The organism is Pararhizobium polonicum (assembly GCF_001687365.1).
In the GTDB taxonomy this organism is placed as follows: Bacteria; Pseudomonadota; Alphaproteobacteria; order Rhizobiales; family Rhizobiaceae; genus Pararhizobium; species Pararhizobium polonicum.
Genome location: NZ_LGLV01000004.1, coordinates 731,003 through 788,673, shown reverse-complemented (window position 1 = coordinate 788,673; position 57,671 = coordinate 731,003). Strand labels below are relative to the sequence as shown.

Genomic DNA, 57,671 nt, shown 5'->3' with positions numbered 1-57,671 from the left:
GGCAGGATGTTTTGAGAAAGTGAAAATTCTGCCGAACACAGAACCGGAGCCGGCGATGGGGAATGTTATGGGGAAGAGCATCTCTCTGCTTCGAAGCAAAGCAGGTCCTTCAAGCTGCTACCAGAGAGAGGAACAATGGCCGAAAACACTCCTGATCTAACTTTGGCAGAGCGCCAGATTGTCGAGGTCATCAGTCGCACTGACAAGACTCTTGCTGCCGCGGTCTCATGTGTGGTGCGGACCCGGATACCTTCAAAGGGGGAAACCCTGAAACTGCCTATCACGTCATCCGTAATTCCCAGAATATCGCCAAGCACTATTGGTCCGCTGACATTCAGCCGTATCCACCGAAATAGCGTTCGGTTGTTCATCGACATCCAGTATCGCGCAGTTATTGCGTCGGCGGTTCCTTAATTGCTGATGAACTTGGCGATAAAAGAAAGCTCAACGGCAATCTTGGTGAGGATTTTGCCTCATTCGCGATCGCTGATCGGAGAACTCGATTTAACTTCAGACACAGCGATCTATTTTGCGACGCTGCAGAGTATGAAAGAGCCGGTCGATCTGCAGCTTGCGATTACAATCAAGCTGATCGCTCGTCTAGCTTGCCAATGGTCGTCGTGCCGTCCTTGGCGGACGCGGTCCCGAAACGTTCGATGAGCATCTCAGTGAGTATCCTCACCTTTCGCGAGGGATGTTGGCCGGGTGGCCTTACGACGAAGATGCCGGCAGGCGGAATCGGATAGCGCGTCATGATTGGCACCAAAGTGCCCGAGCTAATATGAGCTGCGACAAGCGGTTCGGGCAGGTAGCCGATCCCAATGCCATCCAGAGCGGCAGACACGAGCGATATTCCGCTATCGGCTACGAAGCGCCCCTGGGGGCGCACCGTAACGATCCCGTCGCCATCCATGAATTGCCACCTTTCGTCGTCTCGCATGACGACTTGATGATTTGCTATTTCGCCCGGTGTTAACGGAGCGCCGTGAGCGTCTATGTATTCGGGACTCGCAACCAGGATGCCGAAGATCGATCCGACACGTTTTGCGACCAGGACAGAATCTTGAAGATGGCCAAGCCGAATGGCGCAGTCAAAACCCTCTCCGACGAGATCGACGAAACGATCAGTATAGGAAGAAAGGATTTGTAATTGCGGATGACTGCGCGCCATTTGAGAGAGGACGGGAGCAAAATGTGTCGGGCCGAAAGAAAGCGGTGCAGCGACACGTAACCGACCGCGAAGATCGCCTGAGGGAAGAGTGGCGTCCCTTGCAACATCAAACTCATTGCAGATTTTTGCTGCGTGCTCGCGAAACGTCGCGCCAGCTTCGGTCAAGGAAGCGCCGCGCGTTGTTCGCGCGAGCAATTGGACGCCCAGAAATTGCTCAAGCCGAGCGAGCCGTCGGCTGACGAGCGATTTGGAAACGCCAAGCCGGCGCGCTGCGTGTGTGACGCCGGAGGCATCAGCAACCTCCACGAAGGTACGCAGTTCCTCAATATCCATTGGTGTTTCCTTTTCGGCGACATAGTGTGTCATTTTGATGGGCTACCGTAGCCGAAATTGCAAGGGCAGTGTCCACTTGGACGTTTTCACAAGGGTTTTGTCTTCCGACAAGTCGGCCTTCAACGGCGGCGTGCGAAAAAACTAATGACCTTTTGCGACAGCTTGGACTCACTTCTTCGCCTATTGCGCGCATCCGCATGGCACCGGCTCCGAGCGACCGCATTTCGTAAAATCAGTCGAACGAGGGTAAAATGATCAGAAAGATATTCATCGCGTTGGTGACAACTTTTTCTTTCTCTGCAGTTCAGGCACAAACGACGCAGGAACAGCCCGGCGCTGATATGATCGTTATCAACGCAAAGATCTTCACCGGCAGCCGTGCGCAACCGGAAGCTTCGGCTTTGGCGGTCAAGAAAGGCCGTATCTATTCCGTCGGCTCTGATGTGGAGATTCTCGGTCTGAAGAACTCCAACACCGAGATTATTGATGCTCGCAGCCGCAGACTGATCCCCGGCATTGTCGACGCCCATATCCATGTTCTCAACGATCTGGCCTATAACTACAATGTTCGATGGGATGGCGTACAGACGCTGCGTGAAGCGTTGACGATGCTGAACGAGCAGGCCGCACGCACGCCGGAGGGCCAATGGGTCAAAGTGATCGGAGGCTGGTCGCCTTATCAATTTGAGGAGAAGCGTTTTCCGACGTTGGACGAATTGCGCGAAGCCGTGCCCGATCGTCCCGTGATCGTGCAATATGCCTATAACCAAGCCTTCTTGAACAAGCAGGCGATGGAGGCGCTTGGCGTGGGTACCGATCGGTTCCCGAAGGTGCCGGACACCGAGTTCGAAAAGGACAGCCACGGCAATCCCACGGGTGTGGTCCACGGATACACGTGGCTGTTCCTTGCTTTAGAGGCCATGGTGCCGCAGCCCACGTTCGACGAACAAGTGAGTTCGTTGATCTATAGTATTCACGGTCTGAACCGGTTCGGCGTGACCTCGATCATCGATAACGGCGGCAGGTGGCCCTACCCGGAGGCCCAGGCGAGGGTAGCCGTGCTTGCACGAGACAACCGCCTCAACGTGCGCATGCCCTTTGTGGACTTGCAACTCGGTGACGGTGGGCCGGTAAACATGGTGGACCTGGAAATCGAGGCGATCACGAAAACGGCGCCGATAAGTCCAGGGCAAAACCTCCACCCCACCCTAGCACATGGCCACGAATATCGAGGTGCCGGGGAGGTTCTGAGTGGGGAAGTGCACGATCATGAGAACTTCGACCGTCCGGCCGTCATCATTGAGCCTGAGAAGATGCGGCGCTTCGTCGAGCAAGATGTGCTGAAGCTGGTCCAGCGGCACATCCCGTTCCGCATGCACGTCAGCTACAACGAGAACATCTCCCCCTTTCTCGACGCGCTGGAAAAGGTGAACGAGACGATCCCGCTCGGTGGCCTGAAATGGAGTCTCGAGCACGCTGAGACCATCAGTCCGGAGAACATCGCTCGGGTGAAAAAGCTGGGGGGCGGCATAGCCCTGGACGCCAAAATGGCGCTGCACGGCGATGGTTTCATCAAGACCTATAATCGCGAGAAGGCTCTGCAGACTCCGCGCCTGCGCAAGCTCGTGGATAGCGGTATGCCGCTGGCCATGACTACCGACGCCTTCCGGGCAGCGACGTACAATCCGTGGGTCGCTTTAAGCTGGATGGTGTCTGGGAAGTCCGTGTCCGGATCCGAAGTTCTCGCCAGCGACAATCGCCTTTCCCGCACGGAGGCACTGAAACTGTTCACCAGTGGCGCAGCGTGGTTCATGAACACGGAATCCGAAATGGGCCTGATCGCCCCCGGCTATCTCGCGGATTTCGCTGTTCTCGACAGGGATTATTTTTCGGTACCGGAGGATCAGATCAAATCCGTTTCTTCCGTTCTGACCGTCATGGACGGCAGGATCGTGTTTGGTGCACAGGACTATAGCGATCTATCGCCACAACTGCCCGCGATCCTTCCGGATTGGTCGCCCGTGAAATATTTCGGCACCTATTACGGGGAAAAATGAACCCGGCGGAAAGGTTCTCCGCGCCTCCCTGAACGGTCATTGGACCGAGGCTTCAACGCCATACCGAACCGCGCCGACATTGACAGGGAATTCTCATCCCGCTTGGGAACTACGCGCGACAAGGTGTCTATGGTCACATTTAGGAGAATAACAATTGGCTGACTTCAATCCGCAGGGTGATAGAACATCATCGCTCTTCGCCGATGTGCGCGGACATCACGTTGCGATCCGTGTTACTGATGGGGATGTCGCCATAAAATGGTATCAGGATAAGCTCGACTGGCGCGTCGTCCACACGTGGGCTTATGGTGACCAACAGCTCGCCTTTCTCGCGCCGCCAGATGACGATCGGTTCATGGTCGAACTGCTTGCCGGTGGCGACCCGAGCCCGCACCCGCTACCGCCTTACAAGGATCTGGCCGATAGCTTGAGATACGCTGGTTACCATCATTTCTGCCTGACCGTTACCGATATCGAAGCCACGACGGACGAGCTGCGCCGCCGCGCCGTCAATATCCTCATCGAACCGTTTCAGGTGGATGAGATCAGCTGCAAGATCGCTTTCGTCGCCGATCCTTTCGGGAACGTGATTGAATTTGCCGAAGTCATCCAGCCGCGCAGCCGCGCATAGCCTCGCGAACGAATCCAAAACGATTTCACCCATAAACCAACCCGTCGGGTACGGGATCCCACCTTCAGGCGGTCGATATAGGTAGCTGGGATCGCCGCGTGCGCCCCGTGCTTCGCCTGATTAGTGGTGGTTGGCCGCGATCACCCACAAAAGACGACATAGGACGTTGCCATGTGGCGAAAGCCCGAAAGAGAGCCGATGATCGGCCAGAAGAAATACGTCATTCCCGGTATATCATTGGCGTTTTGCCTTCGATCCGCTCCGTACGCGCAGTCACTCCTGCTTACGCTTGCCGCCCTCGCCTTTGCTCAATGGGACTACCGGTCAGCCCTGGCGGCGGATGATCTTCTTTTGGAGCAGAAGAGGCCCTTGATAAAAGCCGACCGGTCGCAGGAGGACTGGTCGCTTCTCGCGGATCCGAAACTGCGGACTGAGCCGCTGGATAGTCTCAAATACATTCCGTTGTTTCCCTCCAATCCCGACAGCTACATCTCGTTAGGGTTCAATCTACGTGAGATCTTCGAAGTCAGTGATGCACCGGCTTTCGAAACCGTGCCTGCGAACCCCAGAGACTCATACTGGTTACAGCGCGCGCAGTTCCATATCGATGCTCACTTGAATGAAAACTGGCAATTGTTCACGCAGTTCGAGGATGTGCGTGCGTTCGACAAGACGGTGGTCGGCCCTAACGACGCAAACCGGTTTGACCTTCGGCAAGCATTCATCGGCTATTCGCAGGGGGCCGACGCCGGAACGTTCAGGGCAAGGGTCGGCCGCCAGGACTTCGCGTTTGACCTGGAGCGGTTCGTTTCGACGCGCGATGGGCCGAATGTCCGCCAGTCTTTCGATGGGATTTGGGCCGGATGGGAGACGAATGCATGGCGCTTCTATGGTCTTGTAAGCCAGCCTGTTCAGTATCGCAATGACGATCCTTTCGATGATCGATCGAGCGGCGGCGCAATGTTCAGCGGGGGCCGTGTGGAGTGGCAGCTCTCGCCAGAGATCGAGGCCTCCGCCTATTACGCGCTTTATCGGCGCCAGGACGCAACCTTTCTCTCCGCGTCGGGTGAAGAGGAAAGGCACGTTTTCGATATCCGATCGGCCGGCAAATATGCCGGTTTCGACTGGGATGCGGAAGCGATGGGACAGGTTGGCAAGGTCGGCTCAGCCAATATCCTGGCCTGGGCCGTGGGTGCGAGGACCGGCTACACCTTAGAGGATCTCACTTGGTCACCACGGATCGGCCTGCAGTTCGATGTGGCATCGGGCGACCGAGCCGCAACTGACGGCACGCTCGGCACATTCAATCCGCTGTTTCCGAATGGCTTCTATTTCTCGCTCGGCGGTCACACCGGATACGCCAACCTCGTTCACATCAAACCATCGGTCACCATTCAGCCGGCAGAAGACCTGACCTTAATGGCTGGGGTCGGACTGCTCTGGCGCCAGACGACACAGGACGCCATCTACACCCTACCAAGCGTTCCCGTCGCTGGCACAGCGGGTAGGGGGCCGGCATGGACTGGAGCTTATCTGCAGGTCAAGGCCGACTACCGCTTCAATCCCAATCTCACAGGGTCGCTGGAGGCTGTTCATTACCAGGTCGGATCGGCGCTCGAAGCTGTGGGCGGCCGCGATAGCAATTATTTCAAGGGAGAGCTGAAGCTGGTCTACGATGCCGACTCTACGCAGCACTACGAAATAGGCCCATCCGGTTCTCGGCATCCAGAAGCATAAGCAATGGATCCGCTGGCTTTGAACATCGCAAGTTAAGATGAAATCCTGCCCCCGCAACCAAAAACTTAAAGATACTCAGCTTCAAAAAGGCGTCCTCAGGGGCGCCTTTTTGCGTTGCCCCCACGGGCCGGTAAACTGTCTGACCTACGTGCTCGCACGCTCAATCAGCCGGAAACCGGTAATGCCTACGCGTATCAGCCGCCGGCTCACAAACGCTGGCGCAGCAGGCGATAATAACCGCCAAGTTGCGGAATGGCGCGTTCCAGTTCTGCGAAAGCCGCATCGCTGCTGTGCAGCTCCCCCGCATATTTGGCTGCTATGAGCTGCCGGTGTCTTTCAAGCGCCAACGCCTCGACCGGCTGAAGTACCGTAAAGATCGGCGACAGCGTCGTACGGCCCTTGACTGTGATGCTGTCCAGTTCGGCGATCCTGAAATCCGGCGCGCTCAGCTGCGCCGTCTGTTCGCCGATCAGCAAAGGCACCCCGTAGTTCTTCGATTCGCCTTCGAGGCGCGAGGCCAGATTGACGCAATCCCCCAGCACCGAATAGTCGAAGCGGCGCGACGAGCCCATATTGCCGACGACGCAATCGCCGGTATTGATGCCGATGCCGATCTTCAGCACTCGCGGCTCGGTGCCAAGGGCTGCCGCTTCCTGGCCAAGCTCCGCATTCAGATGGTCGATTGCATCCAGCATGCGAAGCGCCGCACCGACGGCGTGGCTGGCATGGCGCGGGTCGTCGAGCGGTGCGTTCCAGAACGCCATCAGGCAATCGCCGATATATTTGTCGATGGTGCCGCCGCTTTCCAGCACGATCTCGGAAAGCGGCGTCAGCAGCCGGTTGATCAGCGTCGTCAGCTGTTCGGGGTCGTCCTTCAGGGCCTCGGAAATCGTGGTGAAACCGCGCACGTCGCAAAACAGGATCGTCAGCGTCCGCCGCTCGCCGCCAAGCTTCAGCTGCGATGGGTCGTTGGCAAGGCGCTCGACCAGAGCGGGCGACAGATAACGCGAAAAGGCCCGGGTGATATCGCGGCGGTCGCGCCGCTCGGCGGCATAGTCGAAAGCCGACTGACCGGCGACGATGGACAGGTAGGAGAGCGTGGGGCCAAGCGGGGAGATGAAGACATGGCCAAGCCGCAGCATCGCGTAGCTTGCAGCAGTGATGAAGAGCAGAATCGGGAGGCTCAGGGCCGCCGTCCGCCACCCCGTCGATCGGAGCACCGCGGCTGCCGCCAGCACGGAAGCCAGCACGATCGCGGTGATTGTTACCGGATGCCCGGCCTTCCGGATGAACAGATCATGGGTGATATTGTCGAAGATCGTTGCCTGCAGTTCGGCGCCGGCTACCAGACGGCCTGTGTGAACGGTAAACGGCGTGGCGAAGGCATCGGCGCCGCCGGCCCTGAGGGTTGGCGCGTTCTGCAGGCTGAGGCCGACGATGACGATCCGGTCACGGAAGAAACCCTCCGGCAGCAGCTGGCCGGGCTCAAGCGCCTGATAGTAGGACACCGTCGGATAGGTCCGCGCCGGGCCAAACGTCTGCAGCAAGGCTACGCCGGATACGGGAGACTGCCGGCGGCCGGCGGTCTGCGCCAGTTGCGCGGCAAAACCGTCGGCATAGGCCGGTACCTGCCGCAATGTACCGTCACCGCTCAAGGCCACCGATGCGATGCCTGTTCGTGCCCCGCGCGCGGCAAACGCGTCCAAAGGCTCCGTCCGGACGAACTGGTCTGCCTGCGGTGTCTCGATCAGCGTTTCGTCGCCCGCCAGGACGACATCCGTGCCCAGCACCGCGGCAAGGGCGGCATCGTTCTCCGGTGCAGCCGAAGGCTCGGCAAAGATGATATCGATGCCGATGGCCTTTGCCCCGGCGTCGCGCAGGGCTTCGATCAGCCGGGCATGCAGCGCACGTGGCCATGGCCACTGGCTACCGATTTCGGCCATCGAGGGCTCGTCTATGGCGACGATAACCGGCCCGTCTTCCGGCCGGGGCGGTGGAGAAAAGGTCGAGAGATAGTCGAAGTTGCGCAATTCGATCAGCGACCAGGCGGGCGTTAGCGAGGCCAGGGAGAGGAGGGCGGTTACGGATGCGGCGAGTGCAACGAGGCCCAGGCGGCGGCGTTGCGTGCGCCGGGCTGCCGTCTCGCCCGGGAAGCCGATTGCTGAAGGGCGGCGCGTTTTGATGGCTGTCATCAGAAGCGCACTTTCACCGTCCCCTTGAAGGTCGGCCCCCAGCCGGGAATGGCCTCGGCGACATAAAAGTCCTCATCCAGCAGATTGAAGCCCGACAGGTTGACCTCCACGCGCTTGTCGAAGGATTCCCATTTTAGGTTGGCGTCCAGCGTCCAATAGTCTTTCAGACGGCTTCCCGCATTGTCGAGGCGGTCGCCGGTATAGTTCGCCGCAAGCGTTGCGCGGATGTTGTTGGTGTTGACCCAGGTCAGAGCAACACGCCCCGCCGTGTCGGGAACGAAAGGCAGGGCGCCTTCGAACGCGTCGCCGACGACAGTGCCGTGGCCGCTGGATTCATTGATGGCAGCGGTGGCCGAAAGACCGAAGCCGTGGCCGAGCAGCAGGTTTGCCGTCGCGCTGGCCCGATCCAGCCGCCCCTTGTCAATAGCGATCGTGTTGATCGTGTAAGGTAAGCTGGCTGTAATGGAGTCGAATTCCTGATGCTGAAAATCGACCGATGTGAAGAGATTGTCGGTCCACTCCCCATCCCATCGCAATGCGTAGGTATCGGCTTTGCCGTCCATAGCAAGGTCAAGCTGGTTCGACTGGATGCCAAGTACGCCGACCGGCGCCAGCGTGGGGGTATCCGAGGCGGCACCTTCACGCAAATAGGCGGCTCTTAGCCATTGCCCCTCGAATGGGCTCCAGGCGAGCCCGAGACGGGGATCCAGCCGGTTGATGGCGTCGCCATCACTCTCAAGGTAGGTGGCGAACACGGCGGCCTCTGCCTTCAAGGACGGCGTTATTTCGGCGAGTACGGAGGCATACGCTTTGCCGAGAGGCGACGTTTCCGTGGAGGAAATGTCGTAGAACTCCTCTGGAGGCAATATATTGCCATAAACCAAGTGCGACTTCAGTTTCAGCGTTCCGGCTTCAAGGCCATAGCGAAAGGTCAGGTTTCCGTCCTCATATAAATGGTTAACGGCAGCAACGAGGCTGGTTTTTTCACCTTCTATTGTGCTGTCGAGAAACGGGAACCCGAAAAGAAAGCTGTTGTCCAAAATTCGCGCCTGGCTGGACGAATAGAAGAGGCCTGCGTTGACGACGTTGTGATAGGCAATGGTGTGGCTCCATGCGGCGCCCAGGTTCAGCGTCTCCGCAGAAACGTCTCTGGTGCGTTTCAACGTTGAAAAAAGGATGCTGTCATCAAGCCAGAGGTCGTTTCGCGCATAATTGGCATAAAAGACGAACCGATCATCGGGGCTCGGTGTGGCCGTCAGATAACCGTTTCCGGAGAGAAGCTCGGTTTCCGAATTGAAATGGCTGCCAACGATATCATAATCGCGTTTTTGCGGCGTCGTTTCCCACGCCAAGGTACCATAGACGCTGACGGGAAAGATGGTATTTCCAAATCCGCGAAGTTCCGCTTCTCCGGTATAGCCCCGATCGCCGTTGTTGGAGACAAGGCCACCGCCGATGGATGCTTCGATAAAAGGTCTCTGGACGAGATTGGCGGCCCGGTCCCGGCTGGCAAGCATATGAGGATCGAGGAGAAGTCCTTGAATAAACGACGAATAGGATGAGTCGTTTGTACTGTTTTCAAGGATCTTGCCATCATAGCTATAGGCGCCGATGAAGGGATCGACGCTGCCGCGCACCGCCTGGTCGATATAGCTCGATCCGGCGAAGGGATTGAAGACCACGTCGCCGTAATATTGCCCCCATGCATCCAGCCCCTGCAGTCGGAAAGCGTCGTTCAGGGTCGAGCCTGCCTGCTGGTTGGCTCCGAGCGGAGCATAGTCGCCGCCGCGCGCGCGCGTCCGGCGCATGATTTCCTGTGCATTGCGGATCGCGGCGTCCGCGTCATACTCGTCAATAGCAATGGCCGTGCGGACGACCGGGATGACGGGATCGGTGGGATCGAGGCGCTCGGCATTGTCGAGCGCCTGGGCGGCGGGCACGCGGTCGCCCTTCTCGTAATGGGCCGCCGCCAGCATCAATTGTCCCTGCGAATAGCCGGGATTGGCGGTCGAGCCAGCCAGCAGGTCTTCCACCGCCTTATCCATCTCGCCGGTCTGCAGGTGGTAACGGCCGCGCGCCACCAGCGCGATATCAAAGGATGGATCGACCCTCAATGCCTCATCTATCTCGCGCTTGGCCTCCGTCATGCGCATCTCGACGAGATAGAGAAAGGCGAGATTGGCATGGCTGACGGGATCGAGCGGATCGAGTTCGATCGCTTTCTTGTAGGCAGCCTCTGCTTCCCTGTTGGCATCGCGGGCGCTATGCACAAGCCCGATCGTATTCCAGATGGAGCTGAAGCCGGGTGCGGTTTTCAATGCCCGGTTCAGATCGTCGAGAGCGCCCTGCCGGTCGTTCAGGATATAGAGCTTGTAGTTGGCCCGTGCTTCCAGTCCGGTCGGATCTTCGGGGTCGATCGCCAAAGCCCGTTCAAACCCGTCGACAACCTGCTTTTCATCGGCAAGAAGAATGCCGAGCAGGGCGCGCGCGGCCGGCAAGGCCGGATCGCCGGGTGTATTGCGCTCGCCCTCCCTGATGGAAGCAATGGCTGCCGGGATGTCCTGGCGAAAACCGGCGGTCCAGGCTTTCGCCATGGCGCCGTAGCCGCTATTGGCGAGCCGGGGCGGTTCCTCTGCATGGTTGGGATCGGCAAGCGATCGCGCGAAATAGCCGCCATAGGCGGCAATCGCGCCGCGCTTGGCGTCGAGCCGTGGCCGGGCTTTGTCAAACAGCACGGCTGCGTCCCGATAGCGATTTTCCGAACCGGCGATCAGGGCGTCGATCAGGTCGGCACGCGCGGTCTGAGAGGCGCCCAGGCCGCGTACCCGTGCCTCATCGAGCGCTGCCTTCGCCTTTTCCTTGCCATCAAGAGCCAGATAGATTTCCGACAGGCTCAGCCAGTCCTCCGCCGAGCGGGCGCCGGGTGCCGTAGCCTCGATACGGCGCCGTTCCGTGCGCATCTGCGGCACGATCAGCGGCGTTGCCGGCATCCACTGGAATGCGGTGCGCAGCGACAGGTTGAACAGCATCTGTTCCCTGTCCTTCGGCTTGGCAATGACGATCTTCGAGGGGGCCTTGCCGATCGCGGCGACCGCACCCTCACCTTGCGCGACCTTGACGCTGCCATAGGCGTTGCTGAGTTCGACCAGTCCTTCCAGCACGATCAGCGAGGTCTTGCCGTCGGGCCCAACCGTCATTGTCCAGTCGGTGCCACGGATGGCGGCTGCGGCCGCCGGCGTATCGATCACCACGCCCTGGCCGCCACGCTCGGCCCGGGCCCAGATCGTGCCGGATTGCAGCTCGAGCCCGGTATCGCCGCCGCCCATCTGCTTGACGAGAAGCGAGGTGTTGCGGCCAAGCCGGACCTGGGTGCGATCGGAGAAGAGGACGGCGAGCTGGCCGGTGGCGTTGGTGCGCAGTACGTCGCCGCTCAAGAGGTCCTGCTTCAGATCGACATAACGCCAGCCGGAAATATCGACGAAACGCACTTCCTCGCCGGATTTGCGGGCAATGACCGATCCGGCGGCGGGAGATGGGCGCGGCAAAGGCTCGGCCTGCGCCGGTATGGCGAGACAGAGCGCTCCCAAGGCAATCCCCGCGGATGCGTATTTCATGCAGTTTCCCCAACAATGCACAGATGATCACTGGATTTGGTCACTCCAAAAGTCAAGCCGGACAAGCGTTCTCGCGTTGCTTTGCGGAGAGAGTGTAGGAATAGAGAAACACAATAAAACATGGATGGGTATTCCCAACGATACATGATGAGGGATCGATTGCAGCTTTTGGAAAGACGTTCACCGGCGGGCATCTATTCAAACCGCAAGCAAAGTGTAGACTGACTTCTACCATAGGAAGAAATATCAGGGCGGACTCGCTCGCAGATGTCCCTTTCGACCCCGTTCTAACGTTTCGAAATTCCTATGAGATTTTTATATCTCTGCCTGGCCGCCCGTCTCGAACCCTTATGCTGTTTGGCGGCATACTAAGCATGGAGTTCAGACCCGGGATCTTGTGTCGAGCAGGTTCGAACGGGTCTCTTTCGCGTCGCCTCCCTCCCTTGAAGAAGAGGGAAAGATGAAACTCAACAGAAGGAGCCTGGATCGATGATGGATATTGTCTTGATCGGGATCGGCGTTTTGTTTTTCGCGCTGTCGTTTGCTTATACCAGGGCCTGCGACCGTCTTTAAATTCGAAGGATGCAGAAAATGCTTGTCGATTATGTGCTCGGAGGCGGCGTGACCGTGTTTCTCCTTGTCTATCTGACCTACGCCCTCATTCGCCCTGAGCGTTTCTAAACACGCCAGGTTCGGAAAGTGATTGCCATGACACTCAACGGATGGATCCAGATCCTCATCTTCTGCGGGATCGTCATTTTGCTCGTCAAGCCACTCGGCGCCTATATGACGCGCGTCTTTGGCGGTGAGCGCACACTCCTGTCGCCGCTCCTCGTTCCGGTCGAGCGCGGACTCTACCGGCTTTCCGGCACCAGCGAAAAGGAGGAGCAGCACTGGACGAGCTATGTGTTCGCCCTGCTGATGTTCAATCTTGCCGGCTTCGTCGTTCTCTATGCGTTGCAGCGGTTTCAGGGGGCTCTGCCGTTCAATCCCGCCGGGATGACGGCCGTTGGCTCCGAGCTTTCCTTCAACACCGCCACCAGCTTCGTGACCAACACCAACTGGCAGAACTACGGTGGCGAAAGCACGATGTCCTATCTCGTGCAGATGGCCGGTCTGACGGTCCAGAATTTTGCCTCGGCGGCAACTGGCATGGCCATCGCCGTCGCTCTCATTCGCGGTTTCGCACGCGCCTCCGGCAAGTCGATCGGCAATTTCTGGGTCGATATGACCCGGGCTACGCTCTACATCCTCCTGCCGATCTCTATCGTGCTGACGGTCGTCTTCGTCTATCTCGGCGTGCCGCAGACGCTTGGCGCCTATGTGACGGCAACGACGATCGAGGGGGCGCAGCAAACCATCGCGCTCGGCCCGGTCGCCTCGCAACTGGCGATCAAGATGCTCGGCACCAATGGCGGCGGTTTCTTCAACGCCAACTCCGCCCATCCCTTCGAAAATCCGGATGCGATCTCCAACCTCATCCAGATGGTGGCGATCTTCGCCATCGGCGCCGGTTTCACCAATGTCTTCGGCCGCATGGTCGGCAACCAGCGCCAGGGCTGGGCGATCTTTGCGACGATGGGTGTCCTATTCGTCGCGGGTGTCGTGATCACCTATTGGGCAGAAGCTGCCGGCAATCCGCTGGTTCATGCCATGGGGATCGATGGCGGCAATATGGAGGGCAAGGAAGCCCGCTTCGGCATCGTGCTTTCCTCGCTTTTCGCGGTCATCACCACGGCCGCCTCCTGCGGCGCGGTCAATGCCATGCACGGCTCGTTCACGGCGCTCGGCGGCCTCATCCCGCTGATCAACATGGAACTCGGCGAGGTCATCGTCGGCGGCGTCGGCGCCGGTTTCTACGGTATCCTGATGTTCGTCATCCTGACCGTTTTCGTCGCGGGCCTGATGGTCGGCCGCACGCCGGAATATCTCGGCAAGAAGATCGAGGCCAAGGAGGTCAAGATGGCCGTTCTCGCCATCCTCATCCTGCCGACGGCCATGCTGATCTTCACGGCGATCGCCGTCATTCTGCCGACCGGCGTGGCGTCTATCGGAAATCCGGGACCGCATGGTTTCTCGGAAATCCTCTATGCCTATACGTCGGCTGCCGCCAACAACGGCTCGGCCTTCGGCGGTCTTAGCGGCAACACGCCCTGGTACAATATCACCATCGGCATCGCCATGCTGATGGGCCGTTTCCTCGTGATCATTCCGGCACTTGCCATCGCCGGCTCGCTGGTGATGAAGAAGACCGTGCCCGCCTCGGCCGGGACCTTTCCGACCCATGGCCCGCTGTTTGTCGGCCTGCTCTGCGGTGTCATCCTGATCGTCGGCGGTCTCACCTTCTTCCCGGCGCTGGCGCTCGGGCCGATCGTCGAACATCTGGCAATGATATCAGGTCAAACCTTCTAGGTGCCGGCATGAACCGCTTGTTTCAGCAGACGTTCAAAAAGCTCCTCAATCCTCGCGACGGTGATCCGCCGCGAGCGGCTCCTCCGCAGGCAACCAGCATCATCATCGTTTTTATGCTGGTCCTGCTGGTGATTGGCGGTCTTGCCCATGCGTTTACCGAATTGTTCCACGGCTGACGCGGTCACCGTGATGTCACACACAAAAGAAACTGGAGTTCTCTCATGAGCCAGTCCAAATCTGCGAGCCTCATGGACTCTCGCATCCTCATCCCGGCGATCGGCTCCGCCTTCGTCAAGCTCGATCCGCGCACGCTGGCCAAGAACCCGGTGATGTTCGTCGTCGCCGTCGTCTCGTCGCTGACGACTGTCCTGTTCCTGCGCGATCTCGTCACCGGTGGCGAAGGCCTCGGTTTCTCGCTGCAGCTGAATATCTGGCTCTGGTTCACGGTGCTGTTTGCCAATTTCGCCGAAGCTGTCGCCGAAGGGCGCGGCAAGGCGCAGGCCGAATCGCTGCGCAAGTCGCGCACCGAAACCCAGGCCAAGCTGCTGACGGGCACGGATCCGGCCAGCTTCAGGATGGTTCCCGGCACCAGCCTCAAGGTCGGCGACATCGTGCTCGTCGAAGCGGGCGAGATCATTCCCTCCGATGGCGAAGTCATCGAAGGTGTCGCCTCCGTCAACGAAGCGGCGATCACCGGCGAATCGGCGCCCGTTATCCGTGAATCCGGCGGCGATCGCTCGGCTGTCACCGGCGGCACGCAGGTCCTGTCGGACTGGATCAGGGTACGCATCAGCGCCGCCGCCGGCTCGACCTTCATCGACCGGATGATTTCACTGGTCGAAGGCGCCGAGCGCCAGAAGACGCCGAACGAGATCGCCCTCAACATCCTTCTTGCCGGCATGACGCTGATCTTCGTGCTGGCTGTCGTAACGATCCCGAGCTTTGCCACCTATGCCGGCGGCTCCATTCCAGTCATCGTCCTCGTCGCCCTGTTCGTGACCTTGATCCCGACGACGATCGGCGCGCTGCTCTCGGCCATCGGCATTGCCGGCATGGACCGGCTGGTGCGTTTCAATGTGCTCGCCATGTCCGGCCGTGCCGTCGAGGCCGCCGGCGATATCGATACGCTGCTACTCGACAAGACCGGCACGATCACGCTCGGCAACCGTCAGGCGACCGAGTTGCGTCCGGTTGCAGGCGTATCCGAGCAGGATCTGGCCGACGCCGCGCAACTGGCGTCGCTTGCTGACGAAACGCCGGAAGGCCGTTCCATCGTCGTGCTTGCCAAGGAAAAATACGGCATCCGCGCCCGCGACATGGCGCAGCTGCACGCGACCTTCGTTCCGTTTACGGCGCAGAGCCGCATGAGCGGCGTCGATCTGGACGGATCGTCGATCCGCAAGGGCGCGGTCGAAGCCGTCCTTACCTATGTCGGCGGCATCAACTCGTCGGCGCGTCCCGAAACCGTCCGAGAAATCCAGGCCATCGCCGACGAGATCGCCAAGTCTGGCGGTACACCACTTGCCGTCGTGCGCGACGGCCGCCTGATGGGCGTCGTTCATCTCAAGGACATCGTCAAGGGCGGCATTCGCGAGCGCTTTGCCGAACTGCGCCGCATGGGTATCCGCACCGTGATGATCACCGGCGACAACCCGATGACGGCAGCCGCGATTGCAGCCGAAGCCGGCGTCGATGATTTCCTCGCCCAGGCAACGCCGGAAAACAAGCTGTCGCTGATCCGCGAGGAGCAGGCCAAGGGCAAGCTTGTGGCCATGTGCGGCGACGGCACCAACGATGCGCCGGCGCTCGCCCAGGCCGATGTCGGCGTCGCGATGAACACCGGCACGGTCGCCGCCCGCGAAGCCGGCAACATGGTCGATCTGGATTCGGATCCGACCAAGCTCATCGAGATCGTCGAGATTGGCAAGCAGCTGCTGATGACCCGCGGCGCGCTGACGACGTTTTCGATCGCCAACGACATCGCCAAGTATTTCGCCATCATCCCGGCGATGTTCCTGGCCTTCTATCCGCAGCTCTCGGCGCTGAACGTCATGGGGCTAGCCTCGCCGCAAAGCGCCATCCTGTCGGCGATCATCTTCAATGCGCTCGTCATCGTCGCGCTGATCCCGCTGTCGCTGAGGGGCGTCACATACCGCGCCGTCGGCGCCGGCGCGCTTTTGTCGCGCAACCTGCTCATCTATGGCCTCGGCGGCGTTATCGTGCCGTTCATCGGCATCAAGGCCATCGATTTGGCCATCACCGCCCTTGGCCTCGTTTAAGGAGTTTTCGACATGCTGAAACAATTGAGACCGGCCCTGGTCATGATCGTCGCCATCACCGTCATCACCGGCCTTGCCTATCCGCTCGGCATGACGGGCATCGCCCAGGCGCTGTTCCCGCATCAGGCCAATGGCAGCCTCGTCGAAAAGGGCGGAGCCGTTGTCGGCTCCACGCTGATCGGGCAGGTCTTTGCCGGCGAGACCTATTTCCACGGCCGTCCATCGGCTGCCGGCGATGGCTACAATGCCGCCGCCTCCGGCGGCTCGAATCTCGGGCCGACCAATCCGAAGCTGCTCGACCGGATCAAGGCGGAAGCCGAAGCGCTGAAGGCCGCCAATCCCGGTGCTGCCGTGCCGATGGATCTGGTCACCGCATCGGGCAGCGGCCTTGATCCGCATATTTCGCCGGAAGCGGCCTATTTCCAGGTACCGCGCGTTGCCAAGGCCCGCGGCATGGATGAGGGCAAGGTTCGCGCGCTCGTCGATCAGGCGGTCGAAGCCCGCGAACTCGGTATTCTGGGCGAGCCTGTCGTCAATGTCTTGGCGCTGAACATGGCGCTTGATAAAGCTGTCTGACCCTGATGGGGTCCTGCGGCCGGGAGGCGGTTCGCCGCGTCCCGGCCCTGACGGAGAAAGATCACGTGATCGATGCGAGATGACGGCCGCGATATGGATGGCAGGCCATCCCCCGACGCCCTGCTGCAGCGGGCCGAGCGGGAAACGCGCGGCCGCCTGAAGATCTTTCTGGGGGCGGCACCCGGCGTCGGCAAGACCTATGAAATGCTCACCTCGGGCCACGCCAAGAAGGCCGATGGCGTCGATGTCGTGATCGGCGTGGTCGAGACCCATGGCCGCCAGGAAACCCAGGCGCTGGCCGAGGACTTCGAGGTCATTCCACGCTCGGTGATCGATTACAAGGGCCGCCATCTCGAGGAAATGGACCTCGACGCCATTCTCGCCCGGCGCCCCGGCCTCGTTCTCGTCGATGAACTGGCGCACAGCAATGCGCCGGACAGCCGCCATCCCAAACGCTACATGGATGTCGAGGAGCTGCTGTCGCGCGGCATCGACGTCTATTCGACGCTCAATGTCCAGCATGTCGAAAGCCTCAACGACGTCGTTGCCCAGATCACCCGTATCCGCGTGCGCGAAACCGTCCCCGATTCGATCATCGAGCGGGCAGACGATATCGAAATCATCGATCTGACACCGGAAGACCTGATCAAGCGGCTGCATGACGGCAAGGTCTATATCCGGAAGACGGCGCAGCGGGCCTTGGACAATTATTTCTCGCCCGGAAACCTGACGGCGCTGCGCGAACTCGCCCTTCGACAGACGGCCCAGCGGGTCGACGAGCAATTGCTGACCCATATGCAGGCGCATGCGATCTCCGGTCCCTGGGCGGCCGGCGACCGGGTGCTGGTCTGCATCGATGACCAGCCCCGCAGTGCCTCCCTCGTGCGGTATGCCGCCCGCATGGCAGATCGCCTGCGCGCGCCGCTGATGGCGCTGCATGTGGAGACGGCGCGATCGGTACATTACTCAGAGGCTGCGCGCGACCGCATTGCCGCGACGCTCCGGCTTGCCGAACGGCTGGGCGCCGAAGCCATGACCAGGCCGGGCTCGGACGAGGTCGAGGAGATCGTCCGCGTCGCGGCATCCGGCAACGTCACCCATATCATCGCCGGTACGCCGAAAACGTCCCGATGGCGTGAATGGCTGAGCGGCTCGGTGACCAGCCGCCTGATTCGACGTGCCGGCAATATCAGCATCCACGTCGTTGCCGGTGACGACCGGGAGGGCCAATCCGTCGCGGCGGGCATCAAGACGGTGCCGGTTGCGGCCCAGTTCAAGATCAAACCCTATGTGCTGGCGACATTCTATGTCGGCTGTGCCCTGGGGGTTGGTGTCCTGCTCGACCAGTCGCTCGATGTGCGCAACATCGCGCTGGTCTTCCTGATGGCGGTCCTGGGCGTCGCGGTCAGCGAGGGATTGAAACCGGCGCTCTACGCCAGTGCCGTCAGCGCGCTCGCCCTGAATTTCTTCTTCCTGCAGCCGCTCCATACGCTTGTCATCAGCGATCCGGAAAGCGTCGTTGCCTTCGGCTTTTTCTTCGTGGTGGCAATTATCGCCAGCAATCTGACCGCCAGCGTGCAGCGGCAGGCCGCCGCCGCCCGCCTGCGCGCGCGCACCACGGAAGACCTCTATCTCTTCAGCAAGAAGCTGGCCGGCACCGGCACGCTGGACGACGTGCTTTGGGCAACGGCGTTCCAGCTCGCCTCCATGCTGAAGGTGCGGGTGGTGCTGCTCTTGCCGGAAGAAGACACGATCGTCGTGAAGGCCGGATATCCGCCGGACGATACGCTGGATGACGCCGATATCGCTGCCGCGCGCTGGGCCTGGGAGCACAACCGTGCCGCCGGGCGCGGTGCCGATACGCTGCCGGGGGCGAAACGGCTTTACGTGCCCTTGCGCACCGGCCGTACCGCCGTTGGCGTCATCGGTCTCGACAACGACCGGCAGGGTCCGCTCCTGAGCCCCGATCAGCAGCGCTTGCTCGATGCGCTTGCCGATCAGGCGGCATTGGCCATCGAGCGCGTGCAGCTTGTCGCCGATGTTGATAATGCGCGGCTGGCCGAGGAAGCCGGCCGTCTGCGCTCGGCGCTGCTGACGTCGATTTCGCACGATCTGAAGACCCCGCTTGCCGCCATCATGGGGGCCGCCGGTACCCTGCGGGACTACCGCTCCGCCCTGCCGGAAGAAGACCGGGCCGAACTTCTGACGACGGTGATGGACGAATCCGAACGGCTGAACCGGTTTATCGCCAATCTCCTCGACATGACACGGATCGAGTCCGGCGCCATGGAGCCGAATGCGGCCTTTCACTATATCGGCGATATCGTCGGAAGCGCCTTGAGCAGGGCCCGCAAGATCCTGGCCGGTCATCTGGTGGATGTTCAGGTTCCCGCCGATCTGCCGATGGTCAGGGTCGATCCGGTGCTGTTCGAGCAGGTGCTGTTCAATCTGCTCGACAACGCTGCCAAATATTCGCCCGGGGGCACGACGATCCGCATTGGAGCCGACAGCAATGGCGAGCGGGTCCTGCTCAGGATTGCCGACGAAGGGCCGGGTATCCCGCTGGGCGATCTGGAACGCGTCTTCGATACGTTCTACCGGGTGCGCAAGAGCGATCATGTCAGGGCCGGAACCGGGCTCGGCCTGTCGATCTGCCGCGGTTTCGTCGAGGCGATGGGCGGGATCATATCGGCGGAAAACCGGACGGACCGCTTGGGCGCGGTCTTCACGATCAGTCTGCCTCTGTTGCCGGATGCGCCCAATCTGAAGGACATGACATGACCCTTTCGGCCGTCAAGATCCTGGTCGTCGATGATGAGCCGCCCATTCGCCGGCTGCTGCGCGTCGGCCTGGCGACGCAGGATTATGCCGTCAGCGAAGTGGGCAATGGCAAGGCGGCGCGGGAGAGCGTCAGGAGCGATCCGCCGGACCTGATCCTGCTCGATCTCGGTCTGCCCGACATGGCGGGACACGATCTGCTGCGCGGCTGGCGGGAAGAGGGCCTGACGCTGCCGATCGTCATCCTGTCGAGCCGCACCGACGAGGCAGGAATTGTCAGGGCGCTGGAACTGGGCGCCGACGATTATGTGACCAAACCCTTCGGCATGAACGAGCTGGTGGCGCGCATCCGCGTGGCCCTGCGCCATCGTCTGCAGCAGCAGGGCGAAAAGCCGTTGTTCCAGACCGGCGGCCTGTCGGTCGATCTGGTCAAGCGCCTCGTCAGGGTCGATGGCCGCGAGGTGAAACTGTCGCCGAAGGAATACGACATCCTGCGCATCCTGGTGCAATATGCCGGCAGGGTGCTGACGCACCAGTTCCTGTTGAAACAGGTCTGGGGCAATGCCGACGACGTGCAGTATCTGCGCGTCTATGTGCGCCAGCTGCGCCAGAAGATCGAGCTGACGCCGGATCAGCCGCAATACATCACCACCGAGACCGGCGTCGGATACCGGCTGCGGGAGGCCGACATTTAGCCAGCTTCCGACGAATGTTACAGGCCGTTGCGATTCAGCCAGTTGCGCAGAACGGTGATACCTTCCGGCACATGCAGACGGCCGAAGCCGACCCGCAGGCAATTCTCCGGCACGGGCGTCAGCTCCGAGCGATAGACGCTCGACGGCAGAAAGAACACGCCGGCCTCTTCCACTGCGCGCCGCGCAAACTCCTCGACGCCCTCTGGTCCCTTGTAGCGGATAAAGGCGACGCAGCCGCCATCCGGCTCGCGCCAGTCGAACAGATGCGGGAATTCGGCGAAGAACGTGTTCAGCTCCGTGACGTTTCTGCGGACAATTTTCCGTGTTCGCGCCAGAATCTGGTCACGGCTCTTGAGTGCAATGCGGGCCAGGATTTCCGATGGTCCCGAATTGCAGATCGACAGGAAATGCTTGTAGCGCTCGCAGCGCACCAGAAAGTCGCGGTCCTTGCAGGCCAGCCAACCGATCCGCAACCCCGGCAGGCCGTAAGCCTTCGACATGACATTGAGCGAGATCCCGCGCTCATAGGCATCCACCGCCTGCGGCAGGCGAAGCGCTTCATCGCGCTCGATCAACCGGTAGACTTCGTCGCTGAACAACCAGATGCCATGCTTGCGGCAGAGATCGATGAGCCTATCGAAGATCGCGCGCGGCAGGATCTTGCCGGTGGGATTGTTGGGAAAATTGATCGAAAGCAGCTTGGTATTCGGCCGGATCGCCGCCTCGACCAGGTTAACGTCGAGACTCCAGTCGTTGCCGATATCCAGTGCTACGCCGGTCACGGCGCAGATGCTGAGCGGGATGGTTTCGGCGGCCTGATAGTTGGGCGTAATGACGATGGCATGATCGTCCGGTGTCAGCAGTACCTTCATCGCCACATAGATGGCTTCCTCCGCGCCGGCAAAGCAGATCAGGTTTTCCGGCAGGACCGTATCGTAGGTTCCGGCGATTTCCTGCCGGAGTGCGGGCGCGCCAAACGTCTCGGTATAACCGAGGCTCAAGGTTTCGAAATCGGTGCGATCCTCGTCGCTGGCCATGGCCAGCAATTCCGGCAGCCGCATGCTTTCCGCGTCGGAGGCGGTCATGTTGTATTTCGCCGTGAATTCCCACTTCGACATGTAGGTTTCCAGGACAAAATCCCGCATCGGCTTTGTCATCGCGGCTCTCCTTGAAACGTGGTTTCCTGCTTCTGGCGAATGGCGCCCAGACGGTTGTAGATCGTTGCCCTCGACAGCTTCAGAATCCCCGCGACGTAGGGAACGGCCTTGCGGATGGCAAAGACGCCGCGCATCTCGAGCAGCGTGATCAGATCGTCCATCTCGGTGCCGGTCAGCCCGGCGAGGCTGGTTCTGTGCGTGGTGAGGAATTCGCCGATCACGGAATTGACCGCCTCGCGCCAGTCTTCCGCCATCAGCGCCGAGGTCTTCGGCATGGGAGTGGCGATATCGATCATCGATTTCAACTGGTCGAGGACCCCGGCAAACGCCTCGATGTCGTGGTTGATGCACAGCAGCCCGATTGGCTTGCTATCGGCGTCGCGCAGCACCGAGGTGATTGCCTTCAGCCTGCGGCCGTCCCAGTTGGACTTGCCGTAGGGGCCGATCACGTCCTCATCGAGGGTCGATGCCAGCCCCGCCTCGTTGAGCGAGCTGTCTCCCGGGCGCCGCTTCGAAAAGGCATTGGCGATATGGAAGATCAGCCCCGATTCGAGATCGTGCAGGACCGCTTCCACATGCGGCGAAAACAGCGTGGCGACGGCCTCGCAGACGGGAATGAAAGGGGTCAGCGGATGAGACATGCCGTCTTATCCGCACGATTTGACAATTTGTCAATATTGACGAAATGGAAATCTATTGTGACTGTGAACCCAGTTTCTGCCGAAACTCCGGATCGCGCCGGGACAGCTTCTTGTGCAGATGGACCATCATGCCCGCGGCAAAGAGCGGGGTGAGCAGATTGAGGAGCGGCACGGCCAGAAAGGCGGCAAGGACGAGGCCGCTCAGAAAGACCGTACCGGCATGTTTCGCACGGAAAAGCCGGGCTTCCGCCGGCGGGCGATAGCGCATCGCTGCGAATTCGAAGAATTCACGGCCCAGCAGATAGCCGTTCACCAGGAAAAAGGCGATCAGGTTGATGCCCGGGATGAGCAGAAGAAACAGCGCGATGATATTGCCGATGATGATGACGCCGAGAAATTTCAACGTGCCGGCAATCGCTTCGCCCAGCGGCAGGGGCCTGCCTGCGGGCTCCTGTGGGTAATCGCGCTTCTCGACGACGTCGGCGACATCATCGAGAAAGAAGCCGGCGATCAGCGCGGTGACCGGCGCCAGCAGCAAAGCCAGGACAAGCGCCAGCCCGAAACTGGCAAAAATGCCGATGATGAAGGTGAGCCAGCCTGCCCAGCCGGGTGTGCCGGGGATCAGGGCGTCGAGCCACGGCAAGGCGAGATAGACGAAGAGCTCGCGCAGGGCGAGCCACAATCCGGCAAGCGCCAGAAGCGTCAACCCCAGGACTTTCCAGAAAACGGAGCGCGTTTCCGGCGCGAAGAGATTGGCAAAGGAAAGCCGCGCTGCGTCGAATATCATCCACCATCTCCTTGTCGGGCGAAAATTGCCGCTCTGAGCCGCATGTAGGCCGGCCACCGCTACCGGGCAAGGCCGGCCGGCTTTGACCGGGGAAAGTCGGACGAAAATCATGTGCGCATGGAGCGGAAAGCTCTGCCAAATCCATTGCTGCGTCGATATGGTACCGCCAATAACGCAGCTGTGGAGTAACGAGGCGATGGACGGAGTGAACGGAAACATGTCGGTTGCGGGCCTCTCGGTGCTGCTCCAGTCCGGTACGCTCGACCCGGTGGAACTGGCAAAGACGTCACTGGAAAAGATAGCCGGCTACCCGGATCAGTCGATCTTCACCGCGACGCTTGAGGAGCGCGCGCTGGCGGAAGCGAAGGTATCCGCGCAGCGCATTCGCTCGGGGCGGTCCCTCGGTCTGCTCGACGGTATCCCGGTCGCATGGAAAGACCTGTTCGATACGAAGGGATCGGTGACGACGGCCGGTTCGGCCGTGCTGGCGGATCATGCGCCGGCTGCGGCTGACGCGGCCGTGGTCAAGGCGCTGGCGGGTGCGGGCATGGTCAGTGTCGGCCGGACCAATATGAGCGAATTCGCGTTTTCCGGCCTCGGCATCAATCCGCATTACGGAACGGCGCACAACGCCGCTTCGCGCGATGTGCCGCGCATTCCGGGTGGCTCCTCGTCCGGTTCCGGCGTGGCTGTGGCCGCCGGTCTGGTGCCTGCCGCGATCGGCACCGATACGGGCGGGTCCATCCGTATTCCCGCGGCCTTCAATGGCATCGTCGGCTACAAGGCAACGCGCGGCCGCTATGCAATGCAGGGCATCTTTCCGCTGGCAAAGAGCCTCGATTCGCTCGGGCCGCTGTGCCGCACGGTGCAGGACGCCGTCTGGATCGATGCCGCCATGCGCGGCCGCAGCGCGCCGGATCTCGGCCGGACAGATCTTGGCGGCCTCAAGCTCGTCATTCCGGAGACCGTGGTTTTCGATGATGCCGAACCGGCTGTCGTTGCCGCCTTCGAGGCTGCGGTCTCCCGGCTGGAGAAAGCCGGAGCCCGGATCTCCCGGCGCGTCTTCCCGGTCTTTGCCGAGATTTTTGCGCTCATGACGCGGTATGGCGCCCTGGTAACGGCGGAAGCCTATGCCGTGCACAAGGAGCGTCTTGAGGGCCCGCAAGCCGAACGGATGGATCAGCGCGTGGTCGCGCGCGCCCGGCTGGGCGAAAAGACCGGCATGACGGACTACATTGCCATTCTCGAGGCCCGCCAGCGTCTGATTGCCAGCTTTGCGGATGATCTGCAGCCGGGCGAACTGCTTGCCCATCCGACATTGCCGCATGTCGCGCCGCCGATCGCGCCGCTGCTTGCCGATGACGAGCTGTTCTTCAAGATCAACGGCAAAACCCTGCGCAATACCCTGATCGGCAATTTTCTCGACGGTTGCGGCATTTCCATCCCCTGTGGTACCGGCGATGCCGGCATGCCGGTCGGCTTCCTGCTGTCGGGGCAGCGAAACGAGGATGAAACCCTTTTGTCGGCGGCGCTTTCGGCTGAAACCGTCATTCGCGGTGATGCATGATCGTCTGCTTCGACATCGGCGGCTCGGCGATCAAGGGAGCCATCGCCCATTCCGCCGACCGGATCGAGCCGCTCGGCCGGCGGCCGACGCCGCTTGACGATTTCAGCGCCTTTGTCGGAACGTTGCGCGATGTCCTTGCTGAAGCTGGCGGTAAACCGGATTGTGTCGCCATATCGATCACCGGGGTCGTCTACCCGGATACGCAGGCGATCAAATGCGCCAATATTCCCTGCATCGACGGGCGCAAGCTCTCCGACGAACTGTCTGCCAGCCTCGGACTGCCGGTGCTGATTGCCAATGATGCGGACTGTTTCGCGCTGGCGGAGGCGGGCGCCGGTGCCGGGCGCGGCCATCGGATCGTGCTGGGCGCCATCCTCGGCACGGGTGTCGGCGGCGGGCTGGTGGTGGACGGCAAGCTGATCAACGCCGATGGCGGGTTTGCCGGAGAATGGGGCCATGGCCCGGCGGTCGCCTCAATGGCCGGTACACCGCCGGTTGCCATCCCTGCCTTCGACTGCGGCTGCGGCCAGCGCGGTTGCGTCGATACGATCGGCGGCGCCCGCGGCATGGAGCGGCTGCACCAGACACTGCATGGCAAGACCTTGACCAGCCAAGCGATCACCACGCTCTGGCTGGAAGGCGATGCCGAAGCGGACCGGACTGTCGATGTGCTTGTCGATCTCGTCAGTTCACCCCTGGCGCTGACGGTCAATATCACCGGCGCGACGATTGTCCCGGTCGGTGGCGGGATTGCCAACGTTTCACCGTTGATTGCCGAGATCGACAAGGCGGTGCGCTCGCGCATCCTGCGGAAATTTGATCGTCCGCTGGTCGTGCCCGGAGAGTGCCGCGTCGAGCCGGGACTGATTGGCGCGGCCATTCTGGGGCTTGGTGGAGAAACGCGATGACCGGTATTCTCCTGGAAGTCTGCGTCGAGGATGCGGTGGGGCTGGCTTGCGCGATCGAAGGTGGTGCCGACCGTATCGAGCTTTGCTCGGCACTGTCCGTCGGCGGCCTGACACCCTCGCCGGGGCTGATGGTTATGGCGGGCCGGCTGGATATCCCCGTCTATGCGATGATCAGGCCGCGCCCGGGCAATTTCGTCTTCGACGCGAACGATATCGACGTCATGCGCGGCGATATCGATGCTGCCCGGTCCGCCGGTCTTGCCGGCGTCGTGCTCGGGGCGAGCCTTTCGGATGGCAGCCTTGATGTGGCCACGCTGGAGCTCTTGACGAGCCATGCCGCCGGGTTGGGCCTGACGCTGCATCGCGCCTTCGATCTGGTGCCGGATTTTGTCAGCGCCGTGGAAATTGCGATCGATCTCGGTTTCGAGCGCATCCTCACATCGGGCGGTGCGAAGACTGCCCCGGGCGCCATCGATGCGCTGACCGGGATCATCGCGAGCGCGAATGGCCGGATCTCCATCATGCCGGGCTCGGGCGTTACGCTCGGCAGTGTCGGCGAGCTTCTGGCGCGGCTTCCTTTGTCGGAAGTGCATTCGTCCTGCTCTCGCGATGAGCCGGCTCATGATCCCCGACTCGTTTCGCTCGGTTTCGTGGCACCGAGCGCGCGCAGGACCGACACGGTGCTGGTCCGGGCGTTGAAAGCACGGCTCAAAGCCGTGCTATAAAGCCCTACGCCTGGAAAACGCAGCTGCCGCCGATCCAGGTCGAAGCCATCTCCAGCCCTTTCGTCAGCAGCACGAAATCGGCGTCGAGGCCCGGAAGAAGCCGGCCCTTGCGCGCGGTAATGCCAATGGCGTCGGCCGGATAGGCCGATGCCATGCGCAGGGCCTCGTCGAGCGGCAGGTTCAGCTTTTCATGTGCGAAACGCACGGAAGACAGCATGTCGATATCGGCACCGGCCAGCGTGCCGTCGGCCAGCGTCAGGCGGCCGTCCTTGCGGAAAATCTCACGGCCGTTGAGGAAAAAGCTGGTCTGGTCGGAGCCGATCGTTGACATCGCGTCAGTGACGATGAAGATCCGGCCGGGGCCGTTCTTGGCGCGCAGCGCGATGCCCATCGATACCGGATCGACATGGAATCCATCGGCGATGATCCCCGCGTAAAGGCTGCCGATATCGAGCGCCGCGCCGACAACGCCCGGCTCGCGGTGACCGAGCGGGCTCATCGCGTTGAAGAGATGGGTGACGGTGCGTGCGCCGGCCTGCGCATAGGCAAGGACCGTCTGGTAGCCGGTATCGGTGTGGCCGAGGCTGGCGACGATGCCGGCATCGGCGAGAGCCTTCACCTGTGCGGCCGTGGCATTTTCCGGCGCGACGGTGACCATCATGGCATCGAACGCATCGGCGCAGTCCAGCATGGCGTCGAGATCGGCCTGATCCATCGGCCGGATCAACGCCGGATCATGCGCGCCCTTGCGGGCAACGGAGAGATGCGGCCCCTCCAGATGTAGCCCGAGAAAGCCGGGCACGCCTTCGGCCTTGGCCTGCCTGCCGCCGGCAATCGTTCTGGCGCGAACCTCGAACGTATCGGTGATCAGCGTCGGCAACAGCGCGGTGGTGCCGAACTGTGCGTGCGCGGCGCAGATGGTGCGGATGGCGTCGGCGTCCTGCCGGTCGTTCAGCATCACGCCGCCGCCGCCGTTCACCTGCAGGTCGATGAAGCCGGGCACGAGCAGTTGGTCCCTGGCGGCGATCGTTTCGGTGCCGGCAGGTAGGTTCTTCCTCGGTAGAATGCCGGCGATCGTTGCGCCGTCCAGCAACAGTGCGTGATCGTCGTGCCACGATTGGCCGTCGAAAATCCGGGCTTCGACGATGGCTGTCTGGACTGTCATCTCGTCTCCGTTACCTTCTTGAGGGCGACAGGGGCGTCCGGGTTGAGGCCGCGTGAGCGCGACCAGGATTCGACGAAACCATAGAATGGCAGGATCAGCGTCAGCGCATCGGTAATCGGATGGCCGGTCTCGACAAACGGAAGAACCCTTGCCGATCTGGCCTCCGTGGAGGTGACGAAGGCGAGCGCACCCTTGGCGCTGAGGCTGTCGAGAATACCGGTGACGGAGCCTTCGGCCGCATCGCGCGCGGCAAGACCGATGACCGGGAAGCGCTTTTCGACCAGCGCCACCGGCCCATGCAGCACTTCGGCCGCCGAATAGGCTTCGGCATGCATGCCCGAGGTTTCCTTGAACTTGAGTGCCGCTTCGCTGGCAATGGCAAGGGCCGGGCCGCGCCCGAGCACGAACAGCGATTCCGCCTCGCCGAGCTCGTCGGCCAGCGCCTGCCAGTCGAGCGTCACGGCCTTGGCAAATTGTACCGGCAGGTCGGCGACGGCCCGCTGCAGGGCAGCGTCTTCAGTCCATTCGCCAAGGATGGCAAGACCGGCGACGATCGAATTGACATAGGATTTGGTGGCGGCGACGGCGATTTCCGGTCCGGCGAGGATATCGAGCGGATGGGTGCTGGCCTCGGAGATCGGCGAGGGCAGGGTATTGGTGAGCGCGATCGTGACCGCTCCCGCCTTGGTCGCGGCTTCAGCCATGGCAACGATATCCGGGCTCTTGCCGGATTGCGAGATGGCGATGGATGCGGCGCCCTGAAGATGCATTTTCGCGCCGTAGATCGAGGCGAGCGACGGGCCGAGAGAGGCAACGGGCCGGCCGGTCGAAAGCTCGATCGCATATTTCAGGAACAGCGCCGCATGGTCGGATGAGCCGCGGGCAATCGTTACCAGAAAGGCCGGGTCTTTCGCACGCAGGGCCGCGCCGGTCGCTTTGACGGCTAAGCGCGATTGATCGAGAAGGCGGGCGGCGGCTTCCGGGATCTCGTCGATTTCGCGCCGCATGTTGGTCAGCATGGTCTTGTCTTTCTAGCTTGTGCCGCTCAGGAATCCGACAGGGTCAGTTCCGCGACGAAGTCGTAGGCGTCGCCCCGGTAGAGCGAGCGGGTGAATTCCACCACCCGGCCGGAGGCGAGGTAGGAAATGCGTTCGATGGAAAGGCTGGCCGATCCTGACGGCACGCCGAGCATCGCCGCATCCGGGTCCTTCAGGCTGCAGGCGGAAATCCGCTGCACGGCGCGTACCGGCCGCGACTTGGTCTTGTCGAGTTCGGCATAGAGCGAGGTGCCAATCCGGATCGGATCCGGCAGGAATTCGGCGGAAATGCTCGCCCGCTCGATGGCGAGCGGCATATCGTCGGCGATGCGCAGGCGGCCAAGGCGCGCGACAAGCGCATCCGCCGGCAGGCCGAGCGCCATCATTTCATCCGGCGAAGGATGAAACAGCCCGCGCTCGATCCACTGCGCCGTCGTCGTCAGTCCGCGCCGCGCCATGTCTTCGGTGAAGGATGTCAGCCGCGACAGCGACTGCTGGACGCGGTGGACCGGCTTGACGACGAAGGTGCCGGAGCCATGACGGCGCACGAGCAGGCCGTCCCTGACCAGATCGTCGACGGCCTTGCGCACCGTCACACGGCTGATGCTGGCATAATCGGCCAGATCCCGCTCCGGCGGCAGCGCATCGCCGTGATTGAGCTTTCCGGACAGGATCGCCTCTTCCAGAGACTGTCTGAGTTTCAGGTACAGTGGTCCGGATCCTCCGGACTGAAGTCCTTCCAGCGGCAGGATGGCCTCGAGATGCTGGGTCATGATTGTGCCCCCGCATCGGCAGGAAAACGTTTGGCAGCAAGCGCGACCGAGCCGGTCAGCGCGTCTGCCTCCGGCTCCACGAACAAGGGCTGATGCCGCTCGGCAAGCCAGGGGCGGTAAAGCGGCGCCAGTCCGCCGAGCAGGCAGAGCCTGTGGCTGCCCTGTGCCACCACGGCGTCGAGGGCTTCGTCGATGGTTTGCGCGGATGCCCGCAGCAGCGCGATCGCCACCCGATCGTTGCGGCCGGCGTGGTCGAAAACCTTGGGGGCGAAGCGGCCGAATTCGCCGGGCCGTGCAGCGCGCGCGAACTCCACCACGTCGCGCGGGTCGTCGTTGAACTCGGCCATGACGGCATCGGTCAGCGGCGAGGAGGGATGAATTCGGTCGAAGGCCAGCACGCTCTCCTGCAGAAGGGCGTGGCCAAGGCGGGCGCCGCTGCCGAGATCCCCGATCTGGAATCCCCATCCACCGATATAGCGGATGTCATCCGCCTGCCGGGAAATATAGATCGATCCGGTGCCGAGGATGGCGACGGCGCCGTCGCCATCACCCAGGGCGCCCTGAAGAGCGATCAGCCCGTCGGATTCGATATCGGCTCTGGCAAAGGGCAGGCGCTCCTTCACGTAATGAACGGCATCGCCGACATTGCTGCCGGCCAGGCCGAGAACCGCACGGGCCGAGCCGATCTCCGAAGGGGCGATGTTTGCTTCCTCGAATGCGGCCGTGGCTGCGCCGATAATATGAATCAGGGCATTGTCGGGATCGGTCAGAATGTTGGCCGCGCCGCTTTTGCCCCGCCCGAGGATACGCCCTTCGGCACCGGCTACAGCCGCGCGGCAACTCGTGCCGCCGCCGTCGATTCCCAGAATGTAATGTGGCATGGATACCTCCGGGAAAAATGATACCAAAAAAATACCATTAACCAAGGGGGATTTGGTCTTTAATTGGATTTATCGATTAACATGCTGAAAAATATTGATTATTTTGCTGGTAAGGATTTTTCTTCGAACAGAAGTTAATTTTCCCTAGACAATTGGTATTTTTTTGGCATTAATTTGCGGCGAGGGAGATCGAGCATATGCCGTCAGTGAAGACCGAAGAGCGTCATGACAAGGCGATGGGACTGGATGTGATGCATCCGGCGCTGGCGCTTCGTCTGCTTGCGTCCGGCCAGCAGGCCGCGGCGAAGGTTGTCGATGCTGCGATCGAACCACTGGCCGCTGCGGCGCAGATTGCTTCCGAGGCGCTGGCAAGTGGTGGCCGCCTGGCCTATGCGGGCGCCGGCAGCTCGGGTCTGATGGCTATGGCCGATGCGCTGGAATTGCCGGGCACCTATGGAATTGCGCTCGACAAGGTCGTCGTGTTGCTTGCCGGCGGTGCCGCAAGCCTGAGCGATCTTGCCGGCGGTTATGAGGACGACATGGAGCTGGCGCGCAACGATGTGCGCGATGCCGGCATCGGCAAGGGCGATTGTCTGATCTCCGTCTCCGCCAGCGGTTCGACGCCCTATGCGCTGGCTGCCGCTGACGAAGCCCGGCAACGTGGTGCCCGGGTCATCGCCATGGCCAACAATCCCGGTGCTCTGCTCTTTCAGAATGCCGACGTGGCCATTCTTCTGCAAACGCCGCCCGAGGTCATCTCCGGATCGACACGCATGGGTGCTGCCACGGCGCAGAAGATCGCCTTCAACATGTTTTCCACGCTTGTCGGCATCCATCTCGGCCATGTCCATGACGGACACATGGTCAACCTGAAGGCCGATAATGCGAAACTGCGCGGCCGCGCCATCCGCATCGTCTCCGATATTGCCGGGGTCAGTGCGACGGAAGCCGACCGCTATCTCAACACATCGTCGGGCTCGGTCAAGATAGCCATTCTCCTTGCTGCTGGGGCAAGGGATGTGGCGGCTGCACAAGCAGCGCTGACCGAAGCCGGTCAAAGCTTGCGCCGTGCCTTGTCTGGTGTCGCGGCACATTGATCTGGGTTTTAAAACCGCGTCGAACCGGCGCATATAAAAGGGAGAACGTAATGACCCGCACTACCTTGAAAGGCCTGCTGCTTGCATCCAGCATCCTCGGCTCCGCCGGGCTGGCGCACGCGGAAGATGTTACCCTGACGATCGAAAGCTGGCGCAACGACGACCTGACCATCTGGCAGGAAAAGCTGATCCCGGCTTTCGAAGCCAAGAACCCCGGTATCAAGGTCGTCTTCGCGCCGACCGCGCCGACCGAATACAACGCGGCTCTGAACGCCAAGCTCGATGCCGGTTCGGCCGGCGATCTCGTCACCTGCCGTCCATTCGACGCCTCGCTCGAGCTTTACAACAAGAAGCATCTGGCTGACCTCACCAGCCTGCCGGGCATGGAGAACTTCTCGCCGGTCGCCAAGGCCGCCTGGACGACGGACGACGGTTCGGCTGCGTTCTGCGTGCCGATGGCTTCGGTCATCCATGGCTTCATCTACAACAAGGACGCCTTCGACAAGCTCGGCATCGCCATCCCGGCAACGGAAGCCGACTTCTTCGCGGCCCTCGACAAGATCAAGGCTGACGGCACCTATATCCCGCTTGCCATGGGCACGAAGGACCTCTGGGAAGCCGCCACCATGGGCTACCAGAACATTGGTCCGACCTACTGGAAGGGCGAGGAAGGCCGCGCCGCTCTGATCAAGGGCGAGCAGAAGCTGACCGACGCCGACTGGGTCGAACCCTACAAGGTTCTTGCCAAGTGGAAGGATTATCTCGGCGACGGCTTCGAAGCCCAGACCTATCCGGACAGCCAGAACCTGTTCACGCTCGGCCGCGCCGCCATCTATCCGGCTGGCTCGTGGGAAATCGGCCTGTTCAACACGCAGGCGCAGTTCAAGATGGGCGCCTTCCCGCCGCCGGTGAAGACCGCAGGCGACGCTTGCTACATCTCCGACCACAACGATATCGGCGTTGGCCTGAATGCCAAGAGCGCGCACCCGGAAGAAGCCAAGAAGCTCCTCTCCTGGATCGCCTCGCCGGAATTCGCCGACATCTATGCCAATTCGCTGCCGGGCTTCTTCAGCCTGAATTCGACACCGGTGAAGATGGCCGATCCGCTCGCCCAGGAATTCGTCTCCTGGCGTGAAAAGTGCAAGCCGACGATCCGCTCGACCTACCAGATCTTGTCGCGCGGTACCCCGAACCTCGAAAACGAGACCTGGGTCGAATCGGCCAACGTGATCAACGGCACCGATACGCCGGAAGTCGCCGCCGAAAAGCTGCAGAAGGGCCTCGACAGCTGGTACAAGCCTGCGAAGTAAAATTGGGGTTGTGGGGAACTGCCCCTCACCCTAACCCTCTCCCCGCATGCGGGGAGAGGGGATTATCGGAGTTTGCGGCTTGTCCCTTCTCCCCCGCAAGCGGGGAGAAGGTGCCCGAAAGGGCGGATGAGGGGCAGCACTTGATGCCGGACGTTCTTCTGCGAAAATGCAAAGCGTCCAGCCGAAAACATGTAATCTGAAATCGAATTTCGCCAGCACCTTCGGGTTTGCTGGTTGAGGCATGCGCGGCGGGGGCCGGCGGCGCAGCGCCTTGCCGCATATCGCGGCGCTTGACGGAAACGGGTCGGAGCGGCAGAAGCCATGAGCAGCGCCATATCGTCTGAGGACAGCTTTCAAACGTCGGCACGGCCGAAACGCTGGCACATCCTCGTTTTCCTGTTGCCGGCCTTCATCGTCTATTCCGCCGTGATGATCCTGCCGCTGATCGAAACGTTGCGCCTGTCGCTGTTCAACACCGTGGATGGGCAATCGACCTTCGTCGGCTTTGCCAATTTCCAGGTGCTGTTCGGCAACGAACGCTGGGCGGCGGATTTCTGGCGGGCGCTGAAGAACAATTTCGTGTTCTTCATCATCCACATGCTGGTCCAGAATCCGCTCGGTATCGCGCTTGCCGCCATGCTGTCGATCCCCAAGCTGCGGCTTGCCACCTTCTACCGTACCGCCATCTTCCTGCCGACGCTGTTGTCCTTCGTCATCGTCGGCTTCATCTGGAAGCTGATCCTGTCGCCGATCTGGGGCATCACGCCGTTCTTCATGGACCTCGTCGGTCTGAAGGCTTTCTTCGGCCCCTGGCTCGGCAAGCCCGGCTCGGCGCTGATCGCGGTGTCGCTGATCTCCGTCTGGCAGAATGTCGGCATCCCGATGATGCTGATCTATGCAGCCCTTCTCAATATTCCCGACGAGGTGATCGAAGCTGCCGAATGCGATGGCGTCACCGGCTGGAGCCAGTTCTGGAAGATCAAGCTGCCGCTGATCCTGCCGGCAATCGGCATGGTCTCGATCCTCACCTTCGTCGGCAATTTCAACGCCTTCGACCTGATCTATACGGTGCAGGGCGCGCTGGCCGGACCGGACGGGGCGACCGATATTCTCGGCACCTTGCTCTACCGCACCTTCTTCGGCTTCCAGCTGCAATTGGGGGACCGCTCGATGGGCGCCACCATTGCCACGGTGATGTTCATGATCATTCTCGCCGGCGTCTCGCTCTATCTCTTCGGCATCCAGCGGCGCGTCCGCCGCTATCAGTTCTAAGGGAGACGGATCCATGTCCAAAGCCCGCATGTCGCCGCTGCGTTCCAGCTTCGTGCACCTGGCGCTGGCCGGTTATACCGTCATCGCGCTGTTTCCCGTCGTCCTGACGATCCTGAACTCGTTCAAGGACAAGAATGCGATCTTCCGCACGCCTTTGGCGCCGCCGACGGCCGAGACATTCAGTCTGGTCGGCTATGCGACCGTGCTGAAACAGGGGGATTTCGTCGGCTATTTCCAGAATAGCCTGATCGTCACCGTCGTCTCGATCTTCTTCGTGCTTCTGTTCGGTGCAATGGCGGCCTTCGCGCTGTCGGAATACCGCTTCAAGGGCAATACGCTGATGGGGCTTTATCTGGCCATTGGCATCATGATCCCGATCCGGCTCGGCACGGTCGCCATCCTGCAGGGCATGGTCGCCGCCGGTCTGGTCAATACGCTGACGGCGCTGATCCTCGTCTATACCGCGCAGGGGTTGCCACTCGCTATTTTCATCCTGTCGGAATTCATGCGCACGGTGTCGGATGACCTGAAGAATGCCGGCCGCATCGACGGCCTGTCGGAATATGCGATCTTCTTCCGCCTCGTGCTGCCGCTGGTCCGTTCCGCCATGGCGACGGTCGCGGTCTTCACGATGATCCCGATCTGGAACGATCTCTGGTTCCCGCTGATCCTGGCACCGGGCGAAGCCACCAAGACGGTGACGCTCGGCTCTCAGGTGTTCATCGGCCAGTTCGTCACCAACTGGAACGCGGTTCTCGCCGCCTTGTCGCTGGCGATCTTCCCGGTTCTCATTCTTTACGTGATCTTCTCGCGGCAGCTGATCCGCGGCATTACCGCAGGAGCAGTCAAGTGAGCAAACCCATCCGCGTTCTCGTCGCCGGTCTCGGCAATATGGGCCGCAGCCATGCGCTCGCCTATCACAACAATCCCGGCTTCGAGATCGTCGGCCTTGTCAATCGCTCGAAGGCCGATCTCGCGCCCGAGCTTCAGGGCTACACGATCCATCCGGATTTCACGGCGGCGCTGCAGGAGCTGAAGCCCGATCTCTGCTCGATCTGCACTTATTCCGACAGCCACGCCGATTATGCCGTCATGGCGTTCGAGGCCGGATGCGATGTGTTCGTCGAAAAGCCATTGGCGACGACGGTTGCCGACGCCGAACGGGTGGTGGCGGCTGCGAAGAAAGCGGGCAAGAAGCTCGTCGTCGGCTATATATTGCGTCATCATCCGTCCTGGGTGCGGCTGATCGCCGAGGCGCGCAAGCTCGGCGGGCCCTATGTCTTCCGCATGAACCTCAACCAGCAGTCCAGCGGTCCGACCTGGTCGACCCACAAGTCGCTGATGCAGACAACACCGCCGATCGTCGATTGCGGCGTGCATTATGTCGATGTCATGTGCCAGATCACCGATGCCAAAGCCGTCGAAGTGCGCGGCATGGGCCTGCGGCTGTCGAACGAAATTGCTGCCGACATGTACAATTACGGCCATCTGCAGGTGCTCTATGAGGATGGCTCGCTCGGCTGGTATGAAGCCGCCTGGGGGCCGATGATCTCGGAAACCGCCTTCTTCGTGAAGGATGTGATGACGCCGAACGGCTCGGTTTCGATCGTCATGGACCCGAATGCCAAGTCCGACGACATCGACACGCATACCAAGACGGCCGTCATTCGCATTCACAAGGCAGAAACCGGCGCAGATGGAAAATTCGTCCATAAGGACGAAGACCTGAAGATGGACGGCGAGCCGGGGCATCAGCAGCTCTGCGATCTCGAGCAGGCCTATGTGCTGAAAGCCATTACCGAAAACATCGATCTCGAACGGCATATGGACGATGCCGTCCAGTCGCTGCGCATCTGCCTTGCGGCCGATGAGAGCGTGCGGACCGGCAAGCCGGTCAAACTCTAACGAAGCCTGTTCCGTTCGGCTGCGTGGCAGCAGAATGAAGGGCATATGCGACAACGAACAAGGGGCCTCACGTGGGATCACTGAATTTGAAATCCATCCGCAAGGCCTTCGGTACCCATGAGGTCTTGAAGGGCATCGACCTTGAGGTGAAGGACGGCGAGTTCGTCATTTTCGTCGGCCCCTCCGGCTGCGGCAAGTCCACGCTTCTGCGCGTCATCGCCGGGCTCGAGGATGCGACCTCCGGCAGCGTCCAGATCGACGGGCAGGAGGTCATCAACACCCCGCCGGCCAAGCGCGGCATCGCCATGGTGTTCCAGTCCTATGCGCTCTATCCACACCTGACGGTGAAGGACAATATGGGGCTTGGCCTGAAGCAGATGGGCGCACCCAAGGCCGAGGTCGATGCCAAGGTTGCCAAAGCCTCCGGCATGCTGTCGCTGGAACCCTATCTCGCCCGCCGCCCGGCCGAACTGTCCGGCGGCCAGCGCCAGCGCGTCGCCATCGGCCGCGCCATCGTGCGCGAGCCGAAGCTGTTCCTGTTCGACGAGCCGCTGTCCAATCTCGATGCAGCGCTGCGCGTCAACACGCGCCTTGAAATTGCCCGGCTGCACCGCAGCCTGAAGGCGACGATGATCTATGTGACGCATGATCAGGTCGAGGCGATGACGCTTGCCGACAAGATCGTCGTGCTCAATGCCGGCCAGATCGAGCAGATCGGCTCGCCGATGGAACTCTACAACAGGCCGGCCAATACCTTCGTCGCCGGTTTCATCGGCTCGCCGCAGATGAACTTCATCGAGGCCAGCAGGCTCAGCGACGGCGAGGCCAAGACCGTCGGCATCCGCCCCGAGCACATCACCCTGTCGCGCGAAAACGGCGACTGGAAGGGCAAGGTCATCCATGTCGAGCATCTGGGTGCCGATACGATCCTCTACCTGGAAACCGAGGTCACCGGCCTGCTGACGGTCCGTCTCTTCGGTGAGCATCAATACGATGTCGATGACATTGTCTATGCGACGCCGGACAAGGCCGGGATGCACCGTTTCGGTGCCGACGACCGGGTTCTGCGCTGATCCAAAAACCGGATTTGTCTCCGGATGATGATGAACGTTGCAGTTCGGTAACGTTTTATTGTGCGGCGCATCATCGGCTTGCGCTACCTCCGATTTTAACATACGTATCTGTTTGTATAATTGATGCGCAGGCAGGACTATCCCGGTAAGGTCTTCGTATCACATTGATTTTCATGAACGTCCGGCCGTGACTGATGTCTTTGATAAAAGACGATCAGCCGTGTGGCCGGTCTTTGCGTATGGAACAAAAGATGCGGATGAACCGACCGATACTGGCTGCGACAGTGGCTGCTTTGATGATTATTTCGGGCTGCCAGAAAGAGGATGGAGAGAAGCAGGCGGCTCCGTCCTACCCGCCGCCGCAGGTTTCCGTGATCACCACGAAGACCGAATCGCTGCCGATCACCAACGATCTGCCGGGCCGAATTGCTGCGACGCGCATTTCCGAGGTGCGTCCGCGCGCGACCGGCATCGTGATCGAGCGTGTGTTCGAGCAGGGCTCCTATGTCAACGCCGGCGACGTGCTCTACCGGATCGATCCTGCGTCTTTCCAGGTTCAGGTCGAAAGTGCCGAAGGCACCTTGCGCCGTGCGCAGGCTGTCAAGCTCCAGGCCAAGCAGGCCGCGGATCGCCAGGAGCAGCTGCGCAAGGCCAATGTGGCCACCGGCCAGAATCTGGATGATGCCGTCGCGCTGCTGGCGCAGGCCGATGCCGACGTGGCGATTGCCGAGGCGGGTCTCGCCACTGCCAAGCTCAATCTGCAATACACCAATGTGACGGCGCCGATCAGCGGCCGGATCGGACGCGCGCTGATCACCGAAGGCGCGCTTGTCAGCGCCAACGGCTCTGAAAATCTGGCGACGATCCAGCAGCTCGATCCTGTCTACGCCGACTTCACCCAGTCTGCGACCGATCTTATCCGGCTGCGCAAGGCGCTGCAGGATGGAGCGCTGGCGGATGGCAAGAACGAAGCCAAGGTCAATCTGGTCATGGATGACGGCAGTCCCTATCCGCATGCCGGCAAGCTGCTGTTTTCGGAAGCGGCCGTCGATGAAACCACCGGGCAGGTTACCCTGCGCGGTGAGTTCCCCAATCCGGACGGCGACCTCTTGCCCGGCATGTATGTCCGCGTCCTGATCGAACAGGGCATTGAAAAAGACGCCATCGCGGTGCCGACACAGGCCGTGCAGCGCGATACGTCGGGCAATGCGCAGGTCTATGTCGTCAAGGACGACAATACGGCCGAACTGCGGACGGTTTCCGCCGGCCAGGTTCTGGGCGACCGTTGGATCATCCGCGATGGCCTGAAGGCCGGCGAAAAGATTATCGTCGAAGGCTTCCAGAAGGTTCGCCCGGGTGCTCCGGTCGTTCCCGCCGACTGGAAGCCGGCCGATGCCCAGCCTGCGACAGACGCCAAGCCGGCTGAAGCGGCCGATAAGGCGGCCGGTGACCAGACGACCACCGACGGCGCTGCTGCCAAACCGGCTGAAGACGCCAAGCCCGCCGAACAGGCGAAGTGAGGATCTGATCGATGCCCAGTTTCTTTATCGACCGGCCGATCTTTGCATGGGTCGTCGCTCTTTTCATCATGATCGCCGGTATCATCGCGTTGCCGCTGCTGCCGATTTCGCAGTATCCGAACGTTGCGCCTCCGCAGATTTCCGTCAACACGAGCTATCCCGGCGCATCCTCGGAAGAGACCTACCAGAGTGTCACGCGGCTCATCGAAAATGAGCTGAACGGCATCGAAGGCATGCAGTATTTCGAATCCACGTCCAGCGCTGCCGGCCGTGTGACGATCGATGTGACCTTCGCGCCGGGCACAGATTCGGGCGATGCCTCGATCGACGTCCAGAACCGTGTTCGCCGCGTCGAGGCTCGCCTTCCCGATGCCGTGCGTCAGCAGGGCATCGAGGTGGAAGAAGCGGGCTCCGGCTTCCTGATGATCATCGCGCTCACATCCACGGATGGTTCCATGGATGCGGTATCGCTCGGTGACTATCTCAGCCGCAACGTGCTGAACGAAGTCCAGCGCGTCGAAGGCGTCGGCCGTGCGCAGCTGTTTGCGACAGAGCGCGCCATGCGCATCTGGCTCGATCCCGACAAGATGCGCGGTCTCAACCTGACGGCGGGTGACATCAATACGGCGATCGCGGCGCAGAACGCGCAGGTCGCCTCGGGCAGCATCGGCGCCCAGCCGAACCCGATCACCCAGCAGATCAGTGCCCCTGTGCTGATCAAGGGCCAGCTCACCTCGGCTGAAGAGTTCGGGGCGATCGTCCTGCGTGCCAATCCGGATGGTTCGGCCGTGCGTCTGCGCGATGTCGCGCGGATCGAGATCGGCGGCCAGGATTACAGCTTCTCGACCCGCCTGAACGGCAAGCCGTCAGCGGCTATCGGCGTGCAGTTGACGCCGACCGGCAATGCGCTTGCCACATCCACGGCCATCAAGGCGCGTATGGATGAGCTGGCGACATTCTTCCCGCCGGGCGTCGAATATGCCGTGCCTTATGACACGTCGCCCTTCGTGGCGATCTCGATCGAAAAGGTTCTGCACACGCTGCTCGAAGCTGTGGCGCTCGTCTTCCTGGTGATGTTCCTGTTCCTGCAGAACATCCGCTACACCATCATTCCGACGCTCGTCGTGCCGGTTGCCTTGATGGGCACCTGCGCGGCCATGCTCGCCATGGGTTTCTCGATCAACGTGCTGACGATGTTCGGGATGGTGCTCGCCATCGGTATTCTCGTCGACGATGCGATCATCGTCGTCGAAAACGTCGAGCGTATCATGTCCGAGGAAGGGCTGACGCCGAAGGAAGCGACGCGCAAGGCGATGAAACAGATCACCAGCGCGGTGATCGGCATCACGCTGGTTCTGTCTGCCGTGTTCATTCCCATGGCCTTCTTCCCCGGCGCCGTCGGCGTCATCTACCAGCAGTTCTCGCTGACCATGGTGGTCTCCATCCTGTTCTCGGCTTTGCTTGCCCTGACACTGACACCGGCGCTCTGCGCCAGTTTCCTCAAGCAGGTTCCCAAGGGCCACCATCATACCAAGCGCGGCTTCTTCGGGCTGTTCAACCGCGGCTTCGACAAGGCTTCGCATGGCTATAGCGGCTGGGTCGCCGGCATGGTCACGCGCACGGGCCGCTTCATGCTGATCTATGTCCTGCTGCTCGGCGGGCTGGTCTATCTGTTCATGCAGCTTCCGTCTTCCTTCCTTCCGGATGAAGACCAGGGCTTCGTCATCGTCAGCATGCAGCTTCCGTCGGAAGCCACCGGAAACCGCACCACCGAGGTTATCCAGCAGACGGAAGCGATCTTCAGCAAGGAGCCCGCTGTCGAGCGCATCATTGCCATCAGCGGCTTCTCGTTCTCGGGTACCGGCCAGAATGCCGGCCTCGCCTTCGTGACGCTGAAGGACTGGTCGGAGCGCGGGCCCAATGATGTCGCTGCCGTCATCGCCGGCCGGGCATCGGGCGCCATGTCCCAGATCAAGGATGCGATCAGCTTTGCGCTGTCGCCGCCGCCGATCCAGGGTCTCGGTACCACCAACGGCTTTGCCTTCCGCCTGCAGGATCGCGGCGGACAGGGCGCAGCAGCGCTTGCGGCCGCGCGTGATCAGCTTCTGGGCCTTGCCGCGCAAAGCCAGATCATCTCGGGCGTTCGCGTCGATGGTCTGCCGGATGCAGCCCAGGTCAATCTGATCATCGACCGTGAAAAGGCCAATACGTTCGGGGTTGCGTTTGCCGATATCAACTCGACGATCTCGACCAATCTCGGCTCGTCCTACGTCAACGACTTCCCGAATGCCGGACGTCTGCAGCGGGTGACGGTGCAGGCGGACGAGAACAAGCGCATGCAGACGGCCGATCTTCTGAAGCTCAACGTGCGCAACAGCAATGGTGGCATGGTGCCGATCTCGGCCTTTGCCAGCATCGAGTGGGAAAGCGGCCCCACCCAGACGATCGGCTACAACGGGTATCCTTCTGTCCGTATCAGCGGCCAGGCGAATGCCGGTTATTCCTCCGGCGAGGCGATCGCGGAAATGGAACGCCTCACCAGACAGCTGCCGCCCGGCTTCGGCTATGAATGGACAGGGCAGTCACGTGAGGAAATCGCATCGGGCACACAGGCACCGCTTCTCGTGGCGCTGTCCTGCCTGCTGATCTTCCTGTGCCTTGCAGCACTCTACGAGAGCTGGAGCATTCCGGTCTCGGTGATGATGGTGGTGCCGCTCGGCGTCATCGGCGCGGTGCTGGCCGTCACGCTGCGCGACATGCCGAACGACGTGTACTTCAAGGTCGGCCTGATCGCGATTATCGGGCTATCGGCGAAAAACGCGATCCTGATCATCGAGTTCGCCAAGGAGCAGATGGAGGCCGGAAAGCCGTTGCTGGATGCCACCATCGAGGCGGCGCACCTGCGCTTCCGCCCGATCCTGATGACCTCTTTGGCCTTCACCCTGGGCGTGCTGCCGCTGGCGATTGCCACCGGCGCAAGCTCGGGCAGCCAGCGCGCCATCGGTACGGGCGTGATGGGCGGCATGATCTCGGCAACGGTTCTGGCGATCTTCTTCGTCCCGGTGTTCTTCGTCTTCATCATGAAGCTCTTCAAAAGAACGACGTTGAAGCCGATCGGCGCGGACACGGCCGTCACACCGGCAGAATGATGGATGCGGCCCGCCGCTAGGCGGGCCCTTTCCCCTGAGGAGCAGACCCATGCGCAGAACCAAGGCGGAAGCGGAAGAGACCCGCAATAGCATCATCAGCGCGGCGGAGCGGGTGTTTTACGAAAAGGGCGTCTCCAACGCGACGCTCGAGGATGTGGCCAATGCCGCCGGCGTGACGCGCGGCGCCATCTACTGGCACTTTTCCAACAAGACCGACCTTTTCCTGGAGCTCTACAATTCCGTTTCGATGCCGCTGGAAGATATGATCGCCCGCGAGATCGAAGCGCCGGATTCCGATGTGCTCTGTTACATCGAGAAGTCGACGGGCGATTGGCTCGGTGATCTGGCCGGGGACGAGCATCGCCAGCGCATCTTTACCATTCTGCTGCGTTGCGCCTATAGCGACGATCTCCTGCCGGTTCTCGAAAAGCAGCAGGAGGTCGATGACAGGCACGTCGCCTTGCTTGAAAATGCCTTCGCCAAGGCAAGGAGCGAGGGCTATCTCAATGCCAACTGGACGCCGCAATCGGCGACCAAGGCGCTGTGGTGGATGATGGGCGGGCTCTGCAGCGACTGGCTGTTGTTCGGCCGCCGCTTCGACCTGGTCGCCGAAGGCAAGGAAGGGCTGAAGCGGCTGTTCGGCAGTTTTCGCCCGTCGGCGGACATCGTCGACGCCTCGCCCGCTTCCTGACGGTACTCCACATCTAGCGGAAGACCACGGTCTTGTGGCCGTTGAGCATGACACGGCTTTCCACGTGCATCTTGACGGCGCGCGCCAGCACCCGGCTTTCGATATCGCGCCCGGCCGCGATGAAGTCCTCGGCGCTCATGGCATGGGTCACGCGCTCGGTTTCCTGTTCGATGATCGGGCCTTCGTCGAGGTCCGGCGTGACATAGTGGGCGGTCGCCCCGATCAGCTTCACGCCGCGCTCATAGGCCTGATGATAGGGCTTGGCGCCCTTGAAGCTGGGCAGGAACGAGTGATGGATATTGATCGCCTTGCCGTAAAGCCTCTTTGACAGAGTGTCGGAAAAGACCTGCATGTACCGCGCGAGGATCACCAGATCGGTGCCGGTCTCCTGCACGAGTTGCAGCAGTTTTTCCTCCGTCTCCGCCTTGTTTTCCCTGCTCACGGGCCAGTGATGATAGGCAATGCCCTCCAGATCGGCCGTGCGCCGGCTGTCATTGTGGTTGGAAACGATCGCCACGACCTCGGCGTTCAGCCAGCCGGCCCGGATCTGGTAGATCAGGTGCAGAAGCGCATGATCGAATTTCGAGACGAGGATGAGGATGCGGGGTTTGCGGCCGCCGTCGGCAATGCTGATCGTCATGCCGAAGCGGTCAATGGGAGCCTTGAGGGCGCGTTCGAGATCATCCCGCGAAACGGTATCCGGCGCCTGAAAGGCGATGCGCATGAAGAAGCGGTTGGTCTGGGCGTCGCGGAACTGATTGCTTTCGGCGATATTGGCACCGGCGGCGGCCAGTTCCGTGGTCACGGCGGCGACGATGCCGGGCTTGTCGTCACAGGACAGGACGAGAATGAAAGTCTGATAAGCCATGATTTCCTCCCAAAAGATCTGCTGCGGGAGGAGAAGGGTTTCGTATCGTCCAGCCGCTGCAGCCCGGTACAGCGGTGTATCGGCTGTCACAACCGCTTCATTGGTGTAGAGACGCGGTTTCTCTCATTCTGAGAGATCGGTGGTCCGGGAAGAGGATTGACGGATAAAAATGCAAGATTGATGCGTCAAACAAGCCGCGCGATGAGGGATTCTTGCATCGCACCTCTTGGCTCAGGCAGCGGTCGACTTGAACTTGCTCATCAGATAGGGACCAGACAGCACCGGCCCGTATTGAACCGTTTCGCCTTCGCCCAGGCAGGCATCGAGTACGTTGATTTCCGCATTCCAGTTGGGCTGATGAAAAAAGGCAAGTGACTGCCGCCGCGCCATGCCGCCGTCCTGTGGCGATGGATTGACGACGCGGTGCAGGGTCGAAACCCAGCGATCGTTGGTCCAGCGCGCCATCAGGTCGCCGATATTGATGACGAAGGCGCCGGGAACGGGCGGTACCGGCGTCCATTGTCCGTCCGGCGTGATGATCTCCAGTCCCTTCGAGCCTTCCTGCGGCAAAAGGATCGTCAGGCTGCCATAGTCCGTATGGGCGCCGGCCCGCAACTGGCCGGGCTTCGGCGGCACGTTCTGTTCGGGATAGTTGAGCGCACGCAGCGCGCTGATCGGGGCATCGATGAAGCCCTCGAAATAGGTCTCAGGCAGGTTGAGCGCCACGGCGAAGAGCCGCATGATGCGGGCGGCAAGGTCTTCGAGCGATGCGTAATAGGTTTTCCAGGCCTCGACGAAACCGTCCGGCCTGTCCGGCCAGATGGTCGGCGCATAGCAGAAGGCCAGCGCTTCCGGATCGGTGATGGATGCCGGCTGTCTCAGCGGTCCGCCATTGAAGCTTTCCTTCAGGTCCGGCGGGCTGTCGATCTCGCGCGATTTCGCCAGTGCTTCCAGTTCGGGACCGAGATAGCCGTAGGGATAGCCCTTGTAGGGTGCCCGGGCGTTCTGTTTTTCCTCGGGCGGCAGGTCGAAGAATGCCTGGGCCTTGCTCCAGACGGCATCGATGACGGCCTGGGAAACGCCGTGATTGCGGATCGCCAGAAATCCGGTGGACCGGCAGATGTCGTCGACCTGTTTGCCCAGCGTGCGTTTTCCGGCGTCATCCGCCTGTTCAAAGGCGCCGAGATCGAAGACGGGAAATTGCAGCTTGGACATGCGGGTCGGCTCCGGGCGGAATGGTATATCTGATGATGCAGCCTGAAAGCCGCGATGCGCGTCGCGGCTTTCAGCCCTCAGTGCGCCTCGTCCCAGTTGTGGGCGGCGCGGGCATCGACCTTCAGCGGCACCTTCATGTCGAGCGCGGGCATGGCCGCATTCTCCATCACCGAGACGACCAGCGCAATGGTGCGCTCGACATCGGCATCCTCGACCTCGAAGATCAGTTCGTCATGCACCTGCAGCAGCATCCGGGCGCGCTCGGACAGCCCCGCCTGTTCCAGCGCCGGCTCCATCTTGACCATCGCCCGGCGGATGATATCGGCGGCCGAGCCCTGGATCGGGGCGTTGATTGCCGCGCGCTCGTTGAAGGCGCGCTGCGAGGGGTTGGACGAGCGGATATCCGGATAATGCGCCCGGCGGCCGAAGATGGTCTCGACATAGCCGTTCTCGCGGGCGAACGCCTTGGTGCTTTCCATATAGTCACGGATGCCGGGGAAGCGTTCGAAGTATTTCTTGATGTAGTCGCCGGCTTCCGAACGCTCGATCGACAGCTGGTTGGCAAGGCCGAAGGCCGAGATGCCGTAGATGATGCCGAAGTTGATCGCCTTCGCACGGCGGCGGATTTCGCTCGGCATGCCTTCGACCGGCACACCGAACATCTCCGATGCCGTCATCGCATGAATGTCGATACCGTCGGAAAAGGCCTGCCTCAATTGCGGGATGTCCGCGACATGGGCAAGCACGCGCAGCTCGATCTGGCTGTAGTCGGCCGAAACCAGCTTGTGCCCCGGCGTCGAGATGAAGGCGGTGCGGATCTTGCGGCCTTCGGCGGTGCGCACCGGAATGTTCTGCAGGTTCGGTTCCGACGAGGAGAGGCGGCCGGTGGTGGTCGAGGCCAGTGCATAGGAGGTGTGCACACGCTTGGTTTCGGGATGCACGAAGCCGGGCAGTGCGTCGGTATAGGTGGATTTGAGCTTGGTCAGCTGCCGCCAGTCGACAATCTTGCGCGGCAGTTCGTGACCTTCCGCAGCCAGATCTTCCAGCACCTGGGCCGAGGTCGACCATTGGCCGGTCTTGGTCTTGGCGCCGCCGGGAAGCCCCAGCCGCCCGAACAGGATGTCGCCCAGCTGCTTTGGCGAGCCGATGTTGAAGCTCTCGCCGACCAGTGCATAGATTTCATGCTCGTAGCCGGCCGCGCCCTGCGCCAGCTCGCCCGACAGCCGCGACAGGATCTGCCGGTCGATGGTGATGCCGCGCTCCTCCATCCGCGCCAGAACCGGCACCAGCGGCCGCTCCAGGCGCTCGTAAACCGTGTTGAGGTTCTTGGCCGCCAGGCGGGGTTTCAAAACCTGCCACAGCCGCAGCGTCACGTCGGCATCCTCGGCCGCATAGGCCGTTGCCTTGTCGATATCGACATAATCGAAGGTGACGGAGGACTTGCCGCTGCCGGCGACGTCCTTGTAGGGGATCGGCTGATGGCCGAGCCATTTTTCCGACAGCGCATCCATCCCGTGGGTGCCGGCACCCGCATCGGCCACATAGGACATCAGCATCGTATCGTCGAAGCCGACAATGCTGATGCCGTGGCGTTTCATCACCAGGTAGTCGTATTTGAGGTTCTGCGCCACCTTGAGAACCGATGGATCCTCAAGCAGGTCTTTCAGCCGCTCCAGTGCTGCGGCAACGGGGATCTGGTTTTCCGCCAGCTTCAGCCCGTCGCTGAACAGGTCGTTGCCGCCGGTCTTATGGATCAGCGGCACATAGGCCGCGCGGATATCGGTGCCGGAAGGATTCTTGCTGTTGTCGGCGATCGCCAGCGAGAAGCCGACGAGTTCGGCCTGCATCGCGTCGAGAGAGGTCGTTTCCGTATCGAAAGCGACAAGTCCGGTCTCGCGTGCCGCGGCGATCCAGTCATCGAGCATGGCAAGATCGCGGATCGCCACATAGGCGCTGCGATCGATCTTGGCGGTGGCAAAGATTCCAGCGCGGGACTGTGCCAGGATCTGGGGTGTCGCGACGGATATATCACCGTCCTGAGCGCCGGCGGGAGAGGCCGCGGCGTCCGTGGCGTCGGCAGAGATCGCCGAGTTTGCCGATGAAGCCGCGGACTGTGGCGAGGACGGCGTGCCCTTGTCGAGATCCGGGCCATGCGCCTGCGCACCCCATTCGACGGGAACGAAGGCGGCATCTACGGCATCCGCGTCGGTCTCGGTCGCAGCGGCGACGCGGCGGGTCAGCGTGGTGAATTCCATTGTCTTCAGAAATGCCACGAGCTTCGGCCCGTCCTGCGCATGCAGCTCGAAATCATCAAGCGGCACGTCGATCGGCGTATCGGTCTTCAGCGTCACCAGCTGGCGCGAAAGGCGGGCAAGCTCGGTATTGGCGATGATGTTTTCGCGGCGTTTCTGCTGCTTGATCTCGCCGGCCCGGGCCAGCAGCGTGTCGAGATCGCCGAATTCCTCCAGGAGTTGCGCCGCCGTCTTCGGGCCGATGCCGGGAATGCCGGGGACGTTGTCGGTGCTGTCGCCGGTCATCGCCTGCAGGTCGATCATCTTTTCCGGCGGTACGCCCCATTTCTCGATCACTTCCGGGATCGAGATCTGCTTGTCCTTCATGCTGTCGTACATCGACACATTGGCTGTGACGAGTTGCATCAGGTCCTTGTCGGAGGAGATGATCGTCACATCTGCGCCCTCCGCCTCGGCCATCCGCGCATAGGTGGCGATCAGGTCGTCGGCCTCGAAACCTTCCTTTTCGATACAGGGCAGGTTGAAGGCGCGGGTCGCGTGGCGGATCAGCCCGAATTGCGGGATCAGGTCTTCCGGCGGTGCCGTGCGGTTCGCCTTGTACTGGTCGTAGAGTTCATTGCGGAAGGTCTTCGAGGAATAGTCGAAAATAACCGCGAAATGGGTCGGCGTCACCCCGACGGACGTGTCGCGCGCGTCGGTCAAAAGCTTCCACAACATGTTGCAGAAACCGGAGACGGCATTGACCGGCAGGCCATCCGATTTCCGGTTGAGCGGCGGGATGGCGTGGAACGCCCGGAAAATGAATCCGGAGCCGTCGACGAGGAAGAGATGATCACCTTTTTTCATGGCGACAAGGGATAGCGCGGGCCGCGATGGGCGTCCATATTTCATTCCGGCACGGGTTCATTTTTGTACCAAATAGAAACTGAGGGCCCTCACGGGAATGTTACCAATTTGTAATGCGGCCGCGGGAGATGCCTCCCTTGAAAAGCCACATTTGCGACCACAAATGATAACCAACGGCACCTGAACACGCCGTCATCTGGTTACAGGCCTGTCCCCCGCCGAAGCCAGATGTAAGGACAAAGGCCTATCCCCCCCTCTCCGGGCCTTTGTCCAACTTCTAACAAAAACCGCCGTGGCCCCGCCTCCGCCATGGCGGTTTTTGTTTGTGTGTTTTCAGGCATCACTCGCGCCTGAAACGCGGCTGTGCGGGGGGCCGGCGCCTGCAATCTAACTTGTATTCCAGCTTGGCGAGAGGTACCCATAACCATGGCCTTCGACCGTATGGATTCTGCGACATACCTGGCTAGCCTCCTGGCGAAAAGCTTCTCCCGCGCGCTGCAGGAGAGAGGCCACAAGCTCGGCTTCGCACCCGGTCAGTTTCCGGTGCTGCTGGAATTATGGAGCGAGGAGGCGCTGACCCAGAAGCAGCTGATCGACCGTCTCGATATCGAGCAGGCGACGATGGCCAACACTCTGGCCCGGATGGAGCGTGACGGACTGATCCTGCGAAAAAAACACCCGACCGACAAGCGCGCCCAGCAGATCTTCCTGACCGCCAAGGCACGGGAGATGGAAGAGGAGGCGAAGCAGGCAGCGCTGGCCGCCGATCAGTCGCTGCTGTCCGGTTTCCGCCATTTCGAGCGCGCCTTGCTGCTCGAATATATGCGCAAGGCGATTGCCAACGGCGCGCGCAGCTGACGGCTTGCGCCGGTCATCATCGATCGATCAAAATATTTCGCTTAAAGCCGCCGCGATCTTTGTCTAGGTTCCGCTCCACAACGCAAGGATTCGGATATGACAGAGACGGCCAGCATTCTTACCCGCGCAGACGAAAATCTTCCAGGCAGCCTCGACAGGCTTTTCGATCTGGTGCGCATTCAGTCGATCTCGACCGATCCGGCCTACAAGGCAGAATGCCGCAAGGCGGCGGAATGGCTGGTTGCCGAATTGACGAGCCTGGGGTTTGAAGCCTCGGTGCGCGACACGCCCGGTCATCCGATGGTGGTCGCCCACCACGCGGCCGCCAAGGCGGGTGCGCCGCATGTGCTGTTTTACGGCCATTACGACGTCCAGCCGGTCGATCCGCTCAATCTCTGGGACACGGCCCCCTTCGAGCCGTCGATCAAGGAACTGGACGGCGGCCGAAAGGTGATCACCGGGCGCGGAACGGCCGATGACAAGGGCCAGTTGATGACCTTCGTCGAAGCCTGCCGCGCCTATAAGGAGATCAACGGCGCTCTGCCCTGCGAAGTGACCATCCTGTTCGAAGGCGAAGAGGAATCCGGTTCGCCGTCGCTGAAGCCGTTTCTGGAAGCCAATGCCGCCGAACTGAAAGCCGACTATGCGCTCGTCTGCGATACCAGCATGTGGGATCGCGATACGCCGGCAATTTCCGCGGGTCTGCGCGGCCTTGTCGGCGAAGAGATCGTCGTCAGCGCGGCCGACCGCGACCTGCATTCCGGCATGTTCGGCGGTGCCGCCGCCAATCCCATTCATATCCTGACCAAGATTCTTGCCGGCCTTCACGACGAGACCGGTCGCGTCACGCTCGACGGCTTTTACGATGGCGTCGAGGAAACGCCGACGCAGATCAAGGCCGCCTGGGAAACGCTCGGCCAGACCGCCGAGACGTTCCTCGGCGAAATCGGCCTGTCCATTCCCTCAGGCGAAAAGGGCCGCTCGGTGCTGGAATTGGTCTGGGCCCGCCCGACGGCCGAAGTGAACGGCATCTGGGGCGGCTATACCGGCGAAGGCTTCAAGACGGTGATCGCCGCGCAGGCTTCCGCCAAGGTATCGTTCCGCCTGGTCGGCGCACAGGACCCCGACAAGATCCGCGCGGCCTTCCGGGCCTATGTGACCTCGAAAATTCCGGCGGATTGCTCGGTCGAGTTCCACAAGCACGGCGGTTCGCCGGCGATCCAGCTGCCCTATGATTCGTCTTTGCTCAACACCGCGAAATCGGCCCTGTCAGACGAATGGCCGAAGCCGGCCGTCGTCATCGGCATGGGCGGTTCGATCCCGATCGTCGGGGATTTCCAGAAGATGCTCGGCATGGAATCGCTGCTGGTCGGTTTCGGCCTGTCGGACGACCGCATCCATTCGCCGAACGAGAAATACGAGCTGCAGTCCTTCCACAAGGGTATCCGTTCCTGGATCCGGATTCTCGACGCGCTTGCCGCTTGAGGGCGAGGGTTAACGGTTAGCACCCTTGACCGGACAGGTCGGGGGTGGTCTCATCGATAAGATGACGTTTTGCCAGCTACAGACTTTGAGAATGATTACCTCATGAGAACGGTCCGCAAATTTGCATGGCCGGTCATTGGGCTGGCTGCGATTCTGTTTTCGCTTTACGGCCTCTATCATGAGCTGCACGGCCTTTCGGCCGACGATTTCCTGGAGAGCCTGAAAGCCGTACCGCTGAAGGGCTGGATTCTCGCCGGCTGCGCGACGCTGGCAGCCTATGCGGCACTGGCGGCCTATGATCATCTGGCGCTTGAGCACCTCGGGCGCAGGATATCGCTCTGGTTCATCACCGTCTGCTCCTTCACGGCCTATGCCCTGTCGCACACGGTCGGCGCGTCGGTGTTTTCCGGTGCCGTCGTGCGCTATCGTGCCTATGGATCCAAGGGGCTTTCGGCTGCGGAAACCGGCATTCTCGTCGCCTTCTGCTCCTTCACCTTTTTTCTGGGAACGCTGACGCTGTCGGCGATCGTGCTTTTGGTCGAGCCGGAAATCACCGCCCGTTTCGCCACCTTCCTGCCGATCGGCGCATCCATCTCCACCGGGCTGATCATTCTGGCGCTGATCGCGCTTTATGTCGTCGGCAGCCTTGTGGGTTTCCGGCCGCTGCAGACCCGCTGGTTTCGGCTTGAATATCCAAAGCCGTCGCTGGCCTTACGGCAGCTGTTCATCGCGCCAGTCGAACTGATCGCGGCGGCGGCGATCATCTATTTCGCCCTGCCGGAGGCCGGCAATCCCGGCTACATGGTCATCCTCGGGGTCTTCCTTGCCTCGTTTTCGGCAGCGCTCCTGTCGCATGCGCCGGGCGGGCTCGGTGTGCTGGAGCTGGTTTTCATCGCGGCCCTGCCGGAAATGGATCCGGCCGCCGTTCTGGCGGCACTTGCCATCTTCCGCCTGTTCTACCTGATCGTGCCGTTCCTGATCGCGCTTGCGGTCGTCGTGATTTTCGAACGCTCGCAGTTTCTTGCGGGGCGCAAGTTCGAGGCCGGCAAGAGGAACGGCGCAGGATAGTCCATGTTCACGACGGTGAATGGCAAACCTTCGGAAGTGCCTTTTCCAACGGCCCCTTGACCTCTTCCAGCTCGGCGCTCTCGATGTGCAGGGGCGTGAACGGCGGCTCCTGAATGGCGGCGTTGACGATACGGGTGATGTAGCAGCCGGCAAAGACATGCTCCTTGCCGCCCTTTTCTGTCGATTTGACCGCGACCGGCACCGGCGCATAGAGGCTGCCTGCCGCGCCTTCCGTCGTCACCGTGCCGGTGATGACCTGAACGTCCACGGTCTTGGCGTAGCCCTCGACAAAGGACCGGTAGTCGCCCGGCGGCTTCTCCTCGCCGAAATAGCTGTAGGCGCGCGCATATTCCTGGCGATTGATGGCGTTATAGAGCGAGCGGATCAGCGCCGCACCATCGGAGCGGTCGTCGACATAGGCCTGATCCTGCGCCAATGCGGCAAGGCAGGAGCCGGTCAGGGCTGCGGCGGTCAGAAATGAAGTGAGGATCATTTTCATGCGCATTGCTCCCGCGTTGTTCGAGCGCAGAGAGTTCAATATCGATGGGGCGATTTGAAGATGTAGGGCGCCTTATCTCAACAAAAGCGACGCAGCCGGACATCGGGGGCAGAGCGAACAAGCCCGAAAAAACAAAAAGGCCGGGAAAACCCGACCTTTCACAACGCGCTTCGACACTCCTGCCAGTACATCCGTGGTCAACCGCGGAAGCGCATTTCTCCGGCGCGGATTATCGCGCCAGATTTGGTATTAGGCAGCCTGCAGGTTGTCAGCAGACATCTTGCCGGACTTGCGGTCCTTGACGAGCTCGAAGCTGATCTTCTGGCCGTCATTGAGGCCACGCATGCCAGCGCGCTCAACAGCAGAAACGTGTACGAATACGTCCTGGCTGCCGTCGTCAGGCTGAATGAAGCCGAAGCCCTTTGTGGAATTAAACCATTTTACTGTGCCAGTGGCCATAACGATCCCTTTCTCTAGCAAATTATGTTGAACCATTCCGCAAACGTTACGGAAAAGCTTTTGTTCGAATCTGAAGGAAAGTTCGTCCGATTGCGCGCTAAGTCGCAAAAACCAAAGTCATCTAACAAATATCGACCAAAACTCAGATAGGTTACGGCGGCTGCACAGTCAAGTTTTATTATTTTTGTTTTCCGGAATGAACTGAATTCGTTGGATTTTATCTTGTTCCATCCGCCGGCCTTCAGCAGTTTTTCTGACCCGAAACGGCTCTCGCCGGTGCGCATTCGCGCCGCTCGTGTGTCGCTTTTGGATGCAGATCGCTTGGGATCGTCGTGTATGGAATTGCAATCCTGGACACACCACGTTAAGGCCCCCCCAAAGGGCACGCGCGGCAGCTCCCGTCTTTAACGCCCCCTTAAATCGCCGCATTTACACTTCATCGCACTGCGAAATCGGCGTTGCGGCACAGAGTTGTCCGTTTGCGCTTTCGAAACGTCCCTCCGGAGTACCCCCATCCCGACATGGCAGGACATCGTTCATCACGGCAGAAGATAGAGCCTTCCTTCGAGGGGGGAGGCGAACGTGATGACGGCGATTTGCGGGCGGATGCGGGCGAGCGCTTCGGCGGCGGGACCAAGAAATCCGGCGGTGCCAGACCCGCGGCGAAGAAAATCCGTTCGGGGAAGGGCTCCGGCCGCGGCGGTTCGCGTGGCGGTGGTGGCCTGACGGGCCTGATCCGGTCGCTGGTCTATTGGTGCGTCGTTCTCGGTATCTGGGGCGCCATCGGTATCGGCGGGCTGGTGCTTTATTACGGTGCGCGCATGCCGAGCGCGACCAGCTGGGCCATTCCGGACCGGCCGCCAAACGTCAAGATCATGGCCGTCAGCGGTGATATCATTGCCAATCGCGGTGCCACCGGCGGTGAGGCGCTGTCGCTGGAAAACATGTCGCCCTATATTCCGCAGGCCGTCATTGCCATCGAGGACCGGCGCTTCTATTCGCATTTCGGCGTCGATCCGCTTGGTCTGGCGCGTGCGATGCTGACCAATATCACCACCGGGCGCATGGTGCAGGGCGGCTCGACCTTGACCCAGCAGCTCGCCAAGAACCTGTTTCTCTCGCCGGAGCGCACGCTTGAGCGCAAGGTGCAGGAAGTGCTGCTCGCCATCTGGCTGGAGCAGAAATACACCAAGGACCAGATTCTGGCGATGTATCTGAACCGGGTGTTCTTCGGATCGAACGCCTATGGCGTCGAAGCGGCGTCGCGGCGCTATTTCAACAAATCGGCGCGTGATGTGAACCTTGGCGAAGCGGCTTTGCTCGCCGGCCTCCTGAAGGCGCCGTCACGCCTGTCTCCGGCGCGCGATCCGAAGGCTGCCGAAGAGCGCGCCCAGGTCGTGCTCGGCACCATGCGCGAGGAAGGTTTCATCACCGACAGCGAGATCAAGACGGCGATGTCGCAGCCGCCGACCAAGGCCAAGAGCTTCTGGTCCGGGGCTCAATATTACGCGGCCGATATGGTCATGGACCAGCTGCCGGGCATGGTCGGCGAGATCAACCAGGACCTGATTGTCGATACGACGCTCGATCTCGATCTCGAAAAGAAAGCCGAGCACACGCTTGCCGCCAGCCTTGCCGAATCCGGCGAGAAATTGGACGTCAGCCAGGCTGCCCTTGTCTCGATCGACGGCACCGGCGCCATTCGCGCGCTGGTCGGCGGACGGGATTATGCCGACAGCCAGTTCGATCGCGCGGTGAAAGCCAAGCGCCAGCCGGGATCCGCTTTCAAACCCTTCGTCTATGCCGCCGCTATGGAGATCGGCCGAACGCCGATGTCCATCAGGAACGACGCGCCGGTCCGGATCGGCAATTGGACGCCGGAAAATTACGAAAAGAAATATCGCGGTGAAGTGTCGCTTGCCACAGCCCTTGCCAATTCGCTGAACACCATCGCTGCCCAGTTGGTCATGGAAGTCGGGCCGCAGAATGTCATCAAGCTGGCGCACCGGCTCGGCATCGAATCGGAAATGCAGGCCAATGCCTCGATCGCGCTCGGCACGTCGGAGGTGAGCCTCGTCGAGCTGACGTCGGCCTATGCACCGTTCATGAATGGCGGCTTCAAGGCGACGCCGCACATCATCCGGCGGATTTCGACGGCGGACGGTACGGTTCTGTATGAAAATACCTACGACAATCCGCCGCGCGTGCTCGACCCGGCCGTCGTCAGCGAGATGAACCAGATGATGGTCGGCGTCGTCGAGCACGGCACCGGCAAGGCTGCCCGGCTGAAGGGATGGCAGGCGGCGGGCAAGTCCGGCACGACGCAATCCTTCCGCGACGCGCTGTTCGTCGGCTTCACCAGCAACTTGACGACCGGTGTCTGGTTCGGCAACGATGACGGCAAGTCGATGAAGAAGGTCACCGGCGGCGGTCTCCCGGCCAAGGCCTGGCACGACTATATGACGGCCGCGCACGAAGGCCTGCCGCCGTCGCCGATCTTTGGCACCACAGGCATCCAGCCGACGTTCGATGACAATATGACGGCGCCGGAGGCGGACGGCGGCGTTGTTTCCGGCACGTTCGGCAACGAGGCGGTAGACCAATATCCGCAGGCGCCGGTGGCCAACGGCCAGGTGGCGGGCCAGCAAGGTCTGGAACAGCCGGCGGAAGCCGCGAATTCGGGGCTGACGCCACCGGCCAATGTCGGCGAAACCACGGGGACGACGCGGCGAACCACGCTGTTCGATATTTTGACGGGCGGTTGACCAGCCCTTGTTTCGTTCTTACCTTCGGCGGTACAGGAAAGAAGTGCTGGAGGTCAAAGAGCGTCGCCTCCGAAAATGGACTGAGCGGAAAATGTCTGCCGTTGAAACAGGCCGATCTTTCCGCTTATTTGCTCCGCGCCGCTTTGTTTTTGCGTGTTTTCGCCGTTCAAGATGCCTTGCAGTCGGAAACGCTGCTCCTTATATACGCCCCATCACCACGGCTATCGCCGCGAATATTCCACTGACCATCCCGTTAGGGACTGTCCCATGAATGCCTGACCGGGTTCTGACAGTCCGCTGCAAGGAGAGAACGACATGGCTAAAGTAATCGGTATCGACTTGGGAACGACCAACTCCTGCGTCTCCGTCATGGACGGCAAGGACGCGAAGGTCATCGAAAATGCTGAAGGTGCACGCACGACCCCGTCGATCGTTGCATTCAACGACGACGGCGAGCGCCTGACCGGCCAGCCGGCCAAGCGTCAGGCTGTCACCAATCCGGAAAACACGCTGTTTGCCGTGAAGCGCCTGATCGGCCGCCGCTACGACGACAAGTTCGTCGAAAAGGACAAGGCCCTCGTTCCCTACAAGATCGTCAAGGGCGACAATGGCGATGCCTGGGTCGAAGCCCATGGCCAGGGCTATTCCCCGTCGCAGATCTCCGCCATGATCCTTCAGAAGATGAAGGAAACCGCCGAATCCTATCTCGGTGAAAAGGTCACGCAGGCCGTCATCACCGTTCCCGCCTATTTCAACGACGCCCAGCGTCAGGCAACCAAGGACGCTGGCCGCATCGCCGGTCTCGAAGTCCTGCGCATCATCAACGAGCCGACGGCAGCTGCCTTGGCCTACGGCCTCGACAAGAAGGACGGCAAGACCATCGCCGTTTACGACTTGGGTGGCGGTACCTTCGATATCTCGGTTCTCGAAATCGGCGACGGCGTCTTCGAAGTGAAGTCGACCAATGGCGACACCTTCCTCGGTGGTGAAGACTTCGACATGCGTCTGGTCGAATACCTCGCAGCCGAATTCAAGAAGGACCAGGGCATCGACCTGAAGAGCGACAAGCTTGCCCTGCAACGCCTCAAGGAAGCTGCCGAAAAGGCCAAGATCGAGCTGTCGTCCTCGCAGCAGACCGAAATCAACCTGCCGTTCATCACGGCGGATGCGACCGGCCCGAAGCACCTGACGATGAAGCTGTCGCGCGCCAAGTTCGAAAGCCTGGTCGACGATCTCGTTCAGCGCACCGTTGCGCCGTGCAAGGCAGCCCTCAAGGATGCCGGCGTCACCGCAGCCGAGATCGACGAAGTCGTTCTGGTCGGCGGCATGAGCCGCATGCCGAAGGTGCAGGAAGTCGTCAAGCAGCTGTTCGGCAAGGAGCCGCACAAGGGCGTCAACCCGGATGAAGTGGTCGCCATGGGCGCCGCCATCCAGGCCGGCGTTCTGCAGGGCGACGTCAAGGACGTTCTGCTCCTCGACGTGACCCCTCTGTCGCTCGGCATCGAAACGCTCGGTGGCGTCTTCACCCGCCTGATCGAACGCAACACGACGATCCCGACGAAGAAGAGCCAGACCTTCTCGACGGCCGAAGACAGCCAGAATGCCGTGACCATCCGCGTGTCGCAGGGCGAGCGCGAAATGGCCCAGGACAACAAGCTGCTCGGCCAATTCGACCTGGTCGGCATTCCGCCGGCACCGCGCGGCGTTCCGCAGATCGAAGTCACCTTCGATATCGACGCCAACGGCATCGTGCAGGTTTCGGCCAAGGACAAGGGCACCGGCAAGGAACATCAGATCCGGATCCAGGCATCGGGCGGTCTGTCCGACGCGGATATCGAGAAGATGGTCAAGGACGCCGAGGCCAATGCCGAAGCCGACAAGAAGCGCCGTGAAGGTGTCGAAGCCAAGAACCAGGCCGAAAGCCTGATTCACTCCTCGGAGAAGTCGCTGAAGGAGTTCGGTGACAAGGTCACGGAAGCCGAGCGCACCGCGATCTCCGATGCGATCGCTAGCCTGAAGAGCGCCGTCGAAGCCTCCGAGCCGGATGCTGAAGACATCAAGACCAAGACCCAGACGCTTCTTGAAGCCTCGATGAAGCTGGGTCAGGCGATGTACGAATCGCAGCAGACGGACGCTGCCCATGCTGACGCGCAGGCCGATGCCGCACGCGACGGCGATATCGTCGATGCCGACTACGAAGAAGTCAACGACGAGGACGATCGCAAGAAGTCCGCATAAACCGTCGTCGACGGATCAATCGAAAAAGCCCAGGGCCGCGACGCTCTGGGCTTTTTGCGTTTTCGGTGATCCCTTCAAAGTTGCCGCTCGGCTTAACGGATGATTCGCATGATGAGTATATGGTCCTGCTGGGCGTGTCGGCGAAAGCGCGCTGACGTCACCCGGCCATGAAACGCCAGCGGAGATTGCGGGATGCATTTCAGAATCTTCGAATCCTGGCGGCTTCTGGCGGCCATTCTGGTGATGGCCTATCATTTCCTGCGGTTCGGCTCGGGTGACCCGCTTCAATACGACGTCAGCCATGTGCTCGAGCGGCTGCTGCCGCTGATGGACATGTTCTTCATGATCTCCGGCTTCCTGATCCTCCTGCGCTATGGCGACAAGCTGAAGGACTGGGCGAGCTACAAATCCTTTATCGTCCGGCGTCTTGCGCGCTTCTATCCGCTGTATCTGGTGACGCTGGCGTTTTTCATTGCCGTCGGCGTCGCGCTGCATTTCGGTCTTGTCGCATCGACGGTGCCAGAGCGCTACGATTTCGGCATCCTGCCGCAGAATATCCTGTTGCTGCAGGCCTGGGGAACAACGGCGGAGCTGAGCTTCAACTATGTGTCCTGGTCGCTGTCGGCCGAATGGTTCTGCTATCTGCTGCTGCCGGTCTATATTTTCGTCATTCGCCGCGCGGGCGTTAAGGGGCTGGCATTGCTGGCCCTCGCCAGCGTCGTCCTGCTGGAAGTGGCGACCAAGGCTGGCGCCATCCCGTTCGACAGCTGGCTGAAGGCGGATACGTGGGGTGCCTACCGGGCCTTTGCCGACTTTGCCATCGGCGGGGTCGTCATGATGCTGGCACGCGAAAGCAAGCTGCAGCTGCGTTCGCATGCCCTGGCCTGGGGGCTTTTTGCCCTGGCGCTGGCCGGCATGCTGATGCTGTGGCCGTCCTATCTTCTGGTCGGGTTGCTGGCGCTCGCAATGTTCGCGGCCGCCGTGG

The 57,671-nt window shown here is 61.3% G+C and carries 44 protein-coding genes (2 of these 44 running past the window's edge); 29 read left to right on the top strand and 15 right to left on the bottom strand.

What is annotated here, in order from left to right; translation table 11 throughout:
* Positions 1-23, top strand: partial view of a GNAT family N-acetyltransferase gene (locus ADU59_RS05515; RefSeq protein ID WP_068952632.1) — the final stretch only. Its footprint begins 265 nt before the window's first position; 23 of the gene's 288 nt are visible here — the last part of the coding sequence; the start codon falls outside the window, past its left edge; the stop codon is at positions 21-23.
* A gap of 560 nt (positions 24-583) precedes the next feature.
* Here ADU59_RS05515 and ADU59_RS05510 read toward each other — a convergent pair.
* Entirely contained in the window at positions 584-1,504 is a 921-nt protein-coding gene (locus tag ADU59_RS05510; protein ID WP_068952412.1) for a LysR family transcriptional regulator, read from the bottom strand.
* 251 nt (positions 1,505-1,755) lie between these two features.
* On the opposite strand from ADU59_RS05510, the gene ADU59_RS05505 reads away from it, so the two are divergent.
* From ADU59_RS05505 to ADU59_RS05495, 3 genes are all read left to right on the top strand, one after another.
* On the top strand, positions 1,756-3,561 hold the full coding sequence (locus tag ADU59_RS05505) for an amidohydrolase (protein ID WP_068952410.1): 1,806 nt from the start codon (positions 1,756-1,758) through the stop codon (positions 3,559-3,561).
* Positions 3,562-3,715: 154 nt separating this feature from the next.
* A complete protein-coding gene (locus ADU59_RS05500) occupies positions 3,716-4,192 on the top strand; it encodes a VOC family protein (protein WP_068952408.1) in 477 nt (158 codons plus the stop codon).
* 198 nt (positions 4,193-4,390) lie between these two features.
* Positions 4,391-5,929: an alginate export family protein gene (locus ADU59_RS05495; RefSeq protein WP_083198125.1), complete on the top strand. Its 1,539-nt coding sequence runs from the start codon at positions 4,391-4,393 to the stop codon at positions 5,927-5,929.
* Between the two features lie 206 nt (positions 5,930-6,135).
* Here ADU59_RS05495 and ADU59_RS05490 read toward each other — a convergent pair whose 3' ends face one another.
* Positions 6,136-8,121: a CHASE2 domain-containing protein gene (locus tag ADU59_RS05490; protein WP_068952405.1), complete on the bottom strand. Its 1,986-nt coding sequence runs from the start codon at positions 8,119-8,121 to the stop codon at positions 6,136-6,138.
* Entirely contained in the window at positions 8,121-11,735 is a 3,615-nt protein-coding gene (locus ADU59_RS05485; protein WP_068952403.1) for a FecR domain-containing protein, read from the bottom strand. The genes ADU59_RS05490 and ADU59_RS05485 overlap by 1 nt, the downstream gene beginning before the upstream one ends.
* Before the next feature lie 591 nt (positions 11,736-12,326).
* Between ADU59_RS05485 and ADU59_RS05480 the strand changes: the two genes are divergently transcribed.
* From ADU59_RS05480 to ADU59_RS05455, 7 genes are all read left to right on the top strand, one after another.
* On the top strand, positions 12,327-12,416 hold the full coding sequence (locus tag ADU59_RS05480; RefSeq protein WP_068952401.1) for a K(+)-transporting ATPase subunit F: 90 nt from the start codon (positions 12,327-12,329) through the stop codon (positions 12,414-12,416).
* Between the two features lie 27 nt (positions 12,417-12,443).
* Positions 12,444-14,147 carry a potassium-transporting ATPase subunit KdpA gene (gene kdpA / locus ADU59_RS05475; RefSeq protein WP_068952398.1) on the top strand — a complete coding sequence of 568 codons (1,704 nt, stop codon included), beginning with the start codon at positions 12,444-12,446 and terminating at the stop codon, positions 14,145-14,147.
* Between the two features lie 8 nt (positions 14,148-14,155).
* Positions 14,156-14,323 carry a hypothetical protein gene (locus ADU59_RS30560; RefSeq protein ID WP_158515697.1) on the top strand — a complete coding sequence of 56 codons (168 nt, stop codon included), beginning with the start codon at positions 14,156-14,158 and terminating at the stop codon, positions 14,321-14,323.
* A 45-nt stretch (positions 14,324-14,368) separates the two neighbouring features.
* A complete protein-coding gene (gene kdpB / locus ADU59_RS05470) occupies positions 14,369-16,426 on the top strand; it encodes a potassium-transporting ATPase subunit KdpB (protein WP_068952397.1) in 2,058 nt (685 codons plus the stop codon).
* A gap of 12 nt (positions 16,427-16,438) precedes the next feature.
* The gene (gene kdpC, locus ADU59_RS05465; RefSeq protein WP_068952395.1) at positions 16,439-17,002 is read left to right on the top strand and encodes a potassium-transporting ATPase subunit KdpC; all 564 of its coding nucleotides are present in this window, start codon (positions 16,439-16,441) and stop codon (positions 17,000-17,002) included.
* A gap of 72 nt (positions 17,003-17,074) precedes the next feature.
* Complete coding sequence (locus ADU59_RS05460; protein WP_068952393.1) at positions 17,075-19,783, top strand: sensor histidine kinase; 2,709 nt, start codon at positions 17,075-17,077, stop codon at positions 19,781-19,783.
* The gene (locus ADU59_RS05455; protein WP_068952391.1) at positions 19,780-20,475 is read left to right on the top strand and encodes a response regulator transcription factor; all 696 of its coding nucleotides are present in this window, start codon (positions 19,780-19,782) and stop codon (positions 20,473-20,475) included. Before ADU59_RS05460 ends, ADU59_RS05455 begins: the two co-directional genes overlap by 4 nt.
* 17 nt (positions 20,476-20,492) lie before the next feature.
* Here the strand turns inward: ADU59_RS05455 and ADU59_RS05450 are convergent, their stop codons facing one another.
* The 3 genes from ADU59_RS05450 to ADU59_RS05440 are packed head-to-tail and all read right to left on the bottom strand — an operon-like array spanning position 20,493 to position 23,060.
* Entirely contained in the window at positions 20,493-21,632 is a 1,140-nt protein-coding gene (locus tag ADU59_RS05450; RefSeq protein WP_068952389.1) for an aminotransferase class I/II-fold pyridoxal phosphate-dependent enzyme, read from the bottom strand.
* On the bottom strand, positions 21,629-22,273 hold the full coding sequence (locus ADU59_RS05445; protein ID WP_068952387.1) for a helix-turn-helix transcriptional regulator: 645 nt from the start codon (positions 22,271-22,273) through the stop codon (positions 21,629-21,631). Before ADU59_RS05445 ends, ADU59_RS05450 begins: the two co-directional genes overlap by 4 nt.
* Positions 22,274-22,325: 52 nt before the next feature.
* Entirely contained in the window at positions 22,326-23,060 is a 735-nt protein-coding gene (locus ADU59_RS05440) for a sulfate transporter family protein (protein WP_068952385.1), read from the bottom strand.
* 196 nt (positions 23,061-23,256) lie between these two features.
* Here ADU59_RS05440 and ADU59_RS05435 point away from each other — a divergent pair, with 196 nt between their 5' ends.
* Genes ADU59_RS05435 through ADU59_RS05425 form a run of 3 tightly spaced genes read left to right on the top strand, consistent with a single transcriptional unit; the run spans position 23,257 to position 26,260 of the window.
* Entirely contained in the window at positions 23,257-24,627 is a 1,371-nt protein-coding gene (locus ADU59_RS05435; RefSeq protein WP_068952383.1) for an amidase, read from the top strand.
* The gene (locus tag ADU59_RS05430; protein ID WP_068952381.1) at positions 24,624-25,535 is read left to right on the top strand and encodes an ROK family protein; all 912 of its coding nucleotides are present in this window, start codon (positions 24,624-24,626) and stop codon (positions 25,533-25,535) included. The genes ADU59_RS05435 and ADU59_RS05430 overlap by 4 nt, the downstream gene beginning before the upstream one ends.
* Entirely contained in the window at positions 25,532-26,260 is a 729-nt protein-coding gene (locus tag ADU59_RS05425; RefSeq protein WP_068952379.1) for a copper homeostasis protein CutC, read from the top strand. The genes ADU59_RS05430 and ADU59_RS05425 overlap by 4 nt, the downstream gene beginning before the upstream one ends.
* A 4-nt stretch (positions 26,261-26,264) precedes the next feature.
* Here ADU59_RS05425 and nagA read toward each other — a convergent pair whose 3' ends face one another.
* The 4 genes from nagA to ADU59_RS05405 are packed head-to-tail and all read right to left on the bottom strand — an operon-like array spanning position 26,265 to position 30,116.
* On the bottom strand, positions 26,265-27,425 hold the full coding sequence (nagA, locus tag ADU59_RS05420) for an N-acetylglucosamine-6-phosphate deacetylase (protein ID WP_068952377.1): 1,161 nt from the start codon (positions 27,423-27,425) through the stop codon (positions 26,265-26,267).
* Positions 27,422-28,444 (bottom strand): SIS domain-containing protein, encoded by a 1,023-nt coding sequence (locus ADU59_RS05415; RefSeq protein ID WP_068952375.1) that lies wholly within the window; start codon positions 28,442-28,444, stop codon positions 27,422-27,424. Before ADU59_RS05415 ends, nagA begins: the two co-directional genes overlap by 4 nt.
* 26 nt (positions 28,445-28,470) lie before the next feature.
* Positions 28,471-29,235, bottom strand: a complete 765-nt coding sequence (locus ADU59_RS05410; RefSeq protein ID WP_068952374.1) for a GntR family transcriptional regulator — start codon at positions 29,233-29,235, stop codon at positions 28,471-28,473.
* Positions 29,232-30,116 carry a glucosamine kinase nucleotide-binding domain-containing protein gene (locus ADU59_RS05405; RefSeq protein ID WP_068952372.1) on the bottom strand — a complete coding sequence of 295 codons (885 nt, stop codon included), beginning with the start codon at positions 30,114-30,116 and terminating at the stop codon, positions 29,232-29,234. The genes ADU59_RS05410 and ADU59_RS05405 overlap by 4 nt, the downstream gene beginning before the upstream one ends.
* A 197-nt stretch (positions 30,117-30,313) precedes the next feature.
* On the opposite strand from ADU59_RS05405, the gene ADU59_RS05400 reads away from it, so the two are divergent.
* The 9 genes from ADU59_RS05400 to ADU59_RS05360 all read left to right on the top strand — a co-directional run bounded on the left by ADU59_RS05400 (position 30,314) and on the right by ADU59_RS05360 (position 42,133).
* Positions 30,314-31,213, top strand: coding sequence for an N-acetylmuramic acid 6-phosphate etherase (locus tag ADU59_RS05400; protein ID WP_068952370.1), 900 nt, complete (start codon positions 30,314-30,316; stop codon positions 31,211-31,213).
* Positions 31,214-31,263: 50 nt separating this feature from the next.
* A complete protein-coding gene (locus ADU59_RS05395) occupies positions 31,264-32,523 on the top strand; it encodes an ABC transporter substrate-binding protein (RefSeq protein ID WP_068952368.1) in 1,260 nt (419 codons plus the stop codon).
* A gap of 321 nt (positions 32,524-32,844) precedes the next feature.
* Entirely contained in the window at positions 32,845-33,795 is a 951-nt protein-coding gene (locus ADU59_RS05390) for a carbohydrate ABC transporter permease (RefSeq protein WP_068952365.1), read from the top strand.
* Positions 33,796-33,808: 13 nt separating this feature from the next.
* On the top strand, positions 33,809-34,648 hold the full coding sequence (locus tag ADU59_RS05385) for a carbohydrate ABC transporter permease (RefSeq protein WP_068952363.1): 840 nt from the start codon (positions 33,809-33,811) through the stop codon (positions 34,646-34,648).
* A complete protein-coding gene (locus ADU59_RS05380) occupies positions 34,645-35,700 on the top strand; it encodes a Gfo/Idh/MocA family protein (RefSeq protein ID WP_274534641.1) in 1,056 nt (351 codons plus the stop codon). Before ADU59_RS05385 ends, ADU59_RS05380 begins: the two co-directional genes overlap by 4 nt.
* A gap of 71 nt (positions 35,701-35,771) precedes the next feature.
* A complete protein-coding gene (locus tag ADU59_RS05375; RefSeq protein ID WP_068952361.1) occupies positions 35,772-36,773 on the top strand; it encodes an ABC transporter ATP-binding protein in 1,002 nt (333 codons plus the stop codon).
* A 251-nt stretch (positions 36,774-37,024) separates the two neighbouring features.
* Complete coding sequence (locus tag ADU59_RS05370) at positions 37,025-38,293, top strand: efflux RND transporter periplasmic adaptor subunit (protein WP_483414157.1); 1,269 nt, start codon at positions 37,025-37,027, stop codon at positions 38,291-38,293.
* Between the two features lie 11 nt (positions 38,294-38,304).
* A complete protein-coding gene (locus ADU59_RS05365; RefSeq protein WP_068952357.1) occupies positions 38,305-41,442 on the top strand; it encodes an efflux RND transporter permease subunit in 3,138 nt (1,045 codons plus the stop codon).
* A 49-nt stretch (positions 41,443-41,491) separates the two neighbouring features.
* Positions 41,492-42,133 (top strand): TetR family transcriptional regulator, encoded by a 642-nt coding sequence (locus ADU59_RS05360; RefSeq protein ID WP_068952355.1) that lies wholly within the window; start codon positions 41,492-41,494, stop codon positions 42,131-42,133.
* Positions 42,134-42,146: 13 nt separating this feature from the next.
* On the opposite strand, the gene purU is transcribed toward ADU59_RS05360, so the two are convergent.
* The 3 genes from purU to polA form a co-directional block, all read right to left on the bottom strand.
* Positions 42,147-43,001, bottom strand: a complete 855-nt coding sequence (gene purU / locus ADU59_RS05355) for a formyltetrahydrofolate deformylase (protein ID WP_068952353.1) — start codon at positions 42,999-43,001, stop codon at positions 42,147-42,149.
* 231 nt (positions 43,002-43,232) lie between these two features.
* Positions 43,233-44,216, bottom strand: coding sequence for an isopenicillin N synthase family dioxygenase (locus ADU59_RS05350; RefSeq protein WP_068952351.1), 984 nt, complete (start codon positions 44,214-44,216; stop codon positions 43,233-43,235).
* Between the two features lie 77 nt (positions 44,217-44,293).
* Positions 44,294-47,314: a DNA polymerase I gene (gene polA, locus ADU59_RS05345; protein ID WP_068952348.1), complete on the bottom strand. Its 3,021-nt coding sequence runs from the start codon at positions 47,312-47,314 to the stop codon at positions 44,294-44,296.
* Positions 47,315-47,740: 426 nt separating this feature from the next.
* Between polA and ADU59_RS05340 the strand changes: the two genes are divergently transcribed.
* The 3 genes from ADU59_RS05340 to ADU59_RS05330 all read left to right on the top strand — a co-directional run bounded on the left by ADU59_RS05340 (position 47,741) and on the right by ADU59_RS05330 (position 50,725).
* Positions 47,741-48,172 (top strand): MarR family winged helix-turn-helix transcriptional regulator, encoded by a 432-nt coding sequence (locus ADU59_RS05340; protein WP_068952346.1) that lies wholly within the window; start codon positions 47,741-47,743, stop codon positions 48,170-48,172.
* Positions 48,173-48,268: 96 nt separating this feature from the next.
* Positions 48,269-49,657 (top strand): dipeptidase, encoded by a 1,389-nt coding sequence (locus ADU59_RS05335; RefSeq protein WP_068952343.1) that lies wholly within the window; start codon positions 48,269-48,271, stop codon positions 49,655-49,657.
* 102 nt (positions 49,658-49,759) lie between these two features.
* Entirely contained in the window at positions 49,760-50,725 is a 966-nt protein-coding gene (locus tag ADU59_RS05330) for a lysylphosphatidylglycerol synthase domain-containing protein (protein ID WP_068952341.1), read from the top strand.
* Positions 50,726-50,732: 7 nt separating this feature from the next.
* Here the strand turns inward: ADU59_RS05330 and ADU59_RS05325 are convergent, their stop codons facing one another.
* Both ADU59_RS05325 and ADU59_RS05320 read right to left on the bottom strand, forming a co-directional pair.
* Positions 50,733-51,224 (bottom strand): hypothetical protein, encoded by a 492-nt coding sequence (locus ADU59_RS05325; protein WP_068952339.1) that lies wholly within the window; start codon positions 51,222-51,224, stop codon positions 50,733-50,735.
* Between the two features lie 249 nt (positions 51,225-51,473).
* Positions 51,474-51,683 carry a cold-shock protein gene (locus ADU59_RS05320; RefSeq protein WP_056338617.1) on the bottom strand — a complete coding sequence of 70 codons (210 nt, stop codon included), beginning with the start codon at positions 51,681-51,683 and terminating at the stop codon, positions 51,474-51,476.
* A gap of 521 nt (positions 51,684-52,204) precedes the next feature.
* On the opposite strand from ADU59_RS05320, the gene ADU59_RS05315 reads away from it, so the two are divergent.
* The 3 genes from ADU59_RS05315 to ADU59_RS05305 form a co-directional block, all read left to right on the top strand.
* Positions 52,205-54,448 (top strand): transglycosylase domain-containing protein, encoded by a 2,244-nt coding sequence (locus tag ADU59_RS05315; protein ID WP_068952337.1) that lies wholly within the window; start codon positions 52,205-52,207, stop codon positions 54,446-54,448.
* Positions 54,449-54,763: 315 nt separating this feature from the next.
* Complete coding sequence (gene dnaK / locus ADU59_RS05310) at positions 54,764-56,686, top strand: molecular chaperone DnaK (RefSeq protein WP_068952335.1); 1,923 nt, start codon at positions 54,764-54,766, stop codon at positions 56,684-56,686.
* Between the two features lie 192 nt (positions 56,687-56,878).
* Positions 56,879-57,671, top strand: partial view of an acyltransferase family protein gene (locus ADU59_RS05305; protein WP_068952333.1) — the 5' portion only. 311 nt of this gene lie beyond the right edge of the window; the window shows 793 of its 1,104 coding nt (coding positions 1-793); the start codon lies at positions 56,879-56,881; the stop codon falls past the right edge of the window.

Bases quoted from the DNA above. Each gene is read 5' to 3' on its own strand.
- ADU59_RS05410 (WP_068952374.1), bottom strand. From the start codon at position 29,235: ATGACCCAGCATCTCGAGGCCATCCTGCCGCTGGAAGGACTTCAGTCC.
- ADU59_RS05490 (WP_068952405.1), bottom strand. From the start codon at position 8,121: ATGACAGCCATCAAAACGCGCCGCCCTTCAGCAATCGGCTTCCCGGGC.
- ADU59_RS05350 (WP_068952351.1), bottom strand. From the start codon at position 44,216: ATGTCCAAGCTGCAATTTCCCGTCTTCGATCTCGGCGCCTTTGAACAG.
- kdpB (WP_068952397.1), top strand. From the start codon at position 14,369: ATGAGCCAGTCCAAATCTGCGAGCCTCATGGACTCTCGCATCCTCATC.
- ADU59_RS05455 (WP_068952391.1), top strand. From the start codon at position 19,780: ATGACCCTTTCGGCCGTCAAGATCCTGGTCGTCGATGATGAGCCGCCC.
- ADU59_RS05320 (WP_056338617.1), bottom strand. From the start codon at position 51,683: ATGGCCACTGGCACAGTAAAATGGTTTAATTCCACAAAGGGCTTCGGC.
- ADU59_RS05425 (WP_068952379.1), top strand. From the start codon at position 25,532: ATGACCGGTATTCTCCTGGAAGTCTGCGTCGAGGATGCGGTGGGGCTG.
- ADU59_RS05400 (WP_068952370.1), top strand. From the start codon at position 30,314: ATGCCGTCAGTGAAGACCGAAGAGCGTCATGACAAGGCGATGGGACTG.
- polA (WP_068952348.1), bottom strand. From the start codon at position 47,314: ATGAAAAAAGGTGATCATCTCTTCCTCGTCGACGGCTCCGGATTCATT.
- ADU59_RS05370 (WP_483414157.1), top strand. From the start codon at position 37,025: ATGCGGATGAACCGACCGATACTGGCTGCGACAGTGGCTGCTTTGATG.
- kdpA (WP_068952398.1), top strand. From the start codon at position 12,444: ATGACACTCAACGGATGGATCCAGATCCTCATCTTCTGCGGGATCGTC.
- ADU59_RS05365 (WP_068952357.1), top strand. From the start codon at position 38,305: ATGCCCAGTTTCTTTATCGACCGGCCGATCTTTGCATGGGTCGTCGCT.
- ADU59_RS05460 (WP_068952393.1), top strand. From the start codon at position 17,075: ATGCGAGATGACGGCCGCGATATGGATGGCAGGCCATCCCCCGACGCC.
- ADU59_RS05440 (WP_068952385.1), bottom strand. From the start codon at position 23,060: ATGATATTCGACGCAGCGCGGCTTTCCTTTGCCAATCTCTTCGCGCCG.
- ADU59_RS05430 (WP_068952381.1), top strand. From the start codon at position 24,624: ATGATCGTCTGCTTCGACATCGGCGGCTCGGCGATCAAGGGAGCCATC.
- ADU59_RS05485 (WP_068952403.1), bottom strand. From the start codon at position 11,735: ATGAAATACGCATCCGCGGGGATTGCCTTGGGAGCGCTCTGTCTCGCC.
- ADU59_RS05360 (WP_068952355.1), top strand. From the start codon at position 41,492: ATGCGCAGAACCAAGGCGGAAGCGGAAGAGACCCGCAATAGCATCATC.
- ADU59_RS05395 (WP_068952368.1), top strand. From the start codon at position 31,264: ATGACCCGCACTACCTTGAAAGGCCTGCTGCTTGCATCCAGCATCCTC.
- ADU59_RS05385 (WP_068952363.1), top strand. From the start codon at position 33,809: ATGTCCAAAGCCCGCATGTCGCCGCTGCGTTCCAGCTTCGTGCACCTG.
- nagA (WP_068952377.1), bottom strand. From the start codon at position 27,425: ATGACAGTCCAGACAGCCATCGTCGAAGCCCGGATTTTCGACGGCCAA.
- ADU59_RS05505 (WP_068952410.1), top strand. From the start codon at position 1,756: ATGATCAGAAAGATATTCATCGCGTTGGTGACAACTTTTTCTTTCTCT.
- ADU59_RS05450 (WP_068952389.1), bottom strand. From the start codon at position 21,632: ATGACAAAGCCGATGCGGGATTTTGTCCTGGAAACCTACATGTCGAAG.
- ADU59_RS05435 (WP_068952383.1), top strand. From the start codon at position 23,257: ATGGACGGAGTGAACGGAAACATGTCGGTTGCGGGCCTCTCGGTGCTG.
- ADU59_RS05390 (WP_068952365.1), top strand. From the start codon at position 32,845: ATGAGCAGCGCCATATCGTCTGAGGACAGCTTTCAAACGTCGGCACGG.
- ADU59_RS30560 (WP_158515697.1), top strand. From the start codon at position 14,156: ATGAACCGCTTGTTTCAGCAGACGTTCAAAAAGCTCCTCAATCCTCGC.
- kdpC (WP_068952395.1), top strand. From the start codon at position 16,439: ATGCTGAAACAATTGAGACCGGCCCTGGTCATGATCGTCGCCATCACC.
- ADU59_RS05495 (WP_083198125.1), top strand. From the start codon at position 4,391: ATGATCGGCCAGAAGAAATACGTCATTCCCGGTATATCATTGGCGTTT.
- ADU59_RS05480 (WP_068952401.1), top strand. From the start codon at position 12,327: ATGCTTGTCGATTATGTGCTCGGAGGCGGCGTGACCGTGTTTCTCCTT.
- ADU59_RS05445 (WP_068952387.1), bottom strand. From the start codon at position 22,273: ATGTCTCATCCGCTGACCCCTTTCATTCCCGTCTGCGAGGCCGTCGCC.
- purU (WP_068952353.1), bottom strand. From the start codon at position 43,001: ATGGCTTATCAGACTTTCATTCTCGTCCTGTCCTGTGACGACAAGCCC.
- dnaK (WP_068952335.1), top strand. From the start codon at position 54,764: ATGGCTAAAGTAATCGGTATCGACTTGGGAACGACCAACTCCTGCGTC.
- ADU59_RS05325 (WP_068952339.1), bottom strand. From the start codon at position 51,224: ATGAAAATGATCCTCACTTCATTTCTGACCGCCGCAGCCCTGACCGGC.
- ADU59_RS05340 (WP_068952346.1), top strand. From the start codon at position 47,741: ATGGCCTTCGACCGTATGGATTCTGCGACATACCTGGCTAGCCTCCTG.
- ADU59_RS05510 (WP_068952412.1), bottom strand. From the start codon at position 1,504: ATGGATATTGAGGAACTGCGTACCTTCGTGGAGGTTGCTGATGCCTCC.
- ADU59_RS05405 (WP_068952372.1), bottom strand. From the start codon at position 30,116: ATGCCACATTACATTCTGGGAATCGACGGCGGCGGCACGAGTTGCCGC.
- ADU59_RS05415 (WP_068952375.1), bottom strand. From the start codon at position 28,444: ATGCTGACCAACATGCGGCGCGAAATCGACGAGATCCCGGAAGCCGCC.
- ADU59_RS05335 (WP_068952343.1), top strand. From the start codon at position 48,269: ATGACAGAGACGGCCAGCATTCTTACCCGCGCAGACGAAAATCTTCCA.
- ADU59_RS05330 (WP_068952341.1), top strand. From the start codon at position 49,760: ATGAGAACGGTCCGCAAATTTGCATGGCCGGTCATTGGGCTGGCTGCG.
- ADU59_RS05315 (WP_068952337.1), top strand. From the start codon at position 52,205: ATGGCAGGACATCGTTCATCACGGCAGAAGATAGAGCCTTCCTTCGAG.